Genomic DNA, 57,355 nt, shown 5'->3' with positions numbered 1-57,355 from the left:
CAGAGCCTGAACGAGCACCGGCACCGAAAACAGTGGGTCGAGAGAGCCTGTGGACAACTGGGAAGTTGTGGAGAAACAGGCCTGAGACAGAGGACGACCCCCGCCAATGGGGGGAGGAGGCGGGGGCCGTCTGAGTTCAGCCCCGGGGGGTCGGGCTGAACTAGTTCGAACGAATCGAACAGCAACGATCTTACACCCGCCATTGGCGAGAAATGCAAGCCTGAGCTGCACTGAACTGCTGTTTTTCGCCGAAAGAGGACGCTTGCCGAGGAGCACACGAACCGCCTGTCGGACTATCCTCATTCCTGTGACCGACAAGCCTGCGAACGGACTGAATACCGGGCGGACAGCCGCTTTCTTCGATTTGGACAAAACGATCATCGCGAAGTCGAGCACCCTGGCGTTCAGCAAGCCATTCTTCGCCCAGGGTCTGATCAATCGACGCTCGGTTCTCAAGAGCAGCTATGCGCAATTCCTGTTTCTTCTGTCCGGCGCCGATCACGATCAGATGGAGCGCATGCGCGAGCACCTGACTGCGATGTGCGCGGGCTGGGACGTGGAACAGGTGAAGGCCATCGTCGCGGAGACTCTGCACGACATCGTCGACCCACTCGTCTTTGCCGAGGCGGCCGATCTGATCGCAGATCACAAGCTGCGTGGACACGACGTCATCGTGGTGTCGGCGTCGGGCGAGGAGATCGTCGCGCCGATCGCCCGCGCCCTCGGCGCCACCCATTCCGTCGCGACGTCGATGAGGGAAGAAGACGGCCACTACACCGGCGAGGTCGACTTCTACTGCTACGGTCCGGGCAAGGTCGAAGCGATGGAAAAACTCGCCGCGGAATACGGCTACGACCTCGCCGCCAGTTACGCCTACTCCGACTCGGTGACCGATTTGCCCATGCTCGAGGCGGTCGGACATCCCACCGCAGTCAACCCCGATCGTGCATTGCGCAAGGAAGCGGCCGTAAACGGTTGGCCCATACTGACTTTCTCGAACCCGGTCTCGCTTCGCGCGCGATTGTCGGCCCAGTCCACGACGACGGTCGCCACAACTGCAGCGGTGGGAATCGCAGCTCTGGTGGCCGGCGCCATGACCTTCGGGCTACTGCGTCGGAAACGCTGAAATCCAATGCCCACAAACAAAAATTGGTACTTGCTGTGAGCCCGGACACAGGGTACAAAGGAGTTACGGAAGAACGGAAGGCCAGGAACGGCTCGGAAGAGAAGGACCGTTTCCCCAACCGAAATTCCTAGCACGGGCACTAGGGCACCCACGCGGAGCACAAGCCACTATAAGGGCAGAAGCGTTGTGGGCCTGCGAGATTCGTTCAATTTGAGCGAGGACCCCGCACCGGTTGCGGGGACGACCTCAGAAAGTGCGATCCCTCGCCGAGGCCACCCACACAACCCACCGAGCACGCTTGGTAACGAGTAGTCCGTGCTGACGGGCGGCGAAGTCGATTTATCGGCAGCGCCGCCCGTTCGTTATGTGCCGGCCTTGCCCTGTTGCAGACTATCCAGTCGCCGCGTCGGCGATCGAAGTCGCTTCTCGCGCACCGGCTTCGAGAGCTCCGCAGCACAAGATCACCCAACTGCCGACACCCGCCGGATTTCCCGAAGCGAATCCAGCCGCGCCGTCCGTGTACGCCTGCGGCCGCCGAAGCCAACTGACCTCGGGGACTCCCAGATTGTGCGGATCCAACCCGGACGAGACCGCTACCAGACGCGAAGCCGCACGTGCAACGATGCCGTCAGCGGTGCCGAACGGGCTCAGCGCCAAGAGTTCTCCGTGTACGACGGCCGCCAGAACCGGCGCCGGCGCACTGGTTCCGCCGGTAACGAGTTGTGCGAGAGCGTCCAACCGCTCCCCCACTCCGCGATCCGACCGTGGCCGTCCCAGTTGATCCGCGTCCTCGACGAGGTCTGCCGCGGCCAGCAGGTGCAGCCGGGCCAAAGCCTGCAGCGGGGCGCGCTTCCACGTCGACTCCATGAGCGGAAGACTGTCGCCGTCCAGAGCCTGAGCCACGCGCAGAGCACCCGCGAGAATCGGATCACCGGCCATGCCCTCGGCCGGCAATTCGGTGGTGCCACCGGCCAGCGATGCGGAAGCTCGCGCAGCGCGAACCGCGGCTTCGGCGGCAGTGGTGGGCCAACCGCGACGGTTGGTCTTGTGCCGATGAACCTCACCCAGAGCGTCGCGCGCATGATCGGCGGCGGCGCGTACGCCTGGAAGATCGACGAGGGGCTGCAAGGGGTCCGTCACGATCAACGACGGTACCCTTGCAGCCCCTCTGCGGACTTGCCTACCTACCTGTTGCGTCAGCTTCCCAGCGTGATGGACCCGCCGGGAATCGCGTCGAGCAACTTGCGGGTGTAGTCCTGTTGCGGATTGCCGAACACGTCGTCGATCGGTGCCGATTCGACGATCGAGCCACGCGACATCACCAACACGTTGTCCGCGATCTGACGAACCACGGCCAGGTCGTGCGTGATGAAGAGGTACGTCAACCCGAACTCTGCCTGCAGGTCGTTGAGCAAGGTCAAGATCTGATCCTGCACGAGCACGTCGAGAGCGGAGACCGCCTCGTCGCAGATCACGACCTCCGGTTGCAGTGCCAACGCTCGCGCAATTGCGACGCGCTGACGCTGTCCGCCGGAGAGCTCGTTCGGGAACCGTCGCATGACCGACTGGGGCAGACCGACCTTGTCGAGAAGTTCGCGGACGCGAGCCTCCCGTTCTGCTTTGGTCCCGACCTTGTGGGTACGCAGCGGCTCTTCGATCGTGCGGTAGATCGAGTACATCGGGTCGAGCGTGCCGTAAGGGTTCTGGAAGATCGGCTGCACTCGACGACGGAACGCAAAGGTTTCCTTCGCTCCGAGTTTGGACACGTCCTGACCGTCGAAGACCACGTTGCCTGCGGTGGGCTCGAGCAAGCCGAGAACCATCTGCGCGACCGTCGACTTACCGGAACCCGATTCGCCGACGATTGCAGTCGTGGTTCCGCGGCGGACCTTGAAGGACACGTCGTTCACGGCTGTGAAGTCGGTGGTCTTGCGGAAACCCTTGCGCAGCTTGAACACCTTGGTCAGATGATCGACGACAAGAACGTCGTCGGTCGCCTTGCCGAAGGACTCTGCCGCACTTTCCTCGGCCTTCACCGCTTCGGCGACCTCTTCCGCCTGTTCGCGAATCTCGGCGCGTGCCACTGATGAGCTGAGCCGCTTCGACGCCAACGACGGCGCAGCAGCGACCAGCTTCTGCGTGTACGGATGCTGCGGGCGCTTCAGAATCTCCAGCGCCGGACCGGATTCGACGATACGACCCTTGCTCATCACGATCAGATGCTCGGCGCGCTCGGCGGCCAAGCCCAGATCGTGAGTGATGAGCAGAACGGCGGTGCCGAGTTCCGTTGTCAGACCGTCTAGGTGATCGAGGATCTGACGCTGGACCGTGACGTCGAGCGCCGACGTCGGCTCGTCCGCGATCAGGAGCTTCGGACGAGCGGACAACCCGATCGCGATGAGTGCGCGCTGACGCATACCGCCCGAGAACTCGTGCGGGTACTGCCCCAACCGGCTCTCGGCCTCCGCGAGTCCTGCCTCCTCGAGCAGTTCCGCAGCCCGAACCTTGGCTGCCTTGCCCTTGGCGATCCCGTTGGCGGCCAGTGCTTCCTCGATCTGGAAGCCCACTTTCCACACGGGATTCAGATTCGACATCGGGTCCTGCGGAACCAAACCGATCTGGCTTCCCCGGATGTGGACGAAGTCCTTCTCCGAGACCTTCGAGATGTCCTTGCCGTCGAAGATGATCTCGCCTGCCGTCACCTTGCCGGTGCCGGGAAGCAGATTGATGATCGAGTGTGCGGTAGTGGACTTACCCGAACCCGATTCGCCGACGATCGCGACAGTCTGACCCGGGTAGACGGTCAGGCTGACGCCTCGAACTGCCGGAACCGGACCGGAATTGGACTGGAAAGACACCTCGAGATCACGAATCTCGAGCAACGGAGTTTCCTCCGAGGTGAGAGTTTCCTTGGTGGTCATCGTGCTCACCGCTTCCGCGACTTGGGATCGAGGGCGTCGCGCAGAGCGTCACCCATCATGATGAATCCGAGAACGGTGATCGCCAAAGCCGTTGCCGGGTAGAACAGAATGGTCGAACCCTGACGCAGCGTCACCTGAGCGTTGCTGATGTCGCCGCCCCACGAAACCTCGGTGGACGGAAGACCGATACCGAGGAAGGACAGCGTCGCCTCGGCAACGATGTACGTACCGAGCGAGATGGTGGCGACCACGATGATGGGCGCCAACGAGTTCGGGATGACGTGGCGGATCAGTGTCTTGAGCTTCGAGACACCCAACGCTTCCGAGGCCATGACGTAATCGTTGTTCTTCGCCGAGATCACCGCGCCTCGAGCGATTCTTGCCATCTGCGGCCAGCCGAAGAGCGCCAGCACGCCGACGACGGTCCAGATGGTGCGATCGGTGAACAGCTGCATCAGGACGATGGCAGCCAGGATCAGCGGGATGCCGAAGAAGATGTCGGCGACACGGGAGAGGATCGAATCGGTCCATCCGCCGTAGAAACCGGACAGCGCACCGAAGATCACGCCGATCACCAGCACCGACGCAGTGACACCGACGCCCACGAGTACGGATGCGCGAGCACCGTAGATGGTGCGCGAGTACACGTCACAGCCCTGGCGGTCGAAGCCGAACCAGTGCCCTGAGGTCGGCCCCTGCATGCTGTAGGTGAGGTCGCAGAACCGCGGATCGGTGCTTGTGAACAAGCCCGGAAACGCTGCGATGACGATGACCGCGAGGATGATGATCGTCGAGATGATGAACAGGGGACGCTTGCGTAGGTCGCGCCACGCGTCGGTCCACATGCTCGTCGGCGCCTGATCGAGTTTGACGGCGTCCGTCTCCCCCGGTGCCGCAACTTCGGGCGGCGCCACGAAATGACTTTGCCGGACTGCGCGTCCGGTCTTCACGGTCTCAGACATAGCGGATCCTCGGATCGAGCGCGGCGTACAAGAGGTCGACGAGCAGATTCGCGATCAGGTAGATCACGATCAGGATGGTGACGAACGAAACCACCGTCGGCGCTTCACCTCTGGTCACGGCCTGGTAGATCGTGCCACCGACGCCGTTGATGTTGAAGATGCCCTCGGTGACGATGGCGCCGCCCATCAACGTTGCGAGGTCGGCACCCAGGAACGTGACCACGGGGATCAGCGAGTTGCGCAACACGTGCACGCGAACCACTCGTCCACGGGAAAGTCCCTTGGCGGTAGCGGTGCGGACGTAATCGGCAGTCAGATTCTCCGCCACGGACGTTCGGGTCAGTCGCAGTACGTACGCAAACGAGACCGAACCGAGAACCAGGGCAGGGAGCAGGAGATTGGTGAAGCTGGTGTTGCCACCGACCGTCGGCGGGACGATGCCCCATTTGACGCCGATGAAGAACTGAGCCAGGAAGCCGATCACGAAGATCGGGATGGCGATGAGAACGAGGCTGAACAGCAGGACGGTGCTGTCGAAGAATCCGCCCTTACGCAGGCCCGCGATGAGGCCGAAGCCGACACCGAAGACCGTCTCGACGATCAGTGCCATGAAGGCAAGTTTCATCGTGATCGGAAATGCCTGTGCCAGAACTTCACTGACAGGTCGTCCGGAGAACGACGTGCCGAAGTCCAGCGTGAAGATGCCCTTCAGGTACAGCAGGTACTGCTGATAGAAGGGGAGATCGAGGTGGTAGCGCTCCCGAAGCTGTGCTGCCACAGCCGGACTGAGCGCCTTGTCGCCCGCCAACGCGGCAATCGGATCACCGGGAAGCAGGAAGACCATGGCGTAGATCAGAAGAGTGGCCCCGAGAAAAACCGGGATCATTTGAAGCACTCGGCGACCGATGTACCAGAGCATCGGATCACCTCCTTGTCGATGATCGTGTACGTCAGCGGACAGTCCGGTGTGAACACGAGTTCGGGACGGCAGGCAGGGCGCCTGCCGCCCCGAACTCACGTTTCAGATGCGGATCGTTCTACGCGTCAGTTCTTTTCGATGTCTTCGTAGACCGGAACACCGTTCCAGCTGATGGTCACGTTGGAAACGTTCTCCGACCATCCACTGGCAGCGTTGCGGTACCACGTCGGAACTGCGGGCAGGTCCTTGAGCAGGACTTCCTGGGCCTGATCGAGCAGTTCCTGAGCCTTCGCCTGATCGGTCTGGCCGGCCGATTCGCGCAGGAGGCGGTCGAACTCGGGGTTGGAGTAGTCACCGTCGTTGGAGCTGCCGCCGGTCTGGTAGTTCTGCGCCAGGAAGCCGTACTGCTGCGGGTAGTCGCCCTGCCAACCGGAGCGGAAAGAGCTCTGGATGGTGCGGTCGGTGGCTTCGGTGCGGATCTGAGCGAAGGTGGCGTACTGCTTGCCCTTCGCGTCGATACCGAGGGTGTTGCGGATGCTGTTCGCCGTGGCATCGACCCATTCCTGGTGTCCGCCGTCGGAGTTGTAGGCGATCTCGAAGCTGCCGGACCACGGTGCGATGGCGTCGGCCTTGGCCCAAGCAGCCTTGGCCGCCTCGGGATCGAACTTCACGTTGCTGTTACCGGTCAGCGAGTCGTTCCAGCCCTTGATCGCGGGGCTGGTGAAGTCGAGTGCAGGCGTCCTGGTCTTGTTGAAGATCTGCTGGGTGATCTGATCGCGGTTGATCGCCATCGAGATCGCCTGACGGCGGAGCATGCCCTCTTCACCGCTGAAGTGCGGCAGGCGACCCGGGATCGTGAACGTCTCGATGGTTGCCGACGGCTGGTTGACGGTGCGTCCGGGCAGGTCCGACTCGAAGGTCGTGACGGCGCTCGGAGGAACCTGGTCGAGAACGTCGACGTTGTTGGCCAGGAGATCGGTGTACGCCGTGTCGAGGCTGTTGTACATGATGAAGTCGACGCCGGCGTTCTTCGGCTTACGGTTGCCGTTGTAGTCCGGGTTCACGACGGTGTCGATGCGGACGTTGTGCTGCCACGCGCCGGTTCCGTCGAGCTTGTACGGGCCGTTGCCGATCGGGTTCTCACCGAAGGCGGTCATGTCCTTGAACGCGACCTCGGGCAGCGGGTAGTACGCCGTGAAGCCGAGGCGATCGGGGAACGCCGACTCGGGCTGCTTGAGTTCGATGGTGAAGGTGGAGTCGTCCACAACCTTCAGACCCGACATGGTCTGTGCCGTCGGAACCTCGGCGGCAACTTCGTCGTAGCCCTTGATCGGATCGAAGAACGATGCCTGAAGCTGAGCGTTGGTGGAGAGGGCTCCGTAGTTCCACGCGTCGACGAACGACTTCGCGGTGACGGGGGTGCCGTCCGTGAAGGTCCAGCCGTCCTTGAGCTTGACGGTGAAGTTCTGACCGTCGGTGCTCTCGATGGACTCGGCAACCTCGTTCTCCGTACCGCCGTCTGCGGTGTACGAAACGAGACCGGAGAACAGTGAGTCGAGGACGCGGCCGCCCATGTTCTCACTCGTGTTCGTGGGGATCAACGGGTTCTGAGGCTCGCCCGCCCAGGCGTTGACGACGCCACTGGACGATCCGCCCGACGAATCGCCGGACGAACATGCCGTGATCAGCACTGCCGTCATTCCGAGCGCGACCGCGCCGGTCGCTATGCGTGAGATACGCAAAGGAATTCCTTCCACATCTAAGTGACCCCGAGCATGCTCGCGGCCTGCCGACAGCCGTAACTGCCGGCGTCGTGTCGCCTACAACTGAAAGTGAACGTGACTTCGAGTTGCGGTCGAATAATGGTTTGACAATAGACACATCGAACCCGAAGCGCGCACCGCACCCATTGTTGGAAAATTGGGGGTAATTGAATTCGGACACATTCATTCGTCGGCGGAAGTGACCACCCGTCGCATCGATTCGACCGATCGTCGCAGGACAACGGGTTGCAACGTGATGCAACGGTGCGTTTGAGCGAGCTTGTGACTACCCTCACACGGAGTCAGAAAAGTGTCGATCAATGTGGAAAGAAGGCCGTCAGCCATGACAAGCGCAGCCGAAACAGACGTCCCCCAGGCATATCCGCCGAGCGCAGAGTTCGCTGCGGCCGCCAACGCGGGACCGGAGTTGCAGGCTGCCGCAGATACCGACCGCCTCGCTTTCTGGGCGAATCAGGCTGAGCGCCTTCACTGGCACGAGAAATGGACCGACGTCCTCGACTGGACCGACGCCCCCGTCGCCAAGTGGTTCGTCGGCGGCAAACTCAACGTCGCCTACAACTGCGTCGACCGCCACGTCCTCGCCGGCAACGGCGACCGCGTCGCCATTCACTTCGAAGGCGAACCCGGCGACTCCCGCGACCTGACCTACAACGACCTCCTCGCCGAAGTCAGCCGCGCCGCAAACACTTTCACCGACCTCGGCCTCGTCGCCGGTGACCGCGTCGCGATCTACATGCCGATGATCCCCGAAGCGATCGTCACCATGCTCGCCTGCGCCCGCCTCGGCCTGACGCACTCGGTCGTCTTCGCCGGATTCTCCGCCACTGCCCTACGCTCGCGCATCGACGACGCCCAAGCCAAGCTCGTCGTCACCGTCGACGGCCAGTGGCGACGCGGCGCCGCAGCACCCATCAAAACAGCGGTCGACGAATCCGTCGCCGGCGCCGACTCCGTCCAGAACGTGTTGGTGGTCAACCGGACCGGCATCGACGTCGAGTGGACCGACGGCCGCGACCTGTGGTGGCACGAGACCGTCGCGCAGGCCTCACCTGAGCACGAAGCGCAGGCCTTCGACGCCGAACATCCCCTGTTCATCCTCTACACCTCCGGCACCACCGGTAAGCCCAAGGGCATCATCCACACCTCCGGCGGCTACCTCACCCAGGCGTCGTACACCCACCACAACGTCTTCGATCACAAAGCGGGACAAGACGTCTACTGGTGCACCGCCGACATCGGCTGGGTCACCGGACACTCCTACATCGTCTACGGCCCCCTCTCCAACGGTGTCACCCAGGTCGTCTACGAAGGCACCCCCAACTCCCCGAACGAGCACCGCCACTTCGACATCATCGAGAAGTACGGCGTCTCCATCTACTACACCGCACCCACCCTCGTGCGGACGTTCATGAAGTGGGGCCGGGAAATTCCCGACGCCCACGACTTGTCTTCGATCCGTTTGCTCGGATCTGTGGGCGAGCCCATCAACCCCGAAGCGTGGCGCTGGTTCCGCGACGTCATCGGCGGCAACAAGGCTCCCATCGTCGACACCTGGTGGCAGACCGAGACCGGCGCGATCATGATTTCCCCGCTGCCCGGTATCACCGCCACCAAGCCCGGATCCGCGATGGCACCACTGCCGGGCATTTCCGCGAAGATCGTCGACGACGACGCCAAGCCCCTCGGCCCTGGCGGCAACGGTTACCTCGTCCTCGACGAGCCGTGGCCGGCGATGCTCCGCGGCATCTGGGGCGACATGGACCGCTACCGCGACACCTACTGGTCCCGCTACGCCGAAGAAGGCTGGTACTTCGCCGGTGACGGCGCCAAGTACGACGACGACGGCGCCCTCTGGGTCCTCGGCCGCGTCGACGACGTCATGAACGTCTCCGGTCACCGCATCTCCACCTCCGAGGTGGAGTCAGCACTGGTCAACCATCACGGAGTCGCCGAAGCTGCCGTCGTCGGTGCCGCGGACGAGACCACCGGACAGGGCATCGTCGCGTTCGTCATCCTGCGCGAAGGCGTCGAGAACACCGGTGAGGTTCTGATCGCCGAGCTCAAGGCGCAGGTCTCCACTGACATCAGCCCCATCGCCAAGCCGCGTCAGATCACGATCGTGCCGGAACTGCCGAAAACCCGATCCGGCAAGATCATGCGCCGCCTCCTGCGCGACGTCGCCGAAGGCCGCGACCTCGGAGACACCTCAACCCTGGTCGATCCCAAGGTATTCGACGCAATCCGCGGCAAGTAAGGCCTTCGGCCCCCGTGCGCCTTTCTGGTAGTCCCCACTACCGGAAAGGCGCACAGGGGCGGAGCCCCTCTCGCAACTTCACTTCCTCTTTCGACGTCAGCCAAGACTCCTCGGCCACGCGAATGTCTGCGGCAACCCGCTTGTGCAGAGACTTTCCACGCGAGGAGAGAAACACGCGCACCTTCCGGCGATCGTCCTCACCGACCTCCCGATAGATCAGCGCAAGCGAGACCAACTTGTCCGCGACTCGTGTCAGCGTCGGAGCCGGTGTTCCCGTTCGATCGCGCAACTCAGCCATCGTCAGCCCCTCGGTCGACGCCAGGGCTTCGAGCGTCATCCAGTGATCGAGAGTGAGATTCTCAGCCGCCAGCGTCTTCTCCGCCGCTGCCGCGGCCGTTCGAGCCGCTCGGACCAGCGCGGTCGTCAGCGAAGCATCAAGAATTCCGGAGTCACTTTTTCCCACTGATCGCTCCCCCGCTGTTGCGTACTTCACACTTCTCGGGCAATACTTTCAAATGAAATGATAGTAACCCAGGCCAGGCCGCTGACTTCCGATTCCGGCGGCGACGCATGAGCGCTACCGGCGCGCTCGAACGCGCGCGCAGCGCCGCGTGGCGCCTGGGCATGGTGGTTCCCCTCCAAGGGCCGGCCGGACTGTTCGGTCCGTCGTGTGAGGCGATCAGCGAATTGGCCGCCCGCGACCTCAACAACTCCGGCGGCGTACTGGGACGCGAAGTCCAGATCGAAGTGATCGACGGCGGCGCTTCGCCGGGCGTCGTCGCAGCCCGCGTGCAACAGCTACTCGACGCAGGTGACATCGACGCCGTCAGCGGTTGGCACATCTCCTCGGTCCGCCACGCACTCGCACCGGTGGTCGCAGGCCGTATTCCGTACTCGTACACCTCGCTCTACGAGGGCGGCGAGGTCCGACCAGGAATCTACTGTTCGGGCGAAACACCACGACAGCAGATCGCGCCGGCACTGAAGTGGCTGCGCGACAACGTCGGAGCGCGCAAGTGGTTCGTCGTCGGCGACGACTACATCTGGCCTCACAGCTCGCTCGGGGCCGTGAGGCAATTCGCCACCGAACTCGACCTCACCCTGGTCGGCGGTTCGTTTGTCGATCTGGGGCGCGGCAACATGAAGCAGTTGGTCGAGACCGTCTCGAACTCCGGTTGCGACGGCGTGATCATGCTCCTCGTCGGGCAGGACGCCGTCGACTTCAACCGAACCTTCGCCCGCCGAGGCCTCGACGAGTCGATGATCCGGTTCAGCCCGTTGATGGAAGAAAACATGCTGCTCGCAAGCGGCCCCCGCGCAACCCGGAACCTGTTTGCGTCGGCAGCGTACTTCCGCTCGATGGTCGACGGTAACTCCATGGACCTGCTCGGGCGCTACATCGCACTGCACGGCGCGCACGCTCCGGCACTGAACAACGCTGCCGAGTCGTGTTACGAAGGGATACATACCCTTTCGGCCCTGGTTCGACGCGCCGACAGCACCCACCCGCACGCCCTGGACGCCGTCGTCGAAGGCGCCGCATACGACGGACCTCGCGGAACCGTCGAGTTTCGCGATCGCGTTGCACGACAGAAGATTCAGCTGGCCGTCGCCGACGGACTCGACTTCTCGATCATCGCCACCCTCTGAAACCTTCCCCTGAGATCCACCTCTTGACTTCTGTGGCGCGCATCACTTAGTTTCATTTGGAATCATTTCATTTGAAAGTAACCCGTCCCGAAAGTAACCGGAGGTGCCCGATGGGCAGTGTTGGTTTGCTTTACGTGGGAGCCGTCCTCTTCGTCAACGGACTGATGCTGCTCGGCACAGTTCCCGTTCGATCCGCCTCGGTCCTCAACCTCTTCGTCGGCGCACTTCAATGCGTCGTCCCCACCGTTTTGTTGATTCAGGCACAGGGAGATTCGAGCGCCGTCCTGGCGGCCTCAGGTCTCTACCTGTTCGGATTCACCTACCTCTACGTAGGAATCAGCAATCTCGCCGGCTTCGAACCGGAAGGAATCGGGTGGTTCTCACTGTTCGTCGCGTGCGCCGCGCTCGTGTACTCCTTCCTCTCGTTCACGGTGAGCAACGACCCCGTCTTCGGGGTCATCTGGCTCGCATGGGCAGCACTGTGGACGCTGTTCTTCCTGGTGCTCGGCCTCGGCCGCGAGAACCTCAGCCGCTTCACCGGCTGGGCAGCAGTCCTGCTGAGCCAGCCCACCTGCACTGTTCCTGCCTTTCTGATCCTGACCGACAACTTCCACACCACACCCGCGGTAGCCGCCGGTTGGGCCGGAGCGCTTCTGGTTCTCCTCGGCCTGGCCAAGATCCTCGCCGCACCCAAAGCCGCAGTTCCCCAGACTCATCCAGTCTTCAACTGATCCACACAACCAAGGAGTGAAAGACAATGCGACACGGTGACATCTCCTCGAGCAACGACACGGTCGGCGTAGCAGTAGTCAACTACAAGATGCCCCGCCTGCACGATCGCGCCGGAGTTCTCGAGAACGCGCGCAAGATCGCCGACATGATGATCGGCATGAAGACCGGACTCCCCGGAATGGATCTGGTGGTATTCCCCGAATACTCCACGCAGGGAATCATGTACAACGAAGAGGAGATGTATGCGACAGCGGCAACCATCCCCGGTGACGAGACCGCAATCTTTTCCGCCGCTTGCCGCGAGGCCGATACCTGGGGAATCTTCTCCATCACCGGTGAACAGCACGAAGACCACCCGAACAAGCCGCCGTACAACACGTTGATTCTCATCGACAACAAGGGCGAAATCGTTCAGAAGTACCGAAAGATCCTGCCCTGGTGCCCCATCGAAGGGTGGTACCCCGGCGACACCACGTACGTATCCGAGGGTCCCAAGGGCCTGAAGATCTCGCTCATCATCTGCGACGACGGCAACTACCCGGAGATCTGGCGTGACTGCGCGATGAAGGGTGCAGAACTCATCGTCCGCTGCCAGGGCTACATGTACCCCGCCAAGGACCAGCAGGTGATGATGTCCAAGGCAATGGCCTGGGCCAACAATTGTTATGTGGCAGTTGCCAATGCAGCCGGATTCGACGGCGTCTACTCCTACTTCGGACACTCCGCGATCATCGGGTTCGACGGTCGGACGCTAGGTGAGACCGGAGAGGAGGAATACGGAATCCAGTACGCGCAGTTGTCCGTCTCAGCCATTCGCGACGCACGCGAGAACGATCAGTCCCAGAACCACATCTTCAAGCTCCTCCACCGCGGATACTCCGGTGTCCACGCAGCAGGTGACGGAGACAAGGGCGTCGCTGACTGCCCGTTCGAGTTCTACAAGCTGTGGGTCACCGATGCCCAGAAGGCTCAGGAACGCGTCGAGGCCATCACCCGAGACACAGTAGGCGTAGCGGACTGCCGCGTCGGAAACCTGCCGGTCGAGAAGACAATCGAAGTTTAAGGATCTCGCTGTGCCGTATATCACCGACATGCTCCATGACCGGAACAGTTCAGCACCACCACCACCGGCCGAGGAACGATCCGAACCCGTACCGGTCGGGGCCTTCGACGCTCGCAATCTCTCGAAAGCCCTCAGTTCCAAGATCGTCGGACAACAGGCCGCCGTCGACGCAGTGGTTCGGGCGATTTCGATCGCGCATGTCGGTGCCACGGATCCGACGCGTCCGCTCGCCAACATCCTTCTGGTCGGCCCCACCGGCGTCGGCAAGACGGAGTTGGTGCGGCGCGTGGCCGCGGAACTCCGGTCCGGGCCCGACGATCTGTGCCGCATCGACATGAATGCTCTTGCGCAAGAGCATTATGCGGCGTCGTTCTCCGGGGCACCGCCTGGGTACGCCGGCAGCAAGGAGTCCTTCACACTGTTCGACAAGAACACCGTCGAGGGCGATCCGTACACCCCCGGAATCGTCCTGTTCGACGAAGTGGAGAAGGCCGACCCCACCGTTCTACGTGCGCTCCTGCAGGTCCTCGACAACGGCGAACTCCGGTTGGCGAACGGTCAGCAGAAGATCTCGTTCCGCAACAGCTACGTGTTCCTGACCTCGAATCTCGGTTCTGCTGCGGTGGCGGAACGTCGACGGTCCCGGGTGCGGCAGCTCGCCGATCGCGTCCGGATCGATCGACCACACCATGGTCACCACTTGGTGCAGCGCGCTCTCGAGAAGTTCTTCGATCCCGAGTTCTTCAACCGCATCGACGAAACCGTGATCCTCGACGAGTTCGACGAACAGACCGCAGAACAAGTGACCCGGCTCGAGATCGAACTGATCACGACTCGGTTGGCCAGGAGAGGCGTCGACGTCGACGTGGACGACAGCGCCGTCGCTCTGTTGCAACGGCGCGGATTCGATCCGGTGTACGGAGCACGTGGCCTGCGTCGGACCATCCGAAACGTCTTGGCCGACCCGGTGGCCGCCGCCGTTCTCGACCTACGACCAGTCGGGACGCAGCCACTCGCCTTGCAGGCGCGGGCAGTTGGTGATCAGATACAGGTAAAGAAAGTCCCATGAGTGCTCGCTCACGTTGCGGATCGAATCCGCAACGTGGGCGACACATTTCAAACATGTCCGCGTAACGCCACCTCCCTAGGTTGGGTGCCTGCACCACAAAGTGCACATGCACAGGCACCCAGGGGAAGTGACGTCATGACAGCAGTGAACGAGCAGGTGTCCGCCGGCGCACCGGACAGGGCAGATCTCGGTGAGAACGCCGCACTGAAGGAGACTCTGGAGGACTACACCCTCCGATTTGCGCCACGCAGCTACCGCAAATGGGGAACCGGCGTCGTCGCGACCTCCGCACTCGGCGGAATCGCGTATCTCGCAGACTTCTCGATCGGCGCCAACATCGGCATCTCGTACGGCACCGGTAACGCATTGCTGGGGATCGCCGTGTTTGCCGTCGTCATCATGGCCACCGGCTTCCCACTCGCCTACTACGCCGCGCGATACAACATCGACCTCGATTTGATCACGCGCGGAAGCGGTTTCGGCTACTACGGCTCGGTGGTCACCAACGTCATCTTCGCGACGTTCACCTTCATCTTCTTCGCGCTCGAAGGTTCCATCATGGCCCAGGGTTTGAAACTGGGGCTCGGGATCCCACTCTCGATCGGCTACGCGGTCTCGACCCTGATGGTCATTCCACTGGTCATCTACGGAATGAAGGCTCTGGCAAAGCTCCAAGTGTGGACGACGCCTCTGTGGCTCGTCATGATGGTGCTGCCGTTCCTGTATCTGCTGTTCAAGCACCCAGATTCGGTGAGCGCGTTCTTCGCCTTCGGCGGTGAGGACGGCGCAAACGGCAAGGGCGTCAACTTCGGATCGGTGATGCTGGCCGCGGGTGTCTGCCTGTCGCTGATCGCACAGATCGCCGAGCAGATCGACTACCTACGCTTCATGCCGCCCAAGACGCCGGAGAACACCCGTCGTTGGTGGGCTGCAGTAATTCTCGCGGGGCCCGGCTGGGTCATCTTCGGCGCGTTCAAGCAGATCGTCGGACTGTTCCTCGCCGTGTACATCATCGCGAACGTCGTCGACGGATCTTCGATCGCCAACCAGCCCGTGCACCAGTTTCTCGAGATCTACCAGGACATGATGCCGCACTGGCTGGCCATGACCCTTGCCGTGATCCTCGTGGTCATCAGCCAGATCAAGATCAACGTCACCAACGCGTACTCCGGCTCACTGGCCTGGACCAACTCGTACACTCGCGTCACCAAGACCTACCCGGGACGCATGATCTTCGTTCTGGTCAACCTGGCGATCGCACTGATCTTGATGGAAGCCAACATGTTCGACTTCCTCAACACGATCCTGGGCTTCTACGCCAACTGCGGTATCGCCTGGGTCGTGGTCGTCGCCTCCGACATCGCGATCAACAAGTACTGGTTGAAGCTCTCCCCGAAGGTCCCCGAGTTCCGACGCGGAATGCTCTACGACGTCAACCCCGTCGGCTTCGTGTCGATGCTGCTGGCCGCGGGTATTTCGATCCTGGTGTTCTTCGGTGCTTTCGGTTCGGCGATCAAGCCGTTCTCCCCGATCGTCGCGATCGTCATCGCACTGGTGATGCCGCCGGTCCTCGCCGTCGCCACCAAGGGCAAGTACTACCTGCGGCGCACCGACGACGGCATCGACCTGCCGATGTTCGACGAGTACGGGAACCCCTCCGGCGAAACGCTTCTGTGCTGCGTCAGCGGCATCGAGTTCGAGCGACCCGACATGCTCGCGTCGAACGTTCCCGGCCCCAACGGCGAGAAGCAGTACATCAGTTCCTTGGCCTTGAGCACCGACAAGACCGGTGAGCACGTCCTGCCTGCTCAGCTTCCCTGACAACTGCTGTGCGCCTTTATTAACCGCCGGGGGTTAATAAAGGCGCACAGCAGGGTTATGCCCCTACATCGTCTAGCGACTCACCCTTTGTCTCGCGCATGACCAGCAGCGCAACAAAAGTCAGCGTCGCAGCTACGAGGAGGTAGATGCCGACCCAGCCGACGCCGTAGTTCTTCGCGAGGTAGACGGCGATGAACGGCGCCACCGCAGCGCCCAGAATGCTGGCGGTGTTGTACGCGATTCCCGAGCCCGTGTAGCGGACGTTGGTCGGGAAGAGTTCCGGGAGAACGGCACTCATCGGCCCAAAGGTCAGGCCCATGAGCAGCATGCCCACGATGAGGAACGCCAACATACGACCGTCGTTCATTCCGTCCGGTTCGAGGAACACGCCGAAGGTCAAGCCGAACACCATGATCAGGCCGGTGATGATCAGCAGCGTGATGCGACGCCCGTAACGGTCCGCAAGCCAACCCGAGACCGGCACGGCAGCAGCGAAGAACACGACTGCGATGAGCTGCAGAACAAGGAAATCGGTGTACTTGAAGCCGGCGCCCGTTCCACCGTCGGCCGCCGTCTTGCCGGTTCCGTGGCTGAGCACCCAGGTGGTCATGATGTAGAAGAGCGTGTACGTCGCGAGCATCACGAACGTACCGATGATCAGCTGACGCCAGCTGGTCTTGAATACCTCGGCGACCGGGGTCTTGACCTTCTCGCCGCGCTCGACTGCGCGCGCGAACACCGGGGTCTCTTCGAGCTTGAGCCTGACGTACAGGCCGATCATCACCATGATTGCGCTGAGCAGGAACGGAATTCGCCACCCCCAGCTCAGGAAGGCACCTTCGAGGTCCGGGCTGGAATTGTCGTGGTTCATGAACAACGTGATGATCAGGAACAGTCCGTTGGCCATGAAGAAGCCGATGGGTGCACCGAGCTGCGGCCACATCGCCGCCCAGGCCCGCTTGCCTTCCTTGGCCGTCTCGGTCGCGAGCAGAGCCGCGCCAGACCATTCGCCGCCGAGTCCGAGGCCCTGGCAGAAACGCATGAGCGCCAACAGCGCCGGGGCCAGTAGACCGATCTGGTGATAAGTGGGCAGCAGTCCGATGAGGAAGGTCGCGATGCCCATCGTCAGCAGCGAGCCGACCAGAGTTGCCTTGCGTCCGACGCGGTCACCGAAGTGTCCGAAGAGAATCGAGCCGAGGGGACGGGCGACAAACGCGAGTCCGAACGTCGCCAACGACGCGAGAAGCGCGGTGGTGTCGTTGCCCTTCGGGAAGAACAGGTGCGGGAACACCGATACTGCCGCTGTTGCATAGATGTAGAAGTCGTAGAACTCGATGGACGTACCCACCATGCTGGCAACCACGATTCGGCTGCGCGGCACTCCGGCGACGGTATCTGCGTCGCCGCCCTCCGGCTTGGGTGGGTTCTCACTGACTGACGTGCTCAAAACATGCTCCTGCGCCGTTATACGAAAATTGTCCAATTTGTGGGATGGTGTCCCAATCAGTAGGAATTGAACACCCGCGGGGTTTTCCGGCGCAAATTCGGTTCGCTAATTCGGCTCAGCGAGCAATCCGCGATAAAATCCCGTAAAGGTGAGCCGGGAAGTCTGGTCGGCACGTGCATTCGATGCTTTACAACGTCGATCACGTTCATGTCTGTTGCATCCGAACTCGGGTGCACGAACAAAGGTCGTCCCCACGCGTGATCTCCACTTTGCGTTCCGAACTGTCCCGCTATCTCCGCACCGAAACGGTGGGCGGATCGATACTGCTCATCGCCGCTGCCGTCGCTCTGATCTGGGTGAACTCACCTTTCGGTGAGAGCTACATCGCACTGCGCGACTTCCAGATCGGCCCGTCTGCACTCCATCTGGACCTCAGCCTTGGCACCTGGGCGCAAGACGGACTGCTTGCCGTCTTCTTCTTCGTCGCCGGCCTCGAACTCAAACGCGAACTGGTGGTCGGCGAGCTCGCGGACCGCAAAGCCGCGATGCTCCCGATCATCGCGGCGTGCGGCGGCGTCCTGGTCCCCGCGATCATCGCGGCGTCCATCGGCTTCGGCACTCCAGGTATGGACAAGGGCTGGGCCATTCCCGTCGCGACGGACATCGCTTTTGCCCTCGGCGTGCTCGCTCTCACCGGATCGAAGATCCCCGCAAGCGCCCGAGTCTTCCTGCTCAGCCTGGCCGTCGTCGACGATCTGCTCGCCATCATCCTCATCGCCGTACTGTTCACCGGCTCCCTCGCGATGTTGTGGCTGCTGACCGCGGCCGCAGCCCTCGCTGTCTACGCCTACGCCCAGCACAAGCGCATCACGACGCCGTTCCTCTACGTCCCGCTGGCACTACTGACCTGGTACGCGATGCACGAAGCGGGGATACACGCCACACTCGCGGGCGTCGCGCTCGGCCTACTCACCCGTGTCAGGCGCGATCCGGACGAGGAGTACGCGCCGGGCAGCCGCCTCGAGCACCGCATTCAGCCGTACTCCGCAGGCTTCTGCGTCCCCGTCTTCGCACTGTTCGCCTCCGGTGTTCCGATCAACGCCGCGGTACTCGGCGACATTTTCACCGACCCCGTCGGGCAATCGGTTGTCGTCGGCCTTCTGGTCGGAAAGACCGTCGGAATCTTCGGAATTTCCCTGCTCGCGATCAAATTGGGCATAGCCACCAAGCCCAAGACACTGGAATTGAGAGACATGTTTGCCCTCTCAGTTCTCGGTGGCATCGGGTTCACCGTTAGCCTGCTTGTAGCAGACCTCGCATTGGACGGGGTCGGCGATGGCAGCGAGGCCGAGATAGCGAAGGCCGCAGTTCTCGTGACATCGTTGGTGGCATCGCTGATCGGATCAGCGCTGCTGTGGCGACGTGGACGAGTTCATGCGGCTCGAGACGACGCTTCCACCGCCATTGCCACGAACGCGAGAGAACTACCTGGAGAGGTCGACAAGTGAGCTTGACCAACGGAGAGAGCCAGCGCTTCACCGGAGATGGAGTACCGAACACGGTCTCGTCCATCCCTCTCACCGATGTGGACGCCCGCACGCCGGGTGAGGCCACCATCGGGGCCCTCGTCAAGGACGCGACCGCACAGGTCTCCACCCTCGTGCGCGCCGAGGTTGAACTTGCCAAGGCCGAGGTCACGGGCGAGGTCAAGAAGGGTCTGCAGGGCAGTGTCTTCTTCATCTTGGCCTTCACGGTTCTGCTGTTCAGCTCGTTCTTCTTCTTTTTCTTCCTGGCCGAGATGCTCGATACCTGGGTGCCGCGCTGGCTGGCGTTCCTCATCGTCTTCCTGATCATGGTGGTGACCACCGCGATTCTGGCGCTGCTCGGTTATCTGCGTGTGCGCAAGCTGAGGGCTCCGGAGAAGACGATCGAATCGCTCAAGCAGGCCAAGAACGTCCTTCCCGGCAGCCATGACGACGCAAAGCCGTCTGTCGATTTCAACGCGCGCCGGTAGCGAGTCTGATCGAAAGTGGCAGCCCCAGATCCATCCACCGTCAGGTTCGACGGCCCCTGGATTCACCGGGACATTCACGCCAACGGCATCCGGTTTCACGTCGTCGAGGTAGGCGACGCGGAGCCGGATGCTCCGTTGGTGGTCCTGTTGCACGGATTCGCCGATTTCTGGTGGTCCTGGCGCCATCAGTTGACGGCACTGTCGGAGCAGGGATTCCGCGTCGTCGCCATGGATCTTCGTGGATACGGCGATTCCGACAAGCCCCCTCGCGGCTACGACGGTTGGACGCTCGCCGGTGACGTAGCCGGTCTCATTCGTGCGATGGGTTACGGCAAGGCCACGCTGATCGGTCATGCCGACGGCGGGTTGGTGTGCTGGGCGACCGCGCTCCTGCATCCACGCCTGGTGCGGTCGATCGCGTTGATCTCGTCGCCACACCCGATGGCACTCAAGAAAGCAGTCGTGCGCGACCCATATCAGCGCCGCGCGCTTTTGCCCTCGTTCCTGGCCTATCAGGTACCGCTGCGCCCGGAACGTCGGTTAACGGCCGACAACGGCGCCGAGGTGGAGCGTCTGGTTCGCTCGCGGTCCGGCCCCACCTGGCCGCAGCAACCCGAGTTCGCGGACGTGATGACCAAGATGCGGGCCGCGATCCGGATCCCGGGCGTCGCGCATTCCACGCTGGAGTACCAGCGCTGGGCCTTCCGCAGCCAGCTCCGGCCCGAGGGTCGTCGTTTCATGCGTTTGATGGATCAGGTTCTTCGCATTCCGATCGTCCAGATTCACGGCGAACTCGACCCGTACGTGCTCACCCGTACCGTGCGGCGCGACAAGCATTGGGCTCCCGGCGAAAAACTGCGCACCATTGCCGGAGTTGGTCACTACGCGCATCAGGAAGCCCCCGAGCGCGTCAACCGCGAACTCGAGGACTTCCTCCTTACAGAGAAGTGACCGCTACAGAATGCAGGCGCCTGTCGGCACCGGCGTCGACGCCGAGGCAGCCGCGTTCAACTGGCGCGATACTTCCTGGGCGGTGAGGACGAATCCGGTGTCGCTGTCGTCGACGGCAGCACCGAACACGACGCCGAGGACGCGCCCCTGATCGTCGACCATCGGCCCACCAGAGTTGCCCTGCCTGATGGATCCGCGGACGGTGTAGACCTCACGTTGAGTGGTTCCGGCCTTGTAGATGTCCGGTCCGTTCAGGTTCAGGACCTCACGAACGCGGGCTGCGCTGGCAGTGTACGGACCGCCGCCGGGGTAACCGAGCACCAACGCGTTGTCGCCGGTCTGAGCCTGCTCCGGAGCAAACGGCAGCACCGGTGCGTCCAGTCCGGGAACCGCCAGAATCGCGATGTCGACGGCGGAGTCGAAGAGAACCACCTGCGCGGGCAGCGCGCCCTCCATGGTGTCCACCGTGATGCTCTCTGTTCCGGCAACCACGTGTGCGTTGGTCATGACGCGTTCGGGAGCGACGATGAATCCGGATCCCTCGAGCGCGCGCTGGCAACTCGGTGCGACGCCGTTGATGCGTAGAACACTCGGACGCAACTGCGCCGCCAACGGACTGGCCAGAACGCTCGCGTCGGGTGCTTCGACCTCGGTGATGGGCGTACGCCCGAACGGGCCGATGACGTCCGGCAGGCCGGAGGTGTCGAGCAACGCCGAAAACTCCGTCGGGATGCGGCGCAGCCACTGCGGCGCCAGTTCGTCCACGCTGGCGAGAACATCCGAACCACGAACAGCGGCGGCAATATTCGGCTGCGACGAAGAAGTGAGCGGAATCGCGAGCAACCACGCCGCGACCACGACGGCCACCGCCTGTAGACCCGCACCGATGACGCTGTCGACGGATCGCGCCGTCGGACTGTGCATTCCGCTGCGCGCCGCGCGTCCGAGCACCATGCCGGCGACTTCGCCGATGATGACCAACACCACGATCAGCGAGATGCCCGCGAGGATGCGCAGCTTGCCTTCGGTGACGTGTACGAGCAGGTGTGGCGCCAACAGAATTCCGGCGACGGCACCGAGGATCACGCCGACAAACGCCAACGCCGACGCCACCGCACCCTGACGCCATCCGGACGTGGCCGCGATGAGGGCGACCAGAACGATGGCGATGTCCACCCAACGAGAACCTGTCATCGCGGCACCGCCGAATCCTCGACACCTTCACCGAACTCGGACAGCGCTGTGTCCAGGTCTCTCACGTCCTCGTAGTTCCACGGAATCTCCCAGCCCGACACCGTGAACAGCGCCGCGAGGATTCCTGCTGTGAACCCCCAGACCAGCATGCCGTCGGCGCGGAACGCCGGGCCCTGGTATCCGAGGGGATGGCGAACCTGAAACCGGTTGTCGGGGTCGAGCAACGTGCGCAGCGGCACCCTGGCCACCCGTCCGACCTCGCCCTCGTCCTGAATGCCCACCGTCGTCGGCTGCTCCCAGTAGCCGAGCACCGGCGTCACGTCGAAACCCGACGGCGGGATGAAGATCTCCGGCAGCACGGTGAGCGGCTGAACTCCGCTCGGATCGAGCCCGGTCTCCTCCTGCGCTTCACGCAGCGCGGTGCCGATGGGGCCGTCGTCGCCCGGATCGGCGGCGCCGCCCGGGAATGCGACCTGTCCACTGTGCTGACGCATCGTCGACGCCCGTTGGGTCAGCAACACGTCTGCGCCCTCCGGCAAGCCGCCGACGGCGAGAGGGTCTGCCTCACGCGGTCCGCCGAAGAGCACGAGCACCGCGGCCGGACGCGTCACGGTGCCGCGCGGCGCGCGACGCTCGAGGACGGGGTTGATCCGGTGTGGATCGGTGGGCTCGGTGCTGGCGACAGCTCGCAACCACTCGGGAACCGGTGTGCTCATACGACGACTCCCAGATATTGCGCCGCAGCGGCGGCGATTTCGTCCGCACTGCGGAAAGGTTGAGGCAAGACCTTGGCGACTGTTCCATCCGCGCGCACGAGCACCGACACCGGCAGCACCGGCGGTGCGCCCACTGCGATCCGTACCTTGCCGTCACCGTCCTGGACGCCAGGCAAACGCACCGAGTAGTCGATGAGTCGCGTCAAAGCGTTCTCCTGATTCGGATCCGAATGCACCGTCAGAACGTTGATGCTGCCCTCGGCGCGCTCCGCGAATTCCTGAAGGTACGGAAGCTCTTCGGCGCATGGCGCGCACCAGTACGCCCACAAGTTGAGCAGAGTCGGTTTTCCGCCGACCGCTGCGGCAAGGTCGACGGGCCGACCGTCTGACACGCAGTCGAGGGTGATTCCGGCCAGCGCCGAGCCGGCCGGAGCTTCGCCCGTCGGAGTCGGACAGGGAGCCAGTGAGGCCTGGCTACGGAGTTGATCGAGCGATTCCGACGACGGAGTGAACGTCGGCGGCTGATACGCGGACGACGACGGACCCGTGGACGTGGGCGTCGTGTCGTCTCCCCCGCGCGGCCAGATCGCCACGACGAGAGCCGCGACGACCAACAGCGCAGCGAGAGACCATCTTCCAGCACTTGTCATCGGCGATCACAACCCTGCCAGGGCGAGCAGATGGTCGGTCTCGGGGCCTTTCACCAGGGCCGCGGCCTCGGTTTTGTCGGTCGGGCCGAGTCCGTACGACGGGCAGTCCTTGGCGAGAACGCACACCCCGCACGCGGGCTTGCGCGCGTGGCAGACCCGTCGGCCGTGAAAGATCACGCGGTGCGAGAGCAGTGTCCATTCCTTACGTTCGATCAGTTCCCCGACGGCGTGTTCCACCTTGACGGCATCTTCTTCCTCGGTCCACTTCCACCGGCGCACGAGCCGACCGAAGTGGGTGTCGACGGTGATTCCCGGGATGTCGAAGGCATTGCCCAGCACGACGTTCGCGGTCTTGCGTCCGATGCCTGGGAGTTTCACCAGATCTTCGAGCTTGTTCGGGACCTGACCGTCGTGGCGTTCGAGTAGCGCCTGACCGAGGCCGATCAACGACGTCGTCTTGTTCCGGTAGAAGCCGGTGGAGCGGATGTACTCCTCTAGTTCGGTCCGATCGGCTTCCGCGTATGCCTTCGCGTCGGGATAGCGGGCGAAGAGCGCCGGCGTGACCATGTTGACGCGGACGTCAGTGCATTGCGCCGACAGGATTGTCGCCACTGCCAGTTCCAACGGAGTCGTGAAGTCGAGTTCGCAATACACGTGCGGGAAAGCCACAGCGAGCTCGCGATTCATCCGACGCGCCCGGCGTACCAATCCGAGGTGTGATTCTTCCTTCCGCGCACCCCCCGAACGCGGTTTCTTCCGCTGCTCTGAACTGCCTGTCGGGGTGGTCTGCACTCAGACAACTGTACGGATACGACATGAGTGGAGACTCCGTCGTGTCGATTCTGAGACCTTCGACGTGTTTACTTCCCCCTATGCAAGGACTCGCAGTAATTCTCTTTCCGCTACTGCTGATGCTCTTTGCCCTGGCGATGGAACGAGTCGAAGGGCGATTGCGTCGGCTCTCGGTTCAAGAGCACGAAGTAGAAGACTTCCTCGATCAGGCAAGTCACGACGACGTCGCCCGCCTGGCAAGCGATGGGTTTCCCCATGCGTTCGCTCGCTTCCACCGGAAGCGGAAGGGCCGCCAGTCGGAGGCTCCCGAGAGCGCCAGCCTGGGCGAAATCCGGACACAACGGGCAAGTTGACGGCCATACAAAGTAGTCACCGCAGCGGATTCCGGAAGAATTTTCGGCTCTTACGTGGCATCAATCACTCGTCGCGAGCTATCGGGACGTAGACTTCGATGCCGTACCTGTTGCATTGAACACAGATTGCATTGGACACAGTGTCTCACTCATGAGGGCTGAGCCTGTGTACGACGGTTTGTGCGCAGCGCGGGTACAAAGATAGTTAGCGCAAAAATGACACCACAAACGAACAAATCCCAACAAGGAGCGCACGTGGACGACGTCCTGGCAAGAGCCGGCATCTTCCAAGGAGTCGAGCCCTCAGCGGTAGCGGCGCTGACAAAGCAGCTGCAGCCCGTCGACTTCCCCCGTGGACATGTCATCTTCAACGAAGGTGAACCCGGTGACCGCCTGTACATCATCGTGTCCGGCAAGGTGAAGATCGGTCGACGCTCACCCGACGGTCGCGAGAACCTACTGACGATCATGGGCCCGTCCGACATGTTCGGCGAACTGTCCATCTTCGACCCCGGCCCCCGCACCTCGACGGCTACGACCGTCACCGAGGTTCGCGCCGTGAGCATGGACCGCGACGCTCTCAAGGCATGGATCCAGCAGCGCCCCGAGATCGCCGAGCAGCTGCTGCGCGTTCTCGCCCGCCGACTGCGTCGTACCAACAACACCCTGGCCGACCTGATCTTCACGGACGTTCCCGGCCGTGTGGCCAAGGCGCTCCTGCAGCTCGCGCAGCGCTTCGGCACTCAGGAAGGTGGCGCCCTGCGCGTCACTCACGACCTCACGCAGGAAGAGATCGCCCAGCTCGTCGGCGCTTCCCGCGAGACCGTCAACAAGGCGCTCGCCGATTTCGCACACCGCGGATGGCTGCGCCTCGAAGGCAAGAGCGTTCTGATCTCGGATTCCGAGCGTCTGGCTCGTCGCGCCCGCTAGTTTCTTCCTTCTCGACTCTTTCGGCCGCTCCCACTTCGGTGGGGGCGGCCGAAGTCATTCCCTGGACTCTTGTTGTACCTATCGGTAAAGTGTGTACCGATAGGTACACATCCGATCGAGAGGCCACGCAATGACCGTCCGAGCACCGATTCCGCCCTTCACCCACGAAACCGCCGTCCAGAAGGTCCGCCTCGCCGAGGACGGATGGAACTCACGCGATCCGCACAAGGTGTCGCTGGCCTACACGCCGGACAGTTGGTGGCGCAATCGGTCGACGTTCGTCACCGGCCGATCCGAAATCGTCGAACTTCTGACCGAGAAGTGGACCCGCGAGCTGGACTACCGGTTGATCAAAGAGTTGTGGGCACACGGCGACGACCGCATCGCCGTGCGATTCGCGTACGAGTGGCACGATCACGACGGGCAGTGGTTCCGCTCCTACGGCAACGAGAACTGGGAATTCGACGCGGACGGCCTCATGCATCACCGTCATGCCAGCATCAACGACGTCCCCATCGCGGAGTCCGAGCGAAAGTTCTTCTGGGATTCGACCGGACCACGCCCGCACGATCATCCGGGCCTGAGCGAGTTGGGTCTGTGATGAAAGGATGAATCCATGGCCAGACAGGTAGCTGAACGCTCGGACACGATCCCCGCTCTCGCGAACGTGTTTCGAACCTACGGGTTCGACGGAGCAAGCCTGGCCGTCATCACCGAACACACCGGTTTGGGCAAAGGCAGTCTCTACAACTTCTTTCCGCGAGGGAAGGAAGAGATGGCCGAGGCCGTACTCGACGAGGTCGACGGATGGTTTCGCACCGAAGTCTTCGAACCGCTTCGAGCAGAGTCGGTTCCACCGCGGCAGCGCATCGAGAGCATGTTCGCTACCGTCGCCGACTACTTTCGGTCAGGGCAACGCATTTGCCTGTTCGGCGCATTTGCACTCGGTGAAGAGCGAAACCGCTTCGGGGCCAAGGTGCGAACCTACTTCGACGAATGGACCGCGGCGCTCGAGGCGGCACTCGTCGGCGCCGAAGATTCCACCGGACTCGCCGAAGAAGCCGTGGCCGGAATCCAAGGCGCAATAGTGATGTCCCGAGCCCTGGACGACGGTGCCGTATACAGCCGAGTGACGACGCGACTCGAAGATCGACTGGTACAGGCACTCACGCCGTAACGCATACCGCACGACCACAAAGGCATTTGTGCCGCGGCATGCACCTGGCATGCTCGAAAAGGTATGCACAAGAGGAAAGGAACCCATGCCCTCGTCCGAGACGGTGATCGCATCCACAGCTTCGGGGAAGATCCGCGGCCTAAAGCGTGACGGTTCCTACTACTTCGGTGCGATCCCCTACGCCCGCGCAGCGCGCTTCGAGAAGCCGCGGCCGGCGGGACCGTTCTCCGACGTTTTCGACGCCACAGCGCTTGGAACGGTCTTCCCCCAACCACCTTCACGGCTCGAGCGCATCATGGGGCCACCGCTCCCCGAACCGGAGCAGAGCGAGGACAGCTTCACCGTCACCGTCACAACCCCGTCGCTGACCGGTCATCGCCCGGTGATGGTCTGGCTTCACGGTGGCGGTTACTCCAGTGGCGGCGGCTCCCTCCCCTGGTACGACGGCGGCGCTTTGTCAGCCGAGGGCGACGTCGTCGTGGTGTCGGTCAACTACCGCGTCGGCGTGCTCGGATACCTCCTCCTCGACGGCGTCAGCGAAGGCAATCTCGGGGTCCACGATCAGATCGCAGCGCTCGAGTGGGTGCGCGAGAACATCGAGGCATTCGGCGGCGACCCAGACTCGGTCACCGTGTTCGGGCAGTCGGCCGGCGCTCATTCGATTGTGAATCTGTTGAGCAGTAACAACTCTCGAACTCTGTTCCATCGAGCAATTCTGCAGAGCACTCCACGGCCGGACCTCAACTTCACGCAGGCTGCCGCGATCGAGAACGGTGAAACATTTGCCCGACTGCTCGACGGAGATCCTCGGACCGCGCCACTCTCCCGCATTCTCGACGCATTCCGCAGCACCGCAATCGAGTTCAGCCGGCGGTCCCCCAATGTCGTGCAACCGCCCTTCGCACCGATTTCCGAACTGGATCCGGTGATCCGAACTTTCGAAACAGCGCCGGACGTCATCGTGGGATACACCCGCGACGAGGGATCCGCTTTCGTGCGCGACGTGGCGGGAGTACCCGATCCCGAACGCGTCGCCGAAAAGGCACTGACACAGAACATGTTTGCCGAACCTGCGATGGAGCTGGCCGACGCCTTCACAGCGGCCGGCGCGTCGGTGTACACGTATCGCTTCGACTGGGCACCGACGGACGACGTCTTCGGAGCCACTCACTGCATCGAACTACCCTTCGTGTTGGGAACCGACCAGTCCTGGAAGAGCTCACCGATGCTGGGCAGCAGCGACTGGCAGAACATCGACGCACTGGGCCGTCGGATACGCCGGCACTGGACGTCGTTTGCGCACACGGGAAGTCCGGACAGCAGCGAAACCTGGGAGAAGTACACCTCGGCCCAACCGATCGGAATCACCTTCTTCTGAGCAACTTCGGGCGCCTACCCACTCGCGGCAATCCCGTCTAGGATTGCTCCATGGACATGCCCAAGCTCCTCGACGGGCGACTAAAACTCCGCCATCTCCTGCTCGTCGACGCATTGAGCCGTCAGGGCAGCGTGGTCGGCGCCGCTGCCGCACTTCACATCACACAACCCGTCGCGACCCGCAGTCTGCACGACATCGAGTCCATTCTCGGTGTCTCGCTCTTCGACCGCGGCCCACGCGGAATCACCCCGACCATTTTCGGCGAGGCCTTCACAACTCATGCGCGGGCCGTGATCGCGCAGCTGACCGAAGCCGGGCGGCACGTCGTCGAACTTGCCGACGCCAATCGCGGAACCGTCATCGTGGGAACACATCTCGCCGGATCCAACGTGCTGCTTCCCGGCGCTATCGCGCGCCTGAAGGTTCACCACCCGCTGCTCACCGTCATCGTGCGCGAAGGTACGCCCGAACAGTTGCTCACCGATCTGGAAGCGGGCCGAATCGACCTGATCGTCGGCCGGCTCACCTCACCTACCGATGACACCGCGATAAGACGGAACCTCTACGCGGAGTCCGTCGAACTCGTCACCCGCGTGGATCACCCGCTCGCTCACCGCGAGGACGTCCAACTCGAAGAACTACGCGGCTTCCCCTGGATCCTTCCCGGGGTCGAGACAGTGCTCCGCCGCGAGCTCGAGGAGTTCTTCGCCCGCAACAGCCTGCCGTTGCCCGAAAACCGCGTCGAGGCAACCTCTTTCCTCACCGTGCGCCAGCTGCTGGTCGAGACCGACATGATCGCGGTCCTACCGAGCCTCATCCCCCGCGACGACGCGCGCTTGACCACCCTGTCCATCACACTCGATCCGATCGGGCACAGCGTCGGCATCACTTCCTCGGCGACTCGCACGTCGAGCCCGTCCGCACAGGCCCTGATCGCGACGCTGGAGTCCTTTGCAGCTGAGCTCATGCGACCGTGAAACGCCGATCGGCCCGTTCCCCGCGAGGGGAACGGGCCGATGTCGGATCAATCCAGTACTCAGGCGTTTTCGGAGACGCGAATCTCCTCGTGCTCCAAGCCCCGCGACGAATCGGGGACAATTTTGAACAGTGCGATGGCGCCGACCAGGCTGATAGTGCATATCGAGGCGAGGTACCAGGTGACGCCTACCGAAGACCCGGTGGCGTCCAGCAGTGCGGTGGCGATCATCGGCGCCAGTCCACCGCCGAGAATCGCACCACTCTGAAGGATCAGAGACGAACCGGAGTAGCGGACCTTGGCCGGGAAGGTATCGGCGATGATGCTGCCCTGAACGCAGTGGGTGACCGGCACGATCAGACCCATACCCAGGAACGCGATGACAGCGACCACTTTGTTCTCGGTGTTCAGTAGCGGGAAGAACACGATGCACCACAACAGGATTGCAGCAGATCCGCCGATGAACATGTGTCGACGCCCGTACTTGTCAGCGATCTTGGTCCAGAACGGGATGGAAAGGAACCACAGGACTGCGGCCGCGGTCACGCTGAGCACCAGGAATTGCTTGTCGTAGCCCAGATGTTGAGTTCCGTACGACAGGGTGAACACCATGAAGGCGTACGCCACGGCGGAGTTCGCCAAGCACGCGGCAAGCGTGAGAGACAAACGGGGGAAGCCGACCTTGAGCGACTCACGCAGCGGGAAGCGGACTATTTCGCCCTTCTCCATGATCCCGGCGAATGACGGCGACTCGGTGACGCGCAGGCGAATCACCAGACCGATCGCCACCAGAACGAAGCTGAGCAGGAACGGGATTCGCCAACCCCACGAAGCGAATGCCGAGTCCGACATCACGGCGTTGGTCGTCAGGAAGATGCCGTTGGCGAGAACCAGTCCGGCGGGTGTGCCCATCTGCGGGAAACCTGCATAACGATTCTTCTGCCCTGCCGGCGCGTGCTCCATCGACATGAGTGTCGCGCCGGCGCCTTCACCGCCCAGACCGATGCCCTGAACGACGCGCATGGCCACCAGGAGGACGGGAGCCCAGAATCCGATGGAATCGTAGTTCGGGATGAGGCCGATGAGTGTGGACCCGACGCCCATCATCACCAGGGAGACCACGAGTGTGGCCTTGCGCCCGATCCGGTCACCGAAGTGCCCGAACACGAGCCCACCTACCGGCCGTGCGATGAATCCGACGGCGAAGGTGCTGAAGGCAGCCAGCGTGCCGGCCGTGGGACTCAGGCTCGGGAAGAACTGTTTGTTGAAGATCAGCGCGGCGGCTGTGCCGTAGAGGAAGAAGTCGTACCATTCGAGAGTTGTGCCGGCCAGAGTTGCCATGGCAACTCGGCTACGGGCAGCTTTCTCCGGCAACGGCTTTCCGTCACTCGTTGTGCTGTTGGATATCTTGTCTGACATCGCGGAACCTATCGATTGGATGGGGCAGGCGGACGATGAAATCTGTAGTCACCGACCCCGTCTTCGGGATTGTCGGCATCACGAGCGTCGTCGATCGTTGTGTCTGGAATTGTGCTCGCTCGAGACATGACTCACAAATGCCGAATTCACCGTCCGCCATACCGGAAAGGGTATAGCCGGGGTCTCAGACGAGACCCAGGAAGCGTTCGGCATTCCCCCGCGAAATCAGTTGGCGCGCAGTATCGTCCAAGAACTCACTCTTGCGAACCACCTCACCGACCGGACGCTCCCCCAAGGGGTACGGGTAATCACTACCCACCATCACACGGTCCACCCCCACCGTGTCCACCAGCAGTCGCAGTGCGCGCTCGTCGAAGACGACGGAATCCACGTAGAACCTACCCAGGTAATGCGAAGGCGGGAACTCCGACGTACCGATGATGTCGTTGCGGCCGTGCCAGGCGTTTTCCATCCGGCCCAACCAGAACGCGAAAGATCCACCACCGTGCGCAAATCCGATCTTGAGACGATCGTCGATCTTGTCGAACACCCCACCGAGAATCAGCGCGAGTATCGACAGATGCGTTTCGGCCGGCATCGCGGTGAGCCACTGCGCCATCCAGCGATCGAGGCGCGGAGAGTTGGCCATGTCCCACGGGTGCACGAATACCGGCACGTCAAGCGACGCGCAGTGCTGGAGAAACGTCACCACGCCCTCACTGTCGAGGTCCAGATCGCCCACATGATTGCCGATCTCGACACCGCGGTGCCCGTTCGCGATGCACCGCTCGAGCTCACGGCACGCTGCGTCGGTGTCTTGCAGAGGCACCTGGCAGAACGGAATCAACCGATCCTTCGCCGGCTCCACGATCTCGAGCGCGAGGTCGTTGAAGATCCGTGCGATGCGACTTGCCTGCTCGCCGCTTCGGCCGTAATTGAAGAATGCCGGCGTCGGCGAGACGACCTGCGTGTGCACGCCGTCGGCATCCATGTCCCGAAGCCGCACCTCGGCGTCCCAGGCATCGGACTGGATGCGGCGGAACTCCTTGGTGCCCATCATGATCATGGCTTCGGTCTCCGACTCGACCTTCAGCCACGGCGCTTGCGGCCCCGCGTCTTCGGTCAGATCCGGCCACCCGTTGGGCACGTAGTGGGTGTGGATGTCGATCAGGTTGCTCATCACTCAGCCCTTGCCGGGATGGAGCGTGCCGCACTTGTCACACGTGCGGGCTTCTTCGCTCTCGTAGAACTTGACGAACACCGGCGGAAGGTCGGCCACGATGTCGCGCACCTGAAGTTCGACCTCGTGAATCTTGTGATCGCATTCGAGGCAGTACCACTGGAACTTCTCGAGCGTGCCTTCCTTGCGGACGCGTTCGATGACCAGGCCGATGGAGCCCGCGGTGGGACGCTGCGGCGAATGCGGAATGTCTCCTGGCAGCAACCAGGTTTCGCCCTCACGAATGTCGACACGCTGAGGACCGTCCTCGGTCATGACGTTGACGTGGATGTCGCCTTCGAGCTGGTAGAACCACTCCTCGTACGGATCGAGGTGGTAGTCGGTCCGCTGGTTCGGTCCGCCGACGACCTGCACGATGAAGTCGTCTCCGAGCGCCATCGTCTGATTGTTGACAGGCGGCTGCAGCAGGTGGCGGTTGTCGTCGATCCACTTCTTGAAGTCGATGACGGGAGGAATCGTGGTCATGATGCATTCTCCGTATCTTCGGACGCTGAGCGCTTGGAGGCGGGCACGTACGCCACGCCGGAAATTTCGATGAGCAGATGCGGGTGGGGCAGTTGGTGAACAGCCACAGTCGTTCTCGTCGGACCGTTTTCGTCGAACAGTTCGGCGTACACCTCGTTGTATCCACCGAAGTCGTTCATCGACACCAGGTAGGAGGTGACCTGAACCAGATCACTGAGTTCTCCACCCACTTCGGCGAGGATTGCCGCGATGTTTTCGATGACGGCACGCGTCTGCGCCCGAATGTCGAGCGCCGTCGTCCCCATCTCGTCGACCTCGACGCCGACAAACGTGTTGTCGGGTCGACGCGAACTGGTCCCGGAGACATAGACGAAATCGCCGACCACCTTGACGTGGGGGAACTTTCCGCGCGGCTTCGCCAGCTTCTCGATGACCTGCGCCCCACTCATCGCTTCACACCTTTCACCGTGACGGTTCCGAGTCCGTCGATCGTGCACTGTGCGACGCCCTCGTCGAGTCGCACAGCTGCTGTGGCGGCACCGGCCAGAATTACCTGACCGGCGCGCAACGGAATTCGGCGTCGGCGGGCGATGTCGAGCAGTGCATGCAAAGCGCGCGCCGGATCGCCGAGAATGGCCGACGTGGAACCGACTACCGTCTCGCCGCCGACCTCCATACGTACGGAACGGTCTTCGACGTTCTGTAGCGGCAGCCACCGCCCGATCACATACCCGGCAGCGCTGGTGTTGTCAGCGACGACGTCGGTGTAGGTGAAGCGGAAGTCGCGATAGCGCGAGTCGATGATCTCCATTGCGGGAGCCAGTGCATCGACGCAGGTTTCGATGTCGACGTTCGGATCGTCGAGATCGACGTCCTTCGACAGACGGTATGCCACTTCGGGTTCGATCTTGGGATGAATGAACGTCCTCAGGTCGACTTCGCCGCCGTTGCTCACGCACATCGCGTCGGTCAACTGACCGACGATCACTTCGGAGACACCCATCTGCGCCATCTTCGCCTGGCTTGTGAAGCCGAGCTTGATACCCACAATCGATTCGCCACGGCTGGTTCGTCGTTCGAGGAGTTCGTTCTGGATCCGGTAGGCCTCGTCGATGTCGATGGTGTATTCGTCGGCGAGGCTCGGGGTGTCGGTGCGAGTCTGCGCAGCGTCGTCGAGGCGACGCGCGAGCGCGGATACGGTGTCTTCGGGGGCTGTCATCACGCCTCGCTCATTTCTGGAAAACTTTTGCGGTTTCGATGTTCACAGTTGCACACATACATTCGTCGGTTCGGTGTAGAAGTGCAGCGAGGACTCGCCACCCTCACGTCCGATGCCGGACAGGCCCATGCCGCCGAAGGGAGATCGCAGTTCGCGGGTGAACCACGTGTTGACCCAGGAGATTCCGACGTTCATCTTCTGTGCGACGCGGTGTCCACGGCGCAGGTCGTTGGTCCACACGGAGGCAGCGAGGCCGTACTCGGTGTCGTTTGCCAAGGCGATCGCCTCGGCTTCGGTCTCGAACGGAATGAGTGCTGCAACGGGTCCGAAGATCTCCTCGCGCACGACGCGATCCTTGTTGGTCAAGCCAGTCCACAGGGTGGGTTCGATCCACGATCCGCCCGACAGTTCCTGTCCGAGGTCCGGAATACCGCCGCCGGTCAGCACTTTCGCGCCTTCCTGCTCGGCGATCTCGAAGTAGTCGAGAACCTTCTTCCGGTGCGCCTGCGAAATGAGCGGTCCGGTCGTCGTTGCATCGAGCGTCGGGTCGCCCAGACGCAATCCTGCTGCCCGCTCGACGAGTCCACCGGCGATGTCGTCGAAAATGCTGCGGTGCACGTACACCCGCTCGGTGCACAGGCAGACCTGGCCGGTGTTGGTGAACACCGACTTGGTCAGACCCGTCAACGCTTCGTCGATGTCGACGTCGTCGAAGACGATCGCGGCGTTCTTGCCACCGAGTTCGAACGAGACCGGACGGACTCGCGGCGCAACGGTTTTCATGACATGGGAACCGGTTGCCGAAGAACCGGTGAAGGTGACGCCGTCGATGCCGGGGTGCGTGGTGAGGAACTCGCCGGCGGAGTTCGCACCGAACCCGTGGACGACGTTGTAGACACCGGCAGGCAGGCCGACTTCTTCGAGTACCTCGGCAAGCAACGACGCGGTCGCTGGGGTTTCCTCGGAGGGCTTGACCACCACGGAGTTCCCGCACGCGAGCGCGGGCGCTACCTTCCAGGTCAGGAGAAGCAGCGGCAGGTTCCAGGGAACGATGACAGCGACGACGCCGAGCGGCTTGCGGATCGCGTAGTTCAGCGCCTGCTTGCCACCCGCGAGATCCGTGACAAACGATTCCTGTCCGGCCGCGGCGACGATGTCGGCGAAAGTGCGGAAGTTCGTCAGGGCGCGCGCGACGTCGAGTTCGCGTGCCTGTGTGATCGGCTTGCCGGTGTCCGCCATTTCTGCGGCGACGAACTCTTCGAATCGCTCCTCGATCCGGTCGGCGGCGCGTCGCAGCAGAGCCGTCCGCTCACGGACCGGCGTATCGGCCCAACCGTTGTCCAGAGCACGTCTGGCAGAGGTCACGGCCCGATCGACCAGGGCCTTGTCGGCCTCGTGGACCCGGGCGAGAACACGGCCCGTTGCTGGGTCGACCTGATCGAAGCTCGACGACTCGTCGGGTTCGACATAGGAGCCGTCCACGTAATTGCGGATCCATCCGTCGCATTGTGAGGTCATGGACTAACTATTGGCCCGTGACCCATATCAAACAAATGCAAAATCTGCCGCCAGCTATACCTCGATCGGCATAGATGGCGGCAGTTCGGCTACACAACTCAACTCTTCATGTCGGCGCCGAGCGCCTCAGCGGCGCAGAATGTCGGCGCCGAGCGCCTCAGCGGCGCAGATACGCCAACTGCACGTTGACGGATTTCTCCGCCACCGGCCACAGCTTCGGGTCCACGTCGGAGTAGACGTGCTCGACAACATCGCGCACCGATGCCGACTCCCCCAACGTCGTCAGAGCGTCCCGCACCTGGGCTAGACGCTCCTCGCGGTGAGCGAGGTACTGCTGCGAAATCGCCTGCAGATCGGGCAGGTCCGGACCGTGCCCGGGAAGAACCGTCAGTCCTTCGCCGAGTGCGGCCAACGACCGCAGTGATGTGAGGTAATCCCCCAGATCGCCGTCGGAGTCGTCCAGAACTGCGGTGCCGCGGCCGAGAATGGTGTCGCCCGTCAGCACGCTCGCATCGTTCTCGATGACTATCGACACCGAGTCAGCGGTGTGTCCCGGAGTCGCGAGGATCCGCAGCTTCAGACCCGCCACCTCGATCACTTCACCGTCGACAAGCGCCGAAGCACCCCCGCGTAGAAAAGTGGGGTCGACGGAACGCACCGGAGCCGAGGTCAATTCATGGAAACGGTCCACCCCGCCGGTGTGGTCGTAGTGCCGGTGCGTGATCAAGGTCAGCGCAACCGGACCGATACCAGCGACACGTTGCAAGTGTTCCTCGTCGTTGTCGCCTGGATCGACGACTACACACTCGACGCTGCCGGGAGCATGCAGAATCCAGGTGTTCGTACCGTCCAGCGTCATCATGCCCGGATTGTTCTCGAGCAAGACCGAAGCGATGTCGGTGACGCGGCGAAGCTGCGCGTAGGCGGGATGGACCGTCGACATCAGCGAACTTCGACGATCAGTTCCACCTCGACCGGAGAGCCGAGGGGAAGCTCTGCCACGCCGACTGCCGAACGAGCATGGATACCGGCGTCGCCGAGCACCTCACCGAGGAATTCGGAAGCGCCGTTGATCACGCCGGGCTGACCGGTGAATCCTTCGGCGGATGCCACGAAGCCGACAACCTTGACAACGCGAACGACGTTGTCGATGCCGACCAGGGCGTCGATGGCAGCGAGAGCGTTGAGCGCGCAGGTGCGAGCCGCAGCCTTGGCGTCGTCATCCGACACGCCCGCACCGAGCTTGCCGGTCAGCGCCAGTTTTCCGTCGACGAACGGGAGCTGACCCGACGTGTACACGTGGTTGCCGCTGCGAACCGCGGGAACGTACGCAGCAACGGGTGCCGCGACGGCGGGAAGTGCAATGCCCAGTTCGGCGAGACGCTCCGACCAGGTCTGTGTTGCCTCTGCCATGTGATTCAGCCCTTCGGACGCTTCATGTACGCGACGTGCTGCTCGCCCGACGCGCTCGGCAGGACTGCCACGAGTTCCCAGCCGTCGACACCCCAGTTGTCGAGAATTGCCTTCGGATTGTGGACCAGCAACGGAGTCACGGTGTATTCCCAGGAAGTTATTTCGCTCATGCGGTGAGCCTATCCCGCGTACATCTTCGGCCCCAGACTTATAGGCTCGCGGTGTGGTTGCATCCCAAGATGAGCTGAGCAGGACCTGGCCCGAGTCTGCGACGAAGGCCCGCCTGCACTTTGTGTCGGGTAAAGGCGGAACCGGTAAGTCCACGGTTGCCGCCGCGTTGGCGCTCGCGTTGGCCGAAGGCGGCAAGCGCGTTCTCCTCGTGGAGGTCGAGGGCCGCCAGGGAATCGCGCAGCTCTTCGACGTACCGCCGCTTCCACCGCAGGAGACCAAGGTCGCGGCCGCCGAAGGTGGCGGTGAAGTGATGGCTCTGGCCGTCGACATCGAGACCGCGTTCCTCGAGTACCTCGAAATGTTCTACAACCTCGGCTTCGCCGGCCGGGCGATGCGTAAGTTCGGCGCCATCGAATTCGCCACCACCATCGCTCCCGGCCTTCGCGACGTTCTACTCACCGGCAAGATCAAGGAGTGCGTCATCCGCACCGATCGAACCGGCAAGCGCGTGTACGACGCCGTTGTCGTCGACGCTCCCCCGACCGGACGAATCGGCAGCTTCCTCGACGTCACCAAGGCGATGGCCGATCTCGCCAAGGGCGGCCCGGTGCACTCCCAGAGTGAAGGCGTCGTTCGGCTGCTGCACTCGCCGGAGACCGTCGTACATCTTGTTGCACTTCTCGAAGCGCTGCCCGTTCAGGAAACTGCCGACGCCGCCGCAGAACTGGCGCGCGACGACCTCAACCTCGGTGCCATCATCGTCAACCGCGCCAGCCCGAGGTTCTTGCCCGAAGACGAACTCTCCGGTGCCGCTGCCGGCGATATCGACGCGGCTTCGATCCGGTCGACACTCTCGGACGTCGGCATCGATCTGTCCGACGACGACTTCGCAGGCCTGCTCACCGAGACGATCGAGCATGCCTCGGTGCTCGAAGCTCAAGAATCCAGCGCCGAGAAGCTCCGCGAGATCGACGGGGCTCGGGTGCAACTTCCCGCACTCGCCGACGGCGTCGATCTCGGTGGGCTGTACGAGCTTGCCGAATACCTCACGGAACAGGGCGTGTGATGACCGAGACCACCGAGAACGTGACGGTCGGCAGTTCCAGGACCGGCCGACGCGCAGCTCCTGCCCTCGATATTTCGGCGATCATCAAGGACCCGACGGCCCGGATCGTGGTTTGTTGCGGCGCAGGTGGCGTCGGCAAGACCACGACGGCCGCGTCCCTGGCGTTGCGTGCAGCCGAAGAGGGCCGACGCGTAGTCGTCCTCACCATCGATCCGGCCCGCCGCCTCGCACAGGCCCTGGGTGTGGCCGAACTCGACAACACTCCGCAGCCGGTGAAGCTGGGTCCCGAGGCCACGGGCGAACTGCACGCGATGATGCTGAACATGCGTCGGACTTTCGACGAGATGGTCATCGAGCATTCGAGCCCTGAGAAGGCCGAGCAGATCCTGGCGAATCCCTTCTATCAAACCGTTGCCACATCGTTCTCCGGAACGCAGGAGTACATGGCGATGGAGAAGTTGGGGCAGCTGGCGTCGAACGACGCGTGGGATCTGGTGATCGTCGATACCCCGCCGTCGCGCAATGCGCTCGACTTCCTCGACGCCCCGCAGAGGCTCGGCACATTCCTCGACGGGCGGATGATCCGGCTGCTCTCCGCACCCGGCCGCGGCCTGACCAGGCTCGTCGCCGGCGCGATGGGATTGGCACTGAAGGGTGTCTCCACCATCGTGGGAAGCCAAATGCTTTCGGATGCATCGGCATTCGTGCAGTCGCTCGACTCGATGTTCGGCGGTTTCCGTGAACGCGCAACGAAGACCTACGAGTTGCTACGTCAGCCGGGGACTCATTTCCTGGTGATCGCAGCGGCCGAACCCGACGCTCTGCGCGAGGCGGCGTTCTTCGTCGATCGCCTTGCGGGCGACTCGATGCCGTTGGCCGGTCTGGTTCTCAACCGCACGCACCCGACATTGACGGCTCTGCCTGCCGATCATGCGGTGACCGCCGCCGACAAACTGGAAGCGAAGGAAAGCGCGACCGAGGCCGAAGCCCTCACCGCAGCCGTTCTCCGCATCCATGCCCATCGGGCAGTGATCGCGAAGCGGGAGATCGCCTTGCTGAGTCGATTCACCGCAGCTCACCCGAGGGTGCCGCTGATCGGTGTTCCGTCGCTACCGTTCGAGGTCTCGGACCTCGAGGCGCTGCGCGCGGTGGGAGATCAGCTCACTCGTAAGGGCTGATCCCCCCGATCGGCCTGGATCAGACTGCTGAGTGATGCTGGCGCTGGTCTTCGAAGAACTCGGACCAGGAGTCGACGTCGGGGTGCTGCTTGAGCAGTGCACGGCGCTGACGCTCGGTCATTCCGCCCCACACACCGAACTCGACACGATTGTCGAGAGCATCTGCTCCGCACTGCATGAGGACGGGGCAGTGACGGCAGATGGTGGCCGCCTTGCGCTGCGCGGCGCCACGAACAAAAAGTTGGTCGGGGTCGACCTCGCGGCATCGTGCCTGAGTTACCCAGGCAATTCGTGCCTCGGCCTGCTCGATGTCCAAACGGCTACTCGGGGTGGCTGTGTACATTCTGGGTCCCCTCTACAAAGTCTGACCGTCGCCATAGGGCGAGCAGCGCACCATCTCAGCCGTCCCCGCGGTAGCACGGTGAAAGCTGAGACACATTCGTGATCGAGTGTTACGTCGATCACACTGATCACAATTTAGGTAAAGAACGGCCCTAACGCAAGACGCTCGGGAGCATTTTTTGGTACGGCAGTACAAAGCGCGTGTTCAGAAGGTTTTGAACACCCCCAAAACACTGAAACCGGTTCCAATGGGTGGGCACACGTACTCTGTAGATCGTGTCGATTGCAAAAACAGTGGCGAAGCTCGCCGGAAGCTCCGCATTGGCGGGTGTCCTGGTCGCAGGGGTGATGTTCCCAGTGGCGGGCGGATTCGGATTCGCGTCCAACCGCGCCGCCGATACCGTCGACAACGTCTCGGCCGAACTGGTCGAAGGCACGGTCCCCGCGGTGTCCACCATGGTCGATGCGGCAGGCAATCCCATTGCCTGGCTCTACGACCAACGACGCTTCGAAGTCCCGAGCGAGAAGATCTCCAACAACATGAAGTTGGCGATCGTCTCCATCGAGGACCGTCGGTTCCCCGACCACAAGGGCGTCGACTGGCAGGGAACGCTGCGTGCCTTCCTCACCAACACGACGACCGGTGAAGTGCAGCAGGGCGCGTCGACACTCGATCAGCAGTATGTGAAGAACTACCAACTGTTGGTCGTGGCCAAGACGGATGCCGAGCGCCGCGCTGCCATCGAGACCACCCCGGCCCGAAAGATCCGCGAGATCCGGATGGCCCTGACGCTGGACAAGGAACTCACGAAAGACGAGATCCTCACCCGGTACCTCAACCTCGTACCGTTCGGCAACGGATCCTTCGGCATCCAGGACGCCGCTCAGACCTACTTCGGCGTCGATGCCGCAGATCTGACCGTTCCCCAGTCGGCGATGCTTGCCGGCATGGTTCAGTCCAGCTCCGCACTGAACCCGTACACGAACGTCGAGGGCGTGACCGAGCGTCGTAACACCGTGCTCGACACCATGATCACGAACATTCCGGATCGTGCCGACGAGTTCCGCGCCGCCAAGGAAGAGCCCCTCGGCGTCCTGGAAACCCCCAACAACTTGCCGCGCGGCTGCATCGCTGCAGGCGATCGCGGATTCTTCTGTGACTACGCACTGAAGTACCTCTCGGACGCCGGAATCACGCGCGACCAGATCAACGAGGGTGGTTATCTCATCAAGACCACTCTCGATCCGCAGGTCCAGGCGTCCACCAAGGCCGGACTGAACGCGAACGCGAGCGCCAACCTCGACGGCATCGCGAACGTGATGAACGTGATCAGGCCGGGCCAGGATTCACACAAGGTCATCGCGATGGCCAGCAGTCGCACGTACGGTCTCAATGCCGACGCCGACGAAACCGTCCAGGCACAGCCGTACTCCCTTGCGGGTGACGGTGCGGGTTCCGTCTTCAAGATCTTCACGACGGCTGCGGCGATGGAGAAGGGCCTCGGTATCAACGCGACGCTCGACGTGCCCAAGCGATTCGAAGCCAAGGGCATGGGTAGCGGTGGTGCGGCCGGTTGCCCGGTGTCGACTTACTGCGTGGAGAACGCCGGCAACTACCCGCCGACGCTGTCCGTGACCGACGCGCTGGCACAGTCCCCCAACACCGCTTTCGTCAAGCTCATCGAGGCAACCGGCGTCACGCCGACCGTCGACATGGCCGTCCGTCTCGGCATGCGCTCGTACGCTGATCCCAACACCTCGGGCTTCGACGAGCGCAGCATGGCCGACTTCCAGAAGGAACAGAACCTCGGTTCGTTCACCCTGGGCCCCACCTGGATCAACCCGCTCGAACTCTCCAACGTCGCGGCCACTCTCGCCTCGCACGGCAAGTGGTGCCCGCCGAGTCCCATCGATTCGGTCTTCGACCGCTACGGCAAACCGGTGGCCGTCACCGAGCAGGGCTGTGAGCAGGTTGTCGAGCCCGGCTTGGCAGACACACTCGCCAACGCCATGAGCCGTGACGACGTCGGCGCCGGTACGTCTGCCGGAGCTGCAAGCAGCGCCGGATGGAGCCTGCCGATGTCGGGCAAGACGGGTACCACCGAGACCCACAAGTCCTCGGCGTTCCTCGGCTTCACCAACAACCTCGCTGCCGCTGTCTACATCTTCGGCGACTCCCCGACGCCGGGAGAGATCTGCTCGAGCCCGCTGCGCCCCTGCTACAGCGGCAACCTGTACGGCGGTACCGAACCGGCGAGATCCTGGTTCGCGGCAATGAACCCGGTCGCCAACAACTTCGGGCCCACCTCGCTGCCTCCGATCGACGAGAAGTACGCACGGGGATCGCAGAACGGCCAGGTTCCCGAGGTTGTCGGCCTGAGCCAGTCGGCGGCGACGTCGAGGTTGCAGGCGTCCGGCTTCACGGTCAATTCCGTGACCACGGCGTCCGGAGCACGCGCGGGAACGGTCACCGGAGTTTCGCCGTCCGGGTCCGCGATCCCGGGTTCGACCGTCACGATCTACATCAGTGACGGTTCCGTGAGGGCTCCGGCAGCACCCGCATCCCCGGCAGCTCCAGCAGCTCCGGCACCGGGCGCGACTCCCCCGGATGCGACTCCGCCCGGAGGTGAACCCGCACCGCCTGCGGGGACCCCGCCGAACTGACGGCCCTGAAAACTGACGGCTCTGAAAACAAGAACGGCCGCGATCTCCGAGTGACTCGGAGATCGCGGCCGTTTTCGATTCTGGTGGCGCGCTTCTACAGGCGGGACTTCACTGCTGCAGAGATACGGGCGCCATCGGCCTTGCCCTTGGCCAGCGCGCTGGCGGCCTTGATGACCTGGCCCATCTGGCGCATCCCCGGACGCTCTCCGAGCTCCTCGGACACCTGAGCGAGGGCGGTGTCGACGACGTCGACAAGCTCGGCGTCGGTCAACGGCGTCGGCAGGTACTCGTCGATGATCTGAGCTTCGGCGCGCTCTTTCGCGGCAAGCTCACCGCGGCCGTTCTCGGTGTAGATCTCGGCCGATTCGCCGCGCTTCTTCGATTCCTTTGCAAGGACTTTGATAATTTCTTCGTCGGTGAGGACTCGTGCTTCCTTACCGGCCACCTCTTCGGTCTGGATGGCTGCCATGAGCATCCGAAGGGTGGCTGTACGTAGCGGATCCTTCGCCTTCATGGATGCAACCATGTCGGTTCGGAGGGTGGCTTTGAGCGATGGTGTCGTGTCGGACATGGTGGAAACGTTACGCGCTCGGCGTTTCGAGCGTGCCGATAGTTACCTCCGCCCGGACACAATTCTCTGTGGAATAGCTGCAAATGGCGGCGAGAGCGACGCAGAAGAACGCCACACCCGTATCCTTGAGAGGTGTCTTCCCAGTTCCGCACCAATCTGACCCGCACCGCACTTGGTGCCGCGGGCGCCGCTGCACTAGGGATCGGGTACGCATCCGGCATCGAACGCAATGCATTTGCACTGCGTGAGGTGACGATGCCAGTCCTGGCGCCCGGTTCGTCGTCGCTGCGGGTCCTCCATCTCAGCGACCTGCACATGATGCCGAACCAACGGTTGAAACAGAATTGGTTGCGTGAGCTCGAAGGCCTCGACCCCGACCTCGTGGTCAACACCGGCGACAACTTGTCGCATCAGCGCAGCGTCCCGGCAGTGGTCCAGGCGCTCGGTGATCTGTTGGCTCGGCCGGGTCTGTTCGTCTTCGGCAGCAACGACTACTTCGCTCCGAAACCGAAGAACCCACTGAGCTACATCTTCAACAAGGACAAGCGCATCACCGGGGATCCCCTCCCCTGGGGCGATCTGCGGGCCGCGTTCACCGAACGTGGATGGCTGGACATGACCCACGTGCGCCGCGAACTCGAAGTGGCCGGTATTCGCATCGCAGCCGCCGGCGTCGACGATCCGCACCTGAAGCGTGATCGCTACGACACCGTCGCCGGAACACCCAATCCCGTCGCCCAGCTCAAGCTCGGTCTGACGCACTCGCCCGAACCTCGAGTTCTCGATCGGTTCGCCGACGACGGTTACGACCTTGTGCTCGCCGGCCACACGCACGGTGGTCAGCTGTGCCTTCCGTTCTACGGCGCGTTGGTCACCAACTGCCAGATCGATCGATCCCGGGTCAAGGGGCCGTCGAAGTGGGGCGCGCACACCCAGCTGCACGTCTCCGCGGGCATCGGCACTTCGCCGTGGGCGCCGGCGCGCTTCTGCTGCCGCCCCGAGGCAACTCTGTTGACTCTGGTTCCGGCCACCAGGCGCGAACCGGAGCACGTCTCCGCACACAGTTCCGCGGAGTCTCCAGCGTCGGTTCTACGCAACTGACCTGCGGATTTAATGTCAGTCGACTCGGTAATGTAAGCTAACCGAGGTTCGACACGGGGTGTGGCGCAGCTTGGTAGCGCGCTTCGTTCGGGACGAAGAGGTCGTGGGTTCAAATCCCGCCACCCCGACAGTGAAGAACAGTAATCGAGGCCCTTCCGCTCACGCGGGAGGGCCTCGATTGCGTTGACGATAAGGTGAAGCCGTGGCATCCCAACCAGACTTTGCGCACAACGACATGGCGAGCCGTAGCCGACGCGAGAAAGCCGTCGGCCTGGCCAAGTTCGCCTGGGATCGCGATATCAGTAGCGCAGAGTTGCTCGAGATGCCCGACGATCGGCTGCGCAAACTCGCACGTGCGGCCGGCGCCAATCCGCCGAGCACGCGGGAGACCTGGACCATCGCGGCCGGACTGCTCGACGAGAAAGCTGTGTGGGCAGCCGCTAACCCTGACCGTCCCGAAGCTCGGCGTGAGCATCCGGACGAGAAGATCATGTGGGTGAAGAAGCCGATCGAGCCGTGGCTGTGACAGCCAAATTCAGCACAGTTGTGACAGCCGAGTTCAGCACAGCTGTGACAGCCGAATTCAGCACAGCTGTGAAACGGTGATCGGGCAGGTTGATGAGGTGGTCGTCGACTGCTCGTCTCCTATTGCACTGGCGAAATTCTGGGCCGGCGTCCTCGGCGGACAACCAGTGGAGCGAAACACCGCATGGGCGTTTGTCGACCCACCCGGATGGACCCGCCTCGCGTTCCAGCGCGTACCGGAATCCAAGCTGACGAAGAATCGTCTACACATCGACGTCAGCGTGGATGACGTCGTCGCTGCAACCGAGGCCGCCGAGCGCCTCGGCGCAACTCGGGTCGGTACTGTCCAGCAGGACCCGGCCGGTACCTTTCAGGTGCTGCTGGATCCAGAGGGAAACGAGTGGTGCGTCGTCCGAAGTATCGGAAGGTGATTCACACTCCCGCTACGGTTTCGCGAGCCCAACGGTAGTCGGCCTTCCCACTGGGTGAGCGGAGGATGCTGGGTACCAGCACGATCGACCGGGGGATCTTGTACCCGGCGACATGGGTGCGGCAGTGCTCCGACAATGATTCCGTCGCAACATCTTCGAACCCCGGCCGAACCTGCACGACAGCGGCAACCTTCTCACCGAATCGTGCGTCGGGCGCGCCCGCTACCAAGGCGTCGAAAACTGCCGGGTGAGTTTTGAGCGCCTGCTCCACTTCTTCGGGGTAGACCTTCTCGCCGCCGGAGTTGATGCACATCGAACCGCGCCCGAGCAGCACGATGGTTCCGTCGGCTTCCATCGTGCCCATGTCCCCGAGTACCGCCAGCCGCACCCCGTCGACGACAGGAAAAGTTGCAGCAGTCTTGGCGGGGTCGTCGAAGTAGGCCACGGGGACATGGCCGGCCCTGGCGATGAACCCGGTTGTGCCCGAGCCTGGTTCGATGCGACGAAATTCGTCGTCGACAAGAATCATGTTGGGGTTGGATCGAATTCGCTTTGAACCGTCCTCACCGAATTCGACGACGCCGTCGTTGCCGGATTCCGAAGCACCGAAGGCATCCTTGATCACCAGTCCCGGTAATCGGGTTGTCAGTTCTGCCTTCAGGTTCGGGGAGAACAATGCGCCACCCGACCCGATCAGCTTGAGAGTCGAAAGGTCGTAGCGGCCTTCGCTTGCGGCGATGGCGTCGGCGATCGGCCGAGCAATCGCATCGCCGACGACCGTGATTCCGGTGATCTTCTCGGCCTCGACCAGTCGCAACACTTCCATCGGATCGAAGCTGCGGGTCAGTACTCGGGGCGCTCCCATGAGGAAAGCCGTGAGCAGTGAATAGATCGCGGCTCCATGCATGAGCGGCGGGATGAGTAGCAGCACAGTTGGATTGGTGTTCGCCACGGCCGCATCCACAACCTCTTCGAGGCTCCGACGCGGCGGCCCGCTGAGGTTCGCTCCGGACAGCGCGGCGAAGAAGAAGTCCTCGTGCCGCCACACCACGCCCTTGGGCATTCCGGTTGTACCGCCGGTGTAGATGATGAAATGGTCGTCGTTGCTTCGCGGGCCGAAGTCGCGAGCATCAGTCTGCGCGGCAAGGGCGTTCTCATAGTCGTCGCCGACGATCAGCACGTGGGAGATCTCCGGACACTGCGGAACCACGGCCAATGCCGTCGGCGCGAATTCCTCTTCGACGAGTAATGCCACCATTTGAGAGTTGGTGTAGATGTACAGGAGTTCTGCATCGGTATAGCGGAAGTTGACGTTGATCGGCACCGCTCTGATCTTCAAGCAAGCCAGGAGCGCTTCGACGTACTCGACGCAGTTACGCATGTGAATACCGACGTGCTGCCCCGGCTCGACGCCGACGGACTGCAGATGATGTGCGAGTCGGTTCGATCGCAGTTCGAGTTCGGCGTAGCTCAACCGCGAATCTTCCAGAATCAAGGGAACCCGATCGGGGATCGCATCGGCAACGGCCTCGAACAGATCGGCAATGTTCAGGGTCATCGAAATCCTCACTACACGCGTCTTCGCTTACCAGTACAGGTCTTTCGCGAAGCTAACACGTTGGTCGCACCCTGTAGTCCGAATTGCGTAGCGGTCCCGCTGAGCGAGACCTGACGCGCTGCTCACCTGATATCAACGGTGCGGATACCTCTCTGACCAAGCCCGATAGCCGGAAGGTAGGGTAGCCTAATGCATTCACGCACCACTCTCCGGAGCCGCACGTCGGTCCGGGTCGCCATGGTTGCCCTGGCGACTGTTTTTGCCGCTACGGCCTGCGGTTCTTCCGACGCCGGCGGCAACGCAAACGGCAACACCGATGTCGCAACCGGCGGCAAGCTGTTCAGCACCGCCGACACGGAAACCGCGAAGCTCGGCAGCGATGCTGCGCCCGGCGAGTTCCCACGCACCATCACCCATGCTCTGGGCGAGACCACCCTCGAGGCCAAGCCGACCCGTGTCGTCGTCCTCGACAGCGGCGAACTCGACGAGGTCCTCTCGCTCGGGATCACCCCGGTCGGCATCGCCAGCCCGGAAAGTGCCGCCGGTCAGCCGTCGTACCTGGCTGACAAATTGGTCGGCGTCCCCGATGTCGGCACGACCAACAACCTCAACCTCGAGGCGATCACCGCACTGCAGCCAGATCTGATCCTCGGCAGCAAGTTGCGCCAGGACAAGCTTTACCCGCAGCTCGCGGCAATCGCGCCGACGGTCTTCAGCATCCGCCCCGGCTTCCCGTGGAAGGAGAACTTCCTCCTTGCCGGTGACGCACTCGGCGAGGAGACCAAGGCCGAGCAGGTTCTCAACGACTACCAGGCGCACGCGGATCAGGTCCGTGAGTCGATCGACGGTTCGCCGACCATCTCGCTGGTTCGCTTCATGTCCGGGAAGCTGCGCCTGTACGGCAACCTGTCGTTCATCGGCGTCATCTTGAAGGATGTCGGCCTGCCACGCCCGGCGATCCAGGACATCAACGAGTTGGCCGTCGAGGTCAGCCCGGAAACGATCACCGAGGCAGAGGGTGACCGAATCTTCTACTCCAGCTACGGAAATCCCGCAGACACCGGTCAGACCACCGTTGTCGCCGGTCCGCTGTGGGCAAGCATGGACGCAGTCAAGGAAGGCCGCGCCACCGAGGTGAGTGACGAGACCTGGTTCCTGGGCCTCGGCCCGACAGGCGCAGGCCTGGTTCTCGACGACCTGCAGGCCAAGCTCGGCAAGTAGCCGTCACCGACACAAAAAAGCCGCCCGACTCTCCGGAGTCGGGCGGCTTTTTTGTTCAGCGGTTGTCTTGCTCGAGGTGTTCGTTCATCGTCGAGTGCAGGTCGACGAGAAATTCCTCGAATCGACTGAGCAGTTCGGGCGGGTATTTCTCCATCATGGCGTCGAGTCGCACGGCAAGTGGACCGAAGAACTCGTCCGCGAGGTCCTGCACATGCGCACTGCTGTGCAGCGTGACCACGCGACGGTCTGCATTCTCACGGGTCCGGACGATATGTCCCGCCTTCTCCAGGCGGTTGAGCAACGCGGTGGTTGCGCCCGACGTCAGCGAGATCCGCTCTCCGAGGCGGGCGGGCGAGAGCGGCGCCCCCTTCTCCTCGGCAGCTGTGATTTCCATCAAGGCAGTCGCGTCGGTGGAATGCAGGCCGAGCCACGACGCGAATCGATGACTGAATTCGGTGAACGTCCCACCGTACGCGCGGAATTCGTCCATCAGCCGCTCCCGCTCCACGGAGATGTCGCGCGGTGCTTCCACCCCGTGATCCCACCTTTCCTGTGCCAGACGGCGGCCGGTCGAGCCCAGCGCGCACGTTGACAACTTACCGCCTCAAATATACCTTCACTGTGAAGTTACTTCACAATGGAGGTTTATTCGTGAACATCTCACCCACCACTCGCAAGTGGTTGGGCCTGATCGCCATCGCACTCGGCGTGGCACTGATCGTCGTCGACACCACCATCGTCAACGTCATAGTTCCCTCGATCATCGAAGATCTCGGGATCAACTCCGTTCAGGCTCAATGGATCCAAGAGTCCTACGCAATCGTGTTCGCGGCGCTCCTGCTACTGGTCGGCAGAGTTGCGGACCTGGTCGGCGCCCGTCGCATCTTCATCGCCGGTGTCGTCGTGTTCGGCGCAACGAGCCTGCTGGCCGGACTGGCACCGAACGGCGGCCTGCTCATCCTGGCGCGATTCCTGCAGGGCGCCGGCGCGGCCATGATCCTGCCCACCTCACTGTCGCTTCTGAACGCGATGTTCACCGGCAAAGCCCGCGGCCAGGCCTTCGCAGTCTGGGGTTCCACCATCGGTGCTGCTTCCGCCCTCGGCCCACTACTCGGCGGCTGGCTTGCCGAACATGCCTCATGGCGTTGGGCATTCGGCATCAATATTCCGCTTGCTGCGCTCATTCTGATCGGCGCAGTGCTGTTCATCGCGCCCTCACCCCGCACCGCTGGACGCATCGACGCCACCGGAGCGGCACTGTCCATCGCCGGCCTTGGCCTGCTCGCCTTCGGCCTCGTCGAGGGACGTACGTATGGGTGGCTGACGACGAAGGAACCCTTCGATCTGTTCGGCCTGTCATGGTCCAGTGGACCGTCGCCGGTTCTGGTCGCGTTGGTTCTCGCCGTTCTGTCGCTCGGTGCGTTCGCCTACCGTCAAACCATGCTCACCCGCAGCGACGATCCGTCGCGGGCGCTGATGGACGTACGACTGTTCTCCATCTCGTCGTTCCGCAACGGCAACATCGCGACGCTGATCATCGGACTCGGTGAGTTCGGAATCGTTGCGGTGCTTCCTCTCTGGCTTCAGTTCACGCTCGGGTACAGCGCACTCCAGGCAGGGCTCGCGCTGGTTCCCATTGCCATCGGCAGCTTCGTCGCCAGTGGTGCGAGCTTCGGAATGGCGTCGAAGGTCTCGCCGTTGGGCTTGGTCCGTATCGGTTTGGCCCTCGAAGCGCTCGGTCTCGCCGGTCTCGGATTCATCGCGGCGACAGACAGCCCCTGGTGGACTATCGCCGCAGTGCTCTTCTTCTACGGCATCGGTGTCGGTTTTGCGACTGCGCAGGTGACCAACGTCGTGCTCGAGGAGATTCCCGAGCAGAGCGCCGGTCAAGGCTCCGGCATTCAGAGTGCGTTCCGCCAACTCGGATCCGCACTGGGCATCGCTGTCCTCACCACGGTCTTCTTCAGCACTCTCAATTCCACGCTGAACAACGACCTCACCGAGTCCGGTGTCGACCAAGCTCAGGCTGATCAGTTGACGCGTGCTGTCACCGACAGCGCGGGCGCCGCCATCGACTCGCTGGCCGGGTCACCGAGCACCGCTTTCGTCGCCGACGCTGCACAGTCTGCAATGACTCACGGGATCACACTCGGCGGATACCTTGCGGCCGGATTTGTCGTGGTCGGCCTGATCGCCACCGCGCTCATCCCGAACAAGCCTGCCCCTTCGACCGAGGAGGAAACAAAGGCAGCAGCCGACGCCTGACGGCCGGATCGGTGCAGTACGGTGCCGGTATGCGATTGCCCTGGTCACGGTCAGCACCGTCACGGTCAGCACGGTCACGTCAGCCTGCAACGGTGCTCAGCGCGGCCGACATCGTGGCCGTCCGTGAGCAAGCACGCGAATTGGTAGTCCCCGGTTTCGCGACGTTCGACGCAATCTGCGAAGCCGCCCGAGACTGTGTCGAGGGCGGTTTCGAGAACGATGAACTCGGCAGACAGATCGACGCAGTAGTGCGTGAGGTCTGGGACCGAAGGCTCGGGGAGCAGACCCAGTGGGCGGGTCCCGGCGACTTCGAGCGCGTATCCGCCGCCTTCGCAGAACTCGAGCGCAACGGCATCGTGGCCCGCATGAACTTCACCTGCTGCATGCAGTGCGGCACTACCGAAATCGACGACGAACGCACGTCGTCCGAACCGGACGAGAACGGGTATCCCTTTGCTCAGTGGGCGTACACGTTCTTCCACATGCAAGATGCGGAGCGTCTCGGCGACGAGCCGTCCGATCTCTACTTGTCCTACAGTGCGTTTCGTCCGGCCCACGATCTCGATCCCGCGCTGGTCTCCGCCGCGTTCGGCGGCGACGAAACCGCCAAGGCACAGATGATCGCGCACACCGATCAGACCGTCGGGCGCCAGGTAGCCGACGCACTCCGAGCCCAGGGACTGAGCGTCGACTGGAACGGTGACAACAATCAGCGCATCCGCATCTCCGACGTATGTTGGCGCAAACCACTACCGCAGTAGGAGATTCAGCTGGGTGGCAAGACGCGGTCGAGGAACGTATTGCTGAATACGCGGTGCGGGTCGTGTTCGTCCAGAGTGGCGAGAGCGAAGTCCCAGTTCCCGTCGCCACCGGCACGGAAGGTGGCAGGCACTGTGCTGGTGAGGAATTCGTCGTCCTGGTACGCAGCTTGATCGGTGAATGCCCATCCCTTGGACCACTCCGGACGGAAAGTCGCGTAATCGCCGGAGTAGTTCGCGACCATCCACCGTTCCATCTCGCGAAGGAACGCGGGCAATCCCGCGGTGCCGGGAATCGAGACCACGTTCATCCAGATCGCCGTATCCCAGTCCTGACGATCCGCCCGGGGCCGCACCGCTGACAGATCCGGCACGCCGGCGCTGTCGACAAGGACTTCGCCACTGTCATCGACACCACAGAGACGCACTTCGAACGGCATGTTGACGGGATACTGCCCCAGCGACGCGTAGTGCGTCATTCGCTCGTTCAACCAACTCGTCATCTCGTGGACGACTCGGCCGATGTTGGACCGCTTGGTGATCACCGCGCCGCCGCCCGCTACTACGCGCAACGTCGTGTGCCGCAGGTAGAACAGAACATCTTTTGACCAGCCCCACAGATCGTCGGTGTCGGTCAGCGCCAATCCTGCTGCTACAGCTCCGAACTGAGAGGCGCCGAACAGCGGTGTCGCAGCTTGAAGGCCCTGCGCCACCATCCCCAACGGGGTGGTGACTTCTTCGGGAATCGCGTCGGAGAAGAAGTAGTTGTACGGCCCGCTCACCTCTCGGGACTCCGGTGGTTTGACCGGGGTCGGCGTCCAGACCTTGAGCCACGGTGTTTGCGTGAACGGGAACCAGATCGCCTCCACCCGTCCGGATTTCTCGACAAAACTCTCGTAGGTACGCCCTGGCGAACCGGGAGCAGCAAAGAGTTCTTGCCACGGAATGTCGGTGAAACTCCGGCACCGCAGCCGATAATTCTCCCCGGCTTGCAGCGTCACGGAGGTGACGAAGGTTCGGCCCAGGTGAGTCAGGAAAGCCGTGATCTCGTCATCTGATCGGTGAAAAGTCTTCAGCCCGTAGCGATTGCTGCCTTCGTCCCACGCCACCACCGTGATCTCGGTGATCAGGTTGCTCAGCGACCCGTACGACTGGCCAGGGGTAATCGTCTCCCCCACCGCCGGATACGTTGCCCCGTGAGCGCCGATCGCCAGTGCCCCGGCGATGGACAGCTCACCGATCGCCGGAGAATTGGCCCACCCGAGCCCCTCGCGCTCGAGCGCTGTCAGAATCGCTTCGATACTGGCGCCGGCGCCCGCCGTGACTGTTGCGGGCGTGCCGTGCTGCACCACAACCGAATTCAAGTTCGCCATCGTATCGACCAGCAGAACTCGATCCGAAGGCGCGCCGGGCACCACCGTCAACGGACTCCACCCGTGCATCGTTCCCTTCGCACGCACTGTGTACCCGTTGTCGAACGCCCAGTTGGCGAGGGTGACGACGTCGTCGCTGTGACGCGCCGTCGCCGTCCACACACTCTCGAGCATGATTTCTCGCGACCAGTTCGCGTATGCCTGCTGTGACAACGGAATGTCCGACGGAAATCCGGGCGGTGGCGCGATGGTCGATGCCGAGCCCCAGGGAACAGCTCCCGCCGGTGCCCAGGAAATACCCGCGAGAGCAGCTGCGCCGACACTCGCTGCGAGAAATCCGCGCCGGCTCACACCGTTTTCTCTCGAGCTGTGCTCCGCCTTGCGCTCTGCTTGATGCACCACTGCTCACTCCGTCAGCCGACTCGGTTCATGTCAGGGACGAACGTAGAACAAATATGATTACGATGCCAGTGGTTCCGTAATAAAAGATTTAGATGCTCACTGCACCATCGGAGCGAAGACGGCGTAGATCGCTTCCGGGGCGCCGTCGAAAGCACTGATGATCAACCAGGCAGTCAGGACCGTCAGCGCCGGCCCGATCAGAATCTTCTCGAGGTTCCCACCTGCGCGGATGGACAGAAATGACGGCAGCCGTTGTTCCCACCACCGCTTGCCGCCGAGCGGAATCAGGGGCGCGAGAAACGGCACCCCTTCCTTGGTGATCGCATCGCCGAGACAGTGTGTGGCGCAGCCCAGTGCCACTGCAACACCTAGCCCGGTGGATCCGGCCTCACTCGGATACCACTGCCAGGTGAGGGCCGAGAGCACCAACGCAACGGCGGAGACGGCGAGCCACCCCTTCTCCTTGGCCAATTCACCCGCCAATCCTCGGATCGCCAGCCCGAGGCAGAAGAACAGCGTGATGATGATGGCGGGCTTCCCGAACTGAACAACCAGCGCCGAGACCCCGGCCCCAAGACCGGCGGCAAACAGCGCGGTGTGCGTGAGCGTCCGATGCCCACCACGACGCTTGCCGTCCTTCTTGCCTTTGGTGATGCGGTAGAAGGTCACCGAAATTGCGTCGATACCTTTGGCCAGCGCTTTGCTGAGCGGACCGAATGATCGGGAAACCGTCGACTGACCGGTATCGAGGTCGGGAAGCAAGGCGGCTCCCGCGCACACACCGGCAAAGGTCAAGGTTTCAGCGGTGGATGTGGGCCCTCCCCAATCGAGAGGCAACAACTCTGCAACCACCAACCCCACAGCAGCACCGGACATCGCGTGGGTGGGGCCCATGACCATGAAACACAACACCTTTCGAAACGCGCCCCGCATCAGGCCGTACCGCACCCTCTGCAAGACACCACACACATGACGCCGTCGGCGACGGTCTCGGCATGCTCGCCGAGACCGCCCCGAACGTAGCAAGTGCTACCGACAGGGTTGACCAACCTCCGGACCCGGTTGAGTACGGCCGTACCGTTCCAGGTCAAACCGGTTCATGCGGAGCTTTTTTCGCACGTCAGCCCGCAGCAACCGCGCATGACAGGGCAACACCTTCCTCCAGCGGAGCGACGCCTGCCATGTTGAGCACCTCTGCCGGAACACCCTCGATCGCCGGAGCCCATTCGACGGTCGGCAACGCCGGCACCCCTTCACGCGCAATGAATGTCGCGGCGTCGCCAGGGACTTCGATCGTGATTGCGGCTGTGCCCGCCTCCTCGGCGCGCACAACCTTGCCCTCGTCGATGAGCTTCTGCAGCTCCTCGTCGGAAATCGGCGTCGCGGCACCACACGCTACTTCCGGAGCCACACCTGCCTCTGACGGAGCGGTCGCGATCGATCGCACCGCCACCGGCGACCCGTCGGAAATCGGGTTGGAAGCCCAGGCGATTCCCGGCGCCACGGCCATACCGAGGACCGCCACCGACGCCACCACCACACCGGTCCGGCTGGCCCGCTTGCCGTTCACTTTCAATCGCGTCATCGTTGTTCTCCTTGATCGAACATTCTCGAATTCTCGGCGCGGTCGCATCCGAGAAACCCGAGGTTATGAAGCCAACACTGCAGATCTGTTGTCGGTTTCTTAGGAGTTGATGAGAATGCGGCGGCCCTCGCTCCGAGCGAGGCCCCAGGTCGCAATCCAATGGCACCATGGCTGGAGTGAGTACACGCGAGCGCATCCTGATCGTTGACGACGACGCGAAGGTTCTGAATTCGCTCGAACGTGGACTCCGATTGTCGGGCTTCGACACGGCAACTGCCGTCGACGGACGATCGGCCTTGTCATCGGTGAACAAGCAGTGCCCGGCCGCACTCGTTCTCGACGTCAACATGCCCGGCCTCGACGGCGTCGGAGTGGTAACCGCCCTGCGCGCGATCGGCAACGAGGTTCCGATCTGCGTACTCAGCGCCCGAAGTTCCGTGGGTGACCGCATCGCGGGGCTGGAGGCGGGCGCCGACGACTACCTCACCAAGCCCTTCGAATTGGCCGAGCTCGTCGCCAGACTGCGCGCATTGCTACGACGCACGACGCGAGCCACTCCGTCGGTCGACCATCCGATCACGGTGGGACCGCTGACGGTCGATCTCCGTGGCCATCGAGCACACATCGACGGTAGGCGAATCGAGCTCACCAAAAGAGAATTCGACCTGTTGTCGGTACTCGCCGAGCATGCCGGTGTCGTACTCAGTCGCGCACAACTCCTGCGACTCGTCTGGGGTTACGACTTCGCTGCCGACACCAATGTCGTCGACGTCTTCGTCACCTACCTACGCAAGAAACTCGAAGTCGACGGGACTCCCCGCGTGATCCACACGGTGCGCGGAGTGGGCTTCGTCCTGAGGGCCGAACGATGAAGCGGCCGCTGTCACTTCAGACCCGGGTAGCCATCGCCTCGGGCCTGGCCGCCGGAATCGTGATTGCCGCGATCGGAATTGCGTTCGCGGTCTTCTTGCGCGTCAACGGATCCGAACAACTCGAACGCACTCTCGATTCCGTCACCCTGGGCGTCGCAGCTAGTGCGCCGAGCCCCCTGTTCATCGAAACACCAACTGCAACAACAGAACCATTCGTGGTCAGCCCTGGATTCAACGCCACGACCGTCAGCGCCTTGGCTACCACCGATGTTCGCAGTCGGGATGTTCTCGTGCCCGGCGACAGCGGCGCTGCACTGGCCGTCAGCATCCCCGAAGACCCACTGACCCAGGCAATCCGTGAGCAGCAGTTCCAAGTGGCCGCTGCGGCAGTGGTCGCCATCCTTGCCGCGGCCGGGCTCGGCTGGTTCCTCACAGGCCGCGCCGTCCGGCCTCTACAGCAATTGACCGAGACCACCAGTTCGATCGGCAACAACCTCGACGTCGAAGGACTCTCGCGCCGGGCACCGTCGGTTCGTGGAACGCGCGAAGCCGAAGAACTGTCGGAGGCAATCCACAGCATGCTCAGTCGCATCGAAACCGATAGAAGCCGCACCGAAGAGGCGTTGGCGTCGGCACGCGATTTCGCTCGCGTCTCCGCCCACGAACTACGCACACCTCTCACGTCGATGCGTACCGATCTCGAAGTTCTCGCAACACTGGATCTCACGGAAAGCCAACGCCGCGAACTGTCCAGCGAGTTGTTGGAGGCGCAGCGCCAGATCGAGCGCACCCTGACCGATCTCGAGACGCTCGCCCTGGGTGAAGTGGCCGATCCGGAGGATTGTGCCGACGTCGATCTCGTGGAGGTTGCCGATCGTGCCGTCGTTGACGCAGGCCGTCTGCACCCTCAGGTCGACGTTCGTTTGAAAGCACCGGAAGAACTTTCGGTTCAGGCCTTTCCCGCGGGCATCCGTCTGGTGTTGACCAACGCCGTCACCAACTCCGTTCGGCACGGCAATGCCGACGAAGTCGAGATCACCGTCCGATCAGGGGCTGCCGCCGGTTCGGCGACGGTATACGTCGACGACAACGGCACCGTGATCGCGCCGTCGGAACGCGAAGCGATGTTCGAACGATTTGTTCGTGGTACCGGCGCCGGCGACGCCGGAAGCGGTTTGGGGTTGGCCCTCGTCGCGCAGCAGGCGCGGCTGCACGGCGGTAGCGCGCGACTCGACGCGAGCCCCCTCGGCGGAACTCGATTGATTTTCTCGATCAACCCAATTCGACGTGCAGAGCCTCGAGCAGTGGCTTGGCTGCCTCGTCGAAGAATCGGTCTTGGGTATCTCCACCGATCTGTACCAGCGCCACATCGGTGAACCCGGCATCGGTGTACGCCTTGACTACCTCCACGATGACATCGAGATCAGGACCACACGGAATACTTTCCGCCACATCCTCTTTGCGCACGAACTGAGTCGCACCTGCGAAACTCGCCGGTGTGGGTAGTTCGGAGTTCACAGACCACCCTCCACCGAACCACCGGAACTGCTGATGAGCGCGAGCGATGGCCGTGTCGCGATCAGGATCCCACGAGATCGGAATCTGACCGATGGTCCGGCCTGCTGGCGCCAACCCGTACGCCCGTCCGTGAACATGCTTCCACTGGTGCACCAGATCCGAATCCGGTTGCACGGCAATCAGGTCATCGGCCATCGGACCGAAACGCTCGACGGACTTGTCGCCGGACATGGCCAGCGCCAGGGGAACCGGGTTCTCCGGGAGATCCCAGATCCGCGCGGACTGAACGTCGAAGTACTCCCCCTTCCAGCTCACCAGATCTCCGGCAAGCAGTGCACGAATAATGCTCACTGCTTCCTGCAGCATGTCGTGCCGGGTGTCGACGGACGGCCACCCCTCACCGACCACATGCTCGTTCAGGCTCTCGCCACTTCCCAATCCCAGTGTGAAGCGCCCGTCCGCGAGGATCTGGATCGTCGCGGCTTTCTGCGCGACCACGGCAGGGTGGTACCTGACGGTCGGACAAGTCACATACGTCATCAACCCGACTCGCTCGGTGGCATGGGCAACTGCTCCCAGCACCGACCAGGCGTAAGGCGCATGCCCCTGCTCGGTCAGCCACGGCGAGTAATGATCACTCATCACTTCGAAGTCGAAGCCGACTTCTTCGGCCCGAACTGCATGGCGGACCAGTTCTTTCGGGCCGGCCTGTTCGGTCATCAAGGTATAGCCGAATCGTGCCATCACTGATCAACTCCCGGTATCTTGGCCTGAAACGAGTTCGGAAATCACACTGCCGTCGAGGTGGTCGAGAAGGTCGCGGGCGTCGTCGTACACCTCCGCCGCACCCGCGCCGTCGAGTTCGTCGGTCGACATGCCGCCGCTGCGCACTCCGACAGCCACAACGCCTGCCGATGTCGCCGCCTTCATGTCCCAGACGGCGTCTCCGACCATGACCGCATCGCCCGCGTCGACACCTGCCTTCGCGAGCGCGATTTCGATCAGGTCCGGATCAGGCTTGGCCTCGTCGACGGATTCCGAAGAGGTCGCGGCGTAGATCATTTCGTCGACGTCGAGCGTCTGGCGCAACAACTCCAGTTCGTCGTCGGGCGCCGAGGTAGCGAGCACGACGTGCAGTCCGAGCGAGTGAACTCGGCGGATCAACTCTCGCGCTCCCGGCAGTACTCGGAGACGGTCAGCCGACTGCCGGTAGTACTTGGTGTGAAGTTCCTTGGCCCGTGGCCCGCACCCGTCGATGTCTTCGCCGAGCAACGTCTCCAGTAGTTGGTCTCCGTCCATGCCGATGCAGCGGTGCACCCGCCACGCGTCAACCGGGCGACCCACCTCGAAGAAGGCTCGCGACCACGCTTCTACATGCAGATAGTTGGAATCGACGAGCGTTCCGTCGATGTCGAAGAGAACTGCACCTGTTGCCATGGGAATTGACTGCCCAACACCTCGGTTCGCGAAACTTGTGCCCCGAGCATTCTCCGCTCGAGAAGCGGATCATGGAGAGTGCGGACAGCAGAAGTGCACGTCGAACAGGGGTGTCGTCATGGAGTCAGTGGTTGTGTTCCTTCTGGCATGCTTCGTCTACTGGT

The 57,355-nt window shown here is 62.8% G+C and carries 56 protein-coding genes and 1 tRNA gene; 28 read left to right on the top strand and 29 right to left on the bottom strand.

Annotated elements, in window-relative coordinates:
* Positions 1-307: 307 nt before the first annotated feature.
* Positions 308-1,126: an HAD-IB family hydrolase gene (locus tag RA302_RS02650; RefSeq protein ID WP_019746641.1), complete on the top strand. Its 819-nt coding sequence runs from the start codon at positions 308-310 to the stop codon at positions 1,124-1,126.
* 390 nt (positions 1,127-1,516) lie between these two features.
* Here the strand turns inward: RA302_RS02650 and RA302_RS02645 are convergent, their stop codons facing one another.
* The 5 genes from RA302_RS02645 to RA302_RS02625 all read right to left on the bottom strand — a co-directional run bounded on the left by RA302_RS02645 (position 1,517) and on the right by RA302_RS02625 (position 7,670).
* Positions 1,517-2,266, bottom strand: a complete 750-nt coding sequence (locus tag RA302_RS02645) for a hypothetical protein (RefSeq protein ID WP_020905979.1) — start codon at positions 2,264-2,266, stop codon at positions 1,517-1,519.
* Positions 2,267-2,322: 56 nt separating this feature from the next.
* The gene (locus RA302_RS02640; protein WP_020968270.1) at positions 2,323-4,047 is read right to left on the bottom strand and encodes an ABC transporter ATP-binding protein; all 1,725 of its coding nucleotides are present in this window, start codon (positions 4,045-4,047) and stop codon (positions 2,323-2,325) included.
* Between the two features lie 5 nt (positions 4,048-4,052).
* A complete protein-coding gene (locus RA302_RS02635) occupies positions 4,053-5,009 on the bottom strand; it encodes an ABC transporter permease (protein WP_003946092.1) in 957 nt (318 codons plus the stop codon).
* Positions 5,002-5,928 (bottom strand): ABC transporter permease, encoded by a 927-nt coding sequence (locus RA302_RS02630; RefSeq protein ID WP_019746637.1) that lies wholly within the window; start codon positions 5,926-5,928, stop codon positions 5,002-5,004. The genes RA302_RS02635 and RA302_RS02630 overlap by 8 nt, the downstream gene beginning before the upstream one ends.
* Positions 5,929-6,053: 125 nt before the next feature.
* Positions 6,054-7,670, bottom strand: coding sequence for an ABC transporter substrate-binding protein (locus RA302_RS02625; protein ID WP_020968269.1), 1,617 nt, complete (start codon positions 7,668-7,670; stop codon positions 6,054-6,056).
* 364 nt (positions 7,671-8,034) lie between these two features.
* Here RA302_RS02625 and acs point away from each other — a divergent pair, with 364 nt between their 5' ends.
* Entirely contained in the window at positions 8,035-9,966 is a 1,932-nt protein-coding gene (acs, locus tag RA302_RS02620) for an acetate--CoA ligase (RefSeq protein ID WP_029254340.1), read from the top strand.
* 37 nt (positions 9,967-10,003) lie between these two features.
* Here the strand turns inward: acs and RA302_RS02615 are convergent, their stop codons facing one another.
* Positions 10,004-10,429, bottom strand: a complete 426-nt coding sequence (locus RA302_RS02615; protein WP_166501717.1) for a MarR family transcriptional regulator — start codon at positions 10,427-10,429, stop codon at positions 10,004-10,006.
* Positions 10,430-10,536: 107 nt separating this feature from the next.
* Between RA302_RS02615 and RA302_RS02610 the strand changes: the two genes are divergently transcribed.
* The 5 genes from RA302_RS02610 (at position 10,537) to RA302_RS02590 (ending at position 16,301) form a co-directional block, all read left to right on the top strand.
* A complete protein-coding gene (locus RA302_RS02610) occupies positions 10,537-11,616 on the top strand; it encodes a substrate-binding domain-containing protein (protein WP_166501716.1) in 1,080 nt (359 codons plus the stop codon).
* 110 nt (positions 11,617-11,726) lie between these two features.
* The gene (locus RA302_RS02605) at positions 11,727-12,347 is read left to right on the top strand and encodes an AmiS/UreI family transporter (protein ID WP_019746631.1); all 621 of its coding nucleotides are present in this window, start codon (positions 11,727-11,729) and stop codon (positions 12,345-12,347) included.
* A 26-nt stretch (positions 12,348-12,373) separates the two neighbouring features.
* Positions 12,374-13,411, top strand: coding sequence for an aliphatic amidase (locus RA302_RS02600; protein WP_019746630.1), 1,038 nt, complete (start codon positions 12,374-12,376; stop codon positions 13,409-13,411).
* Between the two features lie 10 nt (positions 13,412-13,421).
* Entirely contained in the window at positions 13,422-14,480 is a 1,059-nt protein-coding gene (locus tag RA302_RS02595) for an AAA family ATPase (RefSeq protein ID WP_166501715.1), read from the top strand.
* Between the two features lie 135 nt (positions 14,481-14,615).
* Positions 14,616-16,301 carry an allantoin permease gene (locus RA302_RS02590; RefSeq protein WP_019746628.1) on the top strand — a complete coding sequence of 562 codons (1,686 nt, stop codon included), beginning with the start codon at positions 14,616-14,618 and terminating at the stop codon, positions 16,299-16,301.
* Between the two features lie 55 nt (positions 16,302-16,356).
* On the opposite strand, the gene RA302_RS02585 is transcribed toward RA302_RS02590, so the two are convergent.
* Positions 16,357-17,748 carry an MFS transporter gene (locus tag RA302_RS02585; protein WP_020968263.1) on the bottom strand — a complete coding sequence of 464 codons (1,392 nt, stop codon included), beginning with the start codon at positions 17,746-17,748 and terminating at the stop codon, positions 16,357-16,359.
* 257 nt (positions 17,749-18,005) lie between these two features.
* Here RA302_RS02585 and nhaA point away from each other — a divergent pair, with 257 nt between their 5' ends.
* Genes nhaA through RA302_RS02570 form a run of 3 tightly spaced genes read left to right on the top strand, consistent with a single transcriptional unit; the run spans position 18,006 to position 20,713 of the window.
* Positions 18,006-19,256, top strand: a complete 1,251-nt coding sequence (gene nhaA, locus RA302_RS02580; protein ID WP_166501714.1) for a Na+/H+ antiporter NhaA — start codon at positions 18,006-18,008, stop codon at positions 19,254-19,256.
* Positions 19,253-19,762 carry a phage holin family protein gene (locus tag RA302_RS02575; protein WP_019746625.1) on the top strand — a complete coding sequence of 170 codons (510 nt, stop codon included), beginning with the start codon at positions 19,253-19,255 and terminating at the stop codon, positions 19,760-19,762. Before nhaA ends, RA302_RS02575 begins: the two co-directional genes overlap by 4 nt.
* A 15-nt stretch (positions 19,763-19,777) precedes the next feature.
* Positions 19,778-20,713, top strand: a complete 936-nt coding sequence (locus RA302_RS02570; protein ID WP_019746624.1) for an alpha/beta hydrolase — start codon at positions 19,778-19,780, stop codon at positions 20,711-20,713.
* Between the two features lie 3 nt (positions 20,714-20,716).
* On the opposite strand, the gene RA302_RS02565 is transcribed toward RA302_RS02570, so the two are convergent.
* From RA302_RS02565 to nth, 4 genes are read right to left on the bottom strand one after another with little or no spacing between them, the layout of a single operon-like run.
* Complete coding sequence (locus RA302_RS02565) at positions 20,717-21,907, bottom strand: MarP family serine protease (RefSeq protein WP_019746623.1); 1,191 nt, start codon at positions 21,905-21,907, stop codon at positions 20,717-20,719.
* The gene (locus tag RA302_RS02560; RefSeq protein ID WP_019746622.1) at positions 21,904-22,623 is read right to left on the bottom strand and encodes a CoA pyrophosphatase; all 720 of its coding nucleotides are present in this window, start codon (positions 22,621-22,623) and stop codon (positions 21,904-21,906) included. The genes RA302_RS02565 and RA302_RS02560 overlap by 4 nt, the downstream gene beginning before the upstream one ends.
* The gene (locus tag RA302_RS02555) at positions 22,620-23,273 is read right to left on the bottom strand and encodes a TlpA disulfide reductase family protein (protein WP_060939222.1); all 654 of its coding nucleotides are present in this window, start codon (positions 23,271-23,273) and stop codon (positions 22,620-22,622) included. The genes RA302_RS02560 and RA302_RS02555 overlap by 4 nt, the downstream gene beginning before the upstream one ends.
* Positions 23,274-23,279: 6 nt before the next feature.
* Entirely contained in the window at positions 23,280-24,065 is a 786-nt protein-coding gene (nth, locus tag RA302_RS02550) for an endonuclease III (RefSeq protein ID WP_060939223.1), read from the bottom strand.
* An 80-nt stretch (positions 24,066-24,145) separates the two neighbouring features.
* Here nth and RA302_RS02545 point away from each other — a divergent pair, with 80 nt between their 5' ends.
* The 6 genes from RA302_RS02545 (at position 24,146) to RA302_RS02520 (ending at position 28,880) form a co-directional block, all read left to right on the top strand.
* Positions 24,146-24,418 carry a hypothetical protein gene (locus tag RA302_RS02545; protein ID WP_019746620.1) on the top strand — a complete coding sequence of 91 codons (273 nt, stop codon included), beginning with the start codon at positions 24,146-24,148 and terminating at the stop codon, positions 24,416-24,418.
* A gap of 255 nt (positions 24,419-24,673) precedes the next feature.
* Positions 24,674-25,348, top strand: a complete 675-nt coding sequence (locus tag RA302_RS02540) for a Crp/Fnr family transcriptional regulator (protein WP_003943506.1) — start codon at positions 24,674-24,676, stop codon at positions 25,346-25,348.
* Between the two features lie 130 nt (positions 25,349-25,478).
* Positions 25,479-25,949, top strand: a complete 471-nt coding sequence (locus RA302_RS02535; RefSeq protein ID WP_019746619.1) for a nuclear transport factor 2 family protein — start codon at positions 25,479-25,481, stop codon at positions 25,947-25,949.
* A gap of 15 nt (positions 25,950-25,964) precedes the next feature.
* Positions 25,965-26,525, top strand: coding sequence for a TetR/AcrR family transcriptional regulator (locus tag RA302_RS02530; RefSeq protein WP_021342679.1), 561 nt, complete (start codon positions 25,965-25,967; stop codon positions 26,523-26,525).
* Between the two features lie 85 nt (positions 26,526-26,610).
* Positions 26,611-27,903, top strand: coding sequence for a carboxylesterase family protein (locus RA302_RS02525; RefSeq protein ID WP_166501713.1), 1,293 nt, complete (start codon positions 26,611-26,613; stop codon positions 27,901-27,903).
* A 50-nt stretch (positions 27,904-27,953) separates the two neighbouring features.
* Positions 27,954-28,880 (top strand): LysR substrate-binding domain-containing protein, encoded by a 927-nt coding sequence (locus RA302_RS02520; protein WP_019746616.1) that lies wholly within the window; start codon positions 27,954-27,956, stop codon positions 28,878-28,880.
* Positions 28,881-28,939: 59 nt separating this feature from the next.
* On the opposite strand, the gene RA302_RS02515 is transcribed toward RA302_RS02520, so the two are convergent.
* The 9 genes from RA302_RS02515 to RA302_RS02475 all read right to left on the bottom strand — a co-directional run bounded on the left by RA302_RS02515 (position 28,940) and on the right by RA302_RS02475 (position 36,323).
* On the bottom strand, positions 28,940-30,298 hold the full coding sequence (locus RA302_RS02515; RefSeq protein WP_019746615.1) for an MFS transporter: 1,359 nt from the start codon (positions 30,296-30,298) through the stop codon (positions 28,940-28,942).
* 184 nt (positions 30,299-30,482) lie between these two features.
* Positions 30,483-31,478 carry an amidohydrolase family protein gene (locus tag RA302_RS02510; RefSeq protein ID WP_020968257.1) on the bottom strand — a complete coding sequence of 332 codons (996 nt, stop codon included), beginning with the start codon at positions 31,476-31,478 and terminating at the stop codon, positions 30,483-30,485.
* Between the two features lie 3 nt (positions 31,479-31,481).
* Positions 31,482-32,003, bottom strand: coding sequence for a 3-hydroxyanthranilate 3,4-dioxygenase (locus RA302_RS02505; protein WP_003943511.1), 522 nt, complete (start codon positions 32,001-32,003; stop codon positions 31,482-31,484).
* A complete protein-coding gene (locus RA302_RS02500) occupies positions 32,000-32,452 on the bottom strand; it encodes a RidA family protein (protein WP_019746612.1) in 453 nt (150 codons plus the stop codon). Before RA302_RS02500 ends, RA302_RS02505 begins: the two co-directional genes overlap by 4 nt.
* Complete coding sequence (locus RA302_RS02495) at positions 32,449-33,222, bottom strand: fumarylacetoacetate hydrolase family protein (RefSeq protein ID WP_042950503.1); 774 nt, start codon at positions 33,220-33,222, stop codon at positions 32,449-32,451. The genes RA302_RS02500 and RA302_RS02495 overlap by 4 nt, the downstream gene beginning before the upstream one ends.
* Before the next feature lie 42 nt (positions 33,223-33,264).
* Positions 33,265-34,740, bottom strand: a complete 1,476-nt coding sequence (locus RA302_RS02490) for a 2-hydroxymuconic semialdehyde dehydrogenase (RefSeq protein ID WP_020905966.1) — start codon at positions 34,738-34,740, stop codon at positions 33,265-33,267.
* 157 nt (positions 34,741-34,897) lie between these two features.
* Positions 34,898-35,683, bottom strand: coding sequence for an MBL fold metallo-hydrolase (locus RA302_RS02485; RefSeq protein WP_029254328.1), 786 nt, complete (start codon positions 35,681-35,683; stop codon positions 34,898-34,900).
* On the bottom strand, positions 35,683-36,153 hold the full coding sequence (locus RA302_RS02480; protein ID WP_019746608.1) for a RidA family protein: 471 nt from the start codon (positions 36,151-36,153) through the stop codon (positions 35,683-35,685). Before RA302_RS02480 ends, RA302_RS02485 begins: the two co-directional genes overlap by 1 nt.
* Positions 36,154-36,158: 5 nt before the next feature.
* Complete coding sequence (locus tag RA302_RS02475) at positions 36,159-36,323, bottom strand: hypothetical protein (protein WP_003943454.1); 165 nt, start codon at positions 36,321-36,323, stop codon at positions 36,159-36,161.
* 53 nt (positions 36,324-36,376) lie between these two features.
* On the opposite strand from RA302_RS02475, the gene RA302_RS02470 reads away from it, so the two are divergent.
* Positions 36,377-37,390, top strand: a complete 1,014-nt coding sequence (locus tag RA302_RS02470) for an ArsA-related P-loop ATPase (protein WP_021334234.1) — start codon at positions 36,377-36,379, stop codon at positions 37,388-37,390.
* Positions 37,390-38,568 (top strand): ArsA family ATPase, encoded by a 1,179-nt coding sequence (locus tag RA302_RS02465; RefSeq protein ID WP_029254327.1) that lies wholly within the window; start codon positions 37,390-37,392, stop codon positions 38,566-38,568. Before RA302_RS02470 ends, RA302_RS02465 begins: the two co-directional genes overlap by 1 nt.
* 19 nt (positions 38,569-38,587) lie before the next feature.
* Here RA302_RS02465 and RA302_RS02460 read toward each other — a convergent pair whose 3' ends face one another.
* Entirely contained in the window at positions 38,588-38,911 is a 324-nt protein-coding gene (locus RA302_RS02460; RefSeq protein ID WP_007732375.1) for a WhiB family transcriptional regulator, read from the bottom strand.
* Positions 38,912-39,204: 293 nt separating this feature from the next.
* On the opposite strand from RA302_RS02460, the gene RA302_RS02455 reads away from it, so the two are divergent.
* A complete protein-coding gene (locus tag RA302_RS02455; protein ID WP_003943525.1) occupies positions 39,205-41,574 on the top strand; it encodes a transglycosylase domain-containing protein in 2,370 nt (789 codons plus the stop codon).
* Positions 41,575-41,668: 94 nt separating this feature from the next.
* Here the strand turns inward: RA302_RS02455 and RA302_RS02450 are convergent, their stop codons facing one another.
* Entirely contained in the window at positions 41,669-42,145 is a 477-nt protein-coding gene (locus RA302_RS02450) for a GatB/YqeY domain-containing protein (RefSeq protein WP_003943491.1), read from the bottom strand.
* A 132-nt stretch (positions 42,146-42,277) separates the two neighbouring features.
* Here RA302_RS02450 and RA302_RS02445 point away from each other — a divergent pair, with 132 nt between their 5' ends.
* The 4 genes from RA302_RS02445 (at position 42,278) to RA302_RS02430 (ending at position 44,202) form a co-directional block, all read left to right on the top strand.
* Entirely contained in the window at positions 42,278-43,246 is a 969-nt protein-coding gene (locus RA302_RS02445) for a metallophosphoesterase (protein ID WP_003943461.1), read from the top strand.
* Between the two features lie 54 nt (positions 43,247-43,300).
* Positions 43,301-43,374 (top strand) — tRNA-Pro (locus tag RA302_RS02440).
* 74 nt (positions 43,375-43,448) lie between these two features.
* The gene (locus tag RA302_RS02435; RefSeq protein WP_019746603.1) at positions 43,449-43,772 is read left to right on the top strand and encodes a hypothetical protein; all 324 of its coding nucleotides are present in this window, start codon (positions 43,449-43,451) and stop codon (positions 43,770-43,772) included.
* Positions 43,773-43,848: 76 nt separating this feature from the next.
* Positions 43,849-44,202 carry a VOC family protein gene (locus RA302_RS02430; RefSeq protein WP_084325664.1) on the top strand — a complete coding sequence of 118 codons (354 nt, stop codon included), beginning with the start codon at positions 43,849-43,851 and terminating at the stop codon, positions 44,200-44,202.
* Position 44,203: 1 nt separating this feature from the next.
* On the opposite strand, the gene RA302_RS02425 is transcribed toward RA302_RS02430, so the two are convergent.
* Complete coding sequence (locus RA302_RS02425) at positions 44,204-45,760, bottom strand: acyl-CoA synthetase (RefSeq protein ID WP_060939228.1); 1,557 nt, start codon at positions 45,758-45,760, stop codon at positions 44,204-44,206.
* Between the two features lie 189 nt (positions 45,761-45,949).
* Between RA302_RS02425 and RA302_RS02420 the strand changes: the two genes are divergently transcribed.
* Complete coding sequence (locus tag RA302_RS02420) at positions 45,950-46,981, top strand: iron-siderophore ABC transporter substrate-binding protein (protein ID WP_060939229.1); 1,032 nt, start codon at positions 45,950-45,952, stop codon at positions 46,979-46,981.
* Positions 46,982-47,036: 55 nt separating this feature from the next.
* Here RA302_RS02420 and RA302_RS02415 read toward each other — a convergent pair whose 3' ends face one another.
* A complete protein-coding gene (locus tag RA302_RS02415; RefSeq protein ID WP_020905958.1) occupies positions 47,037-47,513 on the bottom strand; it encodes a helix-turn-helix domain-containing protein in 477 nt (158 codons plus the stop codon).
* A 119-nt stretch (positions 47,514-47,632) separates the two neighbouring features.
* Here RA302_RS02415 and RA302_RS02410 point away from each other — a divergent pair, with 119 nt between their 5' ends.
* Both RA302_RS02410 and RA302_RS02405 read left to right on the top strand, forming a co-directional pair.
* Positions 47,633-49,246, top strand: a complete 1,614-nt coding sequence (locus RA302_RS02410; RefSeq protein ID WP_029254323.1) for a DHA2 family efflux MFS transporter permease subunit — start codon at positions 47,633-47,635, stop codon at positions 49,244-49,246.
* 92 nt (positions 49,247-49,338) lie between these two features.
* A complete protein-coding gene (locus tag RA302_RS02405) occupies positions 49,339-50,007 on the top strand; it encodes a hypothetical protein (RefSeq protein ID WP_166501712.1) in 669 nt (222 codons plus the stop codon).
* A gap of 5 nt (positions 50,008-50,012) precedes the next feature.
* Here RA302_RS02405 and RA302_RS02400 read toward each other — a convergent pair whose 3' ends face one another.
* From RA302_RS02400 to RA302_RS02390, 3 genes are all read right to left on the bottom strand, one after another.
* On the bottom strand, positions 50,013-51,779 hold the full coding sequence (locus RA302_RS02400; protein WP_166501711.1) for a cholesterol oxidase substrate-binding domain-containing protein: 1,767 nt from the start codon (positions 51,777-51,779) through the stop codon (positions 50,013-50,015).
* Positions 51,780-51,875: 96 nt separating this feature from the next.
* Positions 51,876-52,679: a metal-dependent hydrolase gene (locus RA302_RS02395; protein WP_007732353.1), complete on the bottom strand. Its 804-nt coding sequence runs from the start codon at positions 52,677-52,679 to the stop codon at positions 51,876-51,878.
* 220 nt (positions 52,680-52,899) lie between these two features.
* A complete protein-coding gene (locus tag RA302_RS02390) occupies positions 52,900-53,364 on the bottom strand; it encodes a hypothetical protein (protein WP_019746594.1) in 465 nt (154 codons plus the stop codon).
* Positions 53,365-53,531: 167 nt separating this feature from the next.
* On the opposite strand from RA302_RS02390, the gene RA302_RS02385 reads away from it, so the two are divergent.
* Together RA302_RS02385 and RA302_RS02380 are read left to right on the top strand one after the other, a co-directional pair.
* Positions 53,532-54,236, top strand: a complete 705-nt coding sequence (locus RA302_RS02385) for a response regulator transcription factor (RefSeq protein ID WP_042922831.1) — start codon at positions 53,532-53,534, stop codon at positions 54,234-54,236.
* Positions 54,233-55,612 carry a HAMP domain-containing sensor histidine kinase gene (locus RA302_RS02380; protein WP_166501710.1) on the top strand — a complete coding sequence of 460 codons (1,380 nt, stop codon included), beginning with the start codon at positions 54,233-54,235 and terminating at the stop codon, positions 55,610-55,612. Before RA302_RS02385 ends, RA302_RS02380 begins: the two co-directional genes overlap by 4 nt.
* Here the strand turns inward: RA302_RS02380 and RA302_RS02375 are convergent.
* Both RA302_RS02375 and RA302_RS02370 read right to left on the bottom strand, forming a co-directional pair.
* Positions 55,509-56,498 (bottom strand): LLM class F420-dependent oxidoreductase, encoded by a 990-nt coding sequence (locus RA302_RS02375; protein ID WP_166502887.1) that lies wholly within the window; start codon positions 56,496-56,498, stop codon positions 55,509-55,511. The genes RA302_RS02380 and RA302_RS02375 overlap by 104 nt on opposite strands.
* A 6-nt stretch (positions 56,499-56,504) precedes the next feature.
* Positions 56,505-57,191 (bottom strand): HAD family hydrolase, encoded by a 687-nt coding sequence (locus RA302_RS02370; RefSeq protein WP_166501709.1) that lies wholly within the window; start codon positions 57,189-57,191, stop codon positions 56,505-56,507.
* Positions 57,192-57,355 lie beyond the last annotated feature (164 nt).

The organism is Rhodococcus sp. DN22, assembly GCF_036669995.1.
Taxonomy (GTDB): domain Bacteria; phylum Actinomycetota; class Actinomycetes; order Mycobacteriales; family Mycobacteriaceae; genus Rhodococcus_F; species Rhodococcus_F erythropolis.
This window is presented reverse-complemented; position numbering and strand designations above follow the sequence as displayed.

Bases quoted from the DNA above. Each gene is read 5' to 3' on its own strand.
- RA302_RS02640 (WP_020968270.1), bottom strand. From the start codon at position 4,047: ATGACCACCAAGGAAACTCTCACCTCGGAGGAAACTCCGTTGCTCGAG.
- RA302_RS02635 (WP_003946092.1), bottom strand. From the start codon at position 5,009: ATGTCTGAGACCGTGAAGACCGGACGCGCAGTCCGGCAAAGTCATTTC.
- RA302_RS02630 (WP_019746637.1), bottom strand. From the start codon at position 5,928: ATGCTCTGGTACATCGGTCGCCGAGTGCTTCAAATGATCCCGGTTTTT.
- acs (WP_029254340.1), top strand. From the start codon at position 8,035: ATGACAAGCGCAGCCGAAACAGACGTCCCCCAGGCATATCCGCCGAGC.
- RA302_RS02610 (WP_166501716.1), top strand. From the start codon at position 10,537: ATGAGCGCTACCGGCGCGCTCGAACGCGCGCGCAGCGCCGCGTGGCGC.
- RA302_RS02605 (WP_019746631.1), top strand. From the start codon at position 11,727: ATGGGCAGTGTTGGTTTGCTTTACGTGGGAGCCGTCCTCTTCGTCAAC.
- RA302_RS02600 (WP_019746630.1), top strand. From the start codon at position 12,374: ATGCGACACGGTGACATCTCCTCGAGCAACGACACGGTCGGCGTAGCA.
- RA302_RS02590 (WP_019746628.1), top strand. From the start codon at position 14,616: ATGACAGCAGTGAACGAGCAGGTGTCCGCCGGCGCACCGGACAGGGCA.
- RA302_RS02565 (WP_019746623.1), bottom strand. From the start codon at position 21,907: ATGACAGGTTCTCGTTGGGTGGACATCGCCATCGTTCTGGTCGCCCTC.
- RA302_RS02560 (WP_019746622.1), bottom strand. From the start codon at position 22,623: ATGAGCACACCGGTTCCCGAGTGGTTGCGAGCTGTCGCCAGCACCGAG.
- RA302_RS02555 (WP_060939222.1), bottom strand. From the start codon at position 23,273: ATGACAAGTGCTGGAAGATGGTCTCTCGCTGCGCTGTTGGTCGTCGCG.
- RA302_RS02545 (WP_019746620.1), top strand. From the start codon at position 24,146: ATGCAAGGACTCGCAGTAATTCTCTTTCCGCTACTGCTGATGCTCTTT.
- RA302_RS02535 (WP_019746619.1), top strand. From the start codon at position 25,479: ATGACCGTCCGAGCACCGATTCCGCCCTTCACCCACGAAACCGCCGTC.
- RA302_RS02530 (WP_021342679.1), top strand. From the start codon at position 25,965: ATGGCCAGACAGGTAGCTGAACGCTCGGACACGATCCCCGCTCTCGCG.
- RA302_RS02525 (WP_166501713.1), top strand. From the start codon at position 26,611: ATGCCCTCGTCCGAGACGGTGATCGCATCCACAGCTTCGGGGAAGATC.
- RA302_RS02520 (WP_019746616.1), top strand. From the start codon at position 27,954: ATGGACATGCCCAAGCTCCTCGACGGGCGACTAAAACTCCGCCATCTC.
- RA302_RS02515 (WP_019746615.1), bottom strand. From the start codon at position 30,298: ATGTCAGACAAGATATCCAACAGCACAACGAGTGACGGAAAGCCGTTG.
- RA302_RS02510 (WP_020968257.1), bottom strand. From the start codon at position 31,478: ATGAGCAACCTGATCGACATCCACACCCACTACGTGCCCAACGGGTGG.
- RA302_RS02505 (WP_003943511.1), bottom strand. From the start codon at position 32,003: ATGACCACGATTCCTCCCGTCATCGACTTCAAGAAGTGGATCGACGAC.
- RA302_RS02500 (WP_019746612.1), bottom strand. From the start codon at position 32,452: ATGAGTGGGGCGCAGGTCATCGAGAAGCTGGCGAAGCCGCGCGGAAAG.
- RA302_RS02495 (WP_042950503.1), bottom strand. From the start codon at position 33,222: ATGACAGCCCCCGAAGACACCGTATCCGCGCTCGCGCGTCGCCTCGAC.
- RA302_RS02490 (WP_020905966.1), bottom strand. From the start codon at position 34,740: ATGACCTCACAATGCGACGGATGGATCCGCAATTACGTGGACGGCTCC.
- RA302_RS02485 (WP_029254328.1), bottom strand. From the start codon at position 35,683: ATGTCGACGGTCCATCCCGCCTACGCGCAGCTTCGCCGCGTCACCGAC.
- RA302_RS02480 (WP_019746608.1), bottom strand. From the start codon at position 36,153: ATGGCAGAGGCAACACAGACCTGGTCGGAGCGTCTCGCCGAACTGGGC.
- RA302_RS02475 (WP_003943454.1), bottom strand. From the start codon at position 36,323: ATGAGCGAAATAACTTCCTGGGAATACACCGTGACTCCGTTGCTGGTC.
- RA302_RS02465 (WP_029254327.1), top strand. From the start codon at position 37,390: ATGACCGAGACCACCGAGAACGTGACGGTCGGCAGTTCCAGGACCGGC.
- RA302_RS02460 (WP_007732375.1), bottom strand. From the start codon at position 38,911: ATGTACACAGCCACCCCGAGTAGCCGTTTGGACATCGAGCAGGCCGAG.
- RA302_RS02450 (WP_003943491.1), bottom strand. From the start codon at position 42,145: ATGTCCGACACGACACCATCGCTCAAAGCCACCCTCCGAACCGACATG.
- RA302_RS02425 (WP_060939228.1), bottom strand. From the start codon at position 45,760: ATGACCCTGAACATTGCCGATCTGTTCGAGGCCGTTGCCGATGCGATC.
- RA302_RS02420 (WP_060939229.1), top strand. From the start codon at position 45,950: ATGCATTCACGCACCACTCTCCGGAGCCGCACGTCGGTCCGGGTCGCC.
- RA302_RS02395 (WP_007732353.1), bottom strand. From the start codon at position 52,679: ATGGTCATGGGCCCCACCCACGCGATGTCCGGTGCTGCTGTGGGGTTG.
- RA302_RS02390 (WP_019746594.1), bottom strand. From the start codon at position 53,364: ATGACGCGATTGAAAGTGAACGGCAAGCGGGCCAGCCGGACCGGTGTG.
- RA302_RS02385 (WP_042922831.1), top strand. From the start codon at position 53,532: ATGGCTGGAGTGAGTACACGCGAGCGCATCCTGATCGTTGACGACGAC.
- RA302_RS02380 (WP_166501710.1), top strand. From the start codon at position 54,233: ATGAAGCGGCCGCTGTCACTTCAGACCCGGGTAGCCATCGCCTCGGGC.
- RA302_RS02375 (WP_166502887.1), bottom strand. From the start codon at position 56,498: ATGGCACGATTCGGCTATACCTTGATGACCGAACAGGCCGGCCCGAAA.
- RA302_RS02370 (WP_166501709.1), bottom strand. From the start codon at position 57,191: ATGGCAACAGGTGCAGTTCTCTTCGACATCGACGGAACGCTCGTCGAT.